The following is a 54915-nucleotide window of genomic DNA, read 5'->3' as shown; positions in this document are numbered from 1 at the left end:
GCACCGTCGCGGTACGGACCGGCCTCGCTCGCCCCGGCTACGACACCGACGTCCTGTTCGAGAACCTCGAGCTCGAGCGCACGATCATCGCCCGTGGCGGCCGCCGTCGCATCGCGCGCGACATCTTCGTCGCCCGCCGGCCCGCGACGGCAGGCCGTTTCCGGGAACAGCGCGTGCGCCAGGCGTACGACAGCCTCGCGCAGCCGGCTCGCCTCGCGCTGGAGCTGGCGGTGGTTCCCCTCATCCTCGCGCTGCGCCGCCGGCCGGTTGCCCTGGCGCTCGTCGGGACAGCGGTCATCGTCGCCGCCGAGGTCGGGCGCCGCCGTGACGGCGGACGTGGGGTTTTCGGGCGGACGGATGCCCTGTGGGCGGTGCCGTGGGTCATCGAGCGGGGTCTGGCGAGCTGGGTAGCGCTGTCGCTGCGGCTGCGCGGCGGGGTGCGCTACCGCGGCACGCGGCTGCGGCGAGCGGCGAACAGCATGAGGACACTGAGGAAGAAGGAGAGACGATGAGCGAGCACCAGGGTGCATCCGTGACCATCACCGCCTGCCCCGACGGGCCGCTGCTCGTGCGGGGCGACGTCGAGCTGCTCGACGACGCGGGCAACACGATTCCGCGCACCCGCCGCACGGTGGCGCTCTGCCGCTGCGGGGTGAGCGCGATCAAGCCGTTCTGCGACGGCACCCACAAGCTCGCCGGCTTCACCGCCGACTGAGCCCGCTCCCGGCCGCTCTGAGCTGCACGCCGATGCAAGGGATCGTTGCCGACACCCCGATCGGATGCCGTTCCGGCCGGGGTGTCGGGCGAGATCCCTTGCATCGGGGCACGGCCGCGTCGCCCGCGGCCGTGCCCCTCGGGGTCAGAGCTTGTCGCGGATGACGCCCTCGGCTTTGTCGATGATGTTCGGCTTCGCGTCGGTGCCGTAGAAACGGGGGTCCGGCTGCGTGGGCGGCGGCATGGGAACCGAGGTGTCGGGCCCGTCGAGGTAGGTGAACTCGCCCTTGCCGTCGGGGGTGGGTCCCGAGGCCCACGAACCCTCGGCGGCTGCGGCACCGTCCGAGAAGTTGATGTACTTGTAGGCGTGCTCGCGCGCCTCGTTCGAGAGCGGGAAGTTCGACGGCACGGGGATGTCCTCCACTCCCTCTTCGCGCAGCTCCTGGGCCGCCCGGATCCACTGGTTCTGGTGCATCGTGTCGCGCGCCAAGAGGAACGAGAGCATGTCTCGCACGCCCTTGTCGTCGGTCATGTGATAGATCCGCGCGACCTGCAGGCGCCCCTGCATCTCGGCGTTCGCGTTGGCGGTGAAGTCGGCGAGGAGGTTGCCGCTGGCCGTCACGTACGAGCCCTGCCACGGGTTGCCGTTCGAGTCGACCGGGCGCACGCCCGCGCCGGCGACGATCGCAGCCTGCACGTCCATGCCGCCGATAACGGCGCCGAGGACGGGGTCGGATTTCGCGGCGGCTTCGGACTGCTCGGCCGGGGCCTTCTCGAGCAGCTGCGCGATCATGATCGCGAGCATCTCGACGTGGCCGAACTCCTCGGCCCCGATGCCGTAGAGCAGGTCGCGGTACTTGCCCGGGATGTGGGCGTTCCACGCTTGGAACCCGTACTGCATCGCCACGGTGATCTCGCCGTACTGGCCGCCGAGCACCTCCTGCATCCGTCGCGCGAAGATCGCGTCGGGCTTCTCCGGACGGGCCTCGAATTGCAGTTCCTGTCGATGAAAGAACATCTCGCCTCCTGGGGATCGGCCGAGCGCCGAGTGCGCCGGCGCCGCGAACGTACGTCTGCCTTTCCGAGACAGCCACGGGCCTTGACTGGTTCCGGGGTCGGTGCGACCATCGCGCCCGCGCGGCGGGTGACCGCGGATCGATCTGTCAAGCCCCGGGCGCTCGGCCGAGGGGCTGCGGATCATCGTGCGGAACCGGAGGGAGCATCATGACGACCGATCACCGACCGCGGGTGTCCGAGGTTGCCGAGGGCGTGTTCCAGCTCGCCCGCGGCGGTGTGAACGCTTACCTCATCGCCTCCGACGACGGGCTCGTCCTGATCGACGCGGGACTCCCGCGCACCTGGCCGCTCCTGGAGCAGGCCCTCGCGGCCGTGGGCGCCCGCCCGTCCGACATCGACATGCTTCTGCTCACCCACGGGCACTTCGATCACGTGGGGATGTGCGAGCGCCTCGCCGACGAGCACCACCTCGTGGCCGACGTGCACCCGGGCGACGAGGAGCTGGCGCGGCATCCGTACCGGTACGCGCACGAAGCCCCGCGATTCCCCTACCCGTTCCGGTATCCGGCGGCGATGCCGATCCTCGCCCGGATGGTGAGTGCGGGAGCGCTGGGCGTGAAGGGCGTGCGGACCGATCCGTCGATCGTGCCCGGACATTCCATCCCGCTCGCCGGCGGCATCCTTCCGATCGCGACGCCCGGTCATACCGATGGGCACTGCGCCTTCCTTCTCGAGTCCCGCGGCATCCTGCTGACCGGTGACGCCCTTGTCACCCTCGATCCCTACACGGGGCGCGTCGGCCCGCGCGTCGTGGCCCGGGCCGCGACCGCGCACAGCCGCGAGGCGCTCGATTCGCTGAGCCGGCTCGCCGAGACGGGCGCCCGCCTCGTCCTTCCGGGTCACGGCGCCGTCTGGGAGGACGGCGGCATCGCGCCTGCCGTGTCGATCGCCCGCTCCCGCGGCGTCGACTGACGCGCCGGTCGCTCACGCGACGCGATGCCGGATCGGGCGACCGGGTGTCAAGCCCCGTGTATCCGGAGCCCAGTCGGGATCGGGTAGACCAACCGTTCACCGTTCGACGAAAGAGAGGGATGACCATGGAACCCCAGCAGCAGAACGTCCCGGGTACCGATCAGAAGATGGTGCCGAAGCCCGACTACGGCGAAGAGACCTACCGCGGCTCCGGAAAGCTCACCGGAAAGCGCGCCCTCATCACCGGTGGCGACAGCGGCATCGGCAAGGCGGTGGCGCTCGCCTACGCCCGCGAGGGAGCGGATGTCGCCATTAGCTACCTCGACGAGCACGAGGATGCCGAAGAGGCCAAGCGCTTCGTCGAGGATGCGGGCCGTCGCGCCGTTCTCATCCCCGGCGACATCTCCGACCCGGCGCACTGCCGCGAGGTCGTCCGGCGCACCGTCGAGGAGCTCGGGGGGATCGACATCCTGGTCAGCAACGCCGCGTTCCAGATGAACCGCGAGACCCTCGAGGAGATCCCCGACGAGGAGTGGGACTTCACGTGGGCGACGAACGTCGACGCGTACTTCCACCTGGTGAAGGCGGCGCTGCCGCACATGGGGCCGGGATCGTCGATCATCGGCTCGAGCTCCGTGCAGTCCGATCAGCCCTCGCCGAACCTGCTGCCGTACGCCGCGACGAAGGCCGCCATCGCGAGCATCACCGCCTCGCTCGCGCAGATGCTCGGTGAGCGCGGCATCCGCGCCAACAGCGTCGCCCCGGGACCCATCTGGACCCCGCTGATCCCGGCCACGCTGCCGCCCGACGCGGTGGAGAGCTTCGGCGAGCAGACACCCCTCGGACGGGCCGGCCAGCCCGCCGAGCTCGCTCCGGCGTACGTGCTGCTCGCATCCGACGAGGCGTCGTACATCTCGGGCGCGCGTCTGGCGGTCACGGGAGGCAAGCCCATCCTCTGAGCCCGGCGCTCGGGATCGGCGTCCGGCGCCGTTCGTTCACGCAACGCTCGTCCGCGGTTCACTCGCCGCGGGCGGGCGTTGCCGCACGATGGATCGCACCCGCCGCGTCGATCCCGAAGGTCCTGAATGAGCGCTCCGCTTCGCGTCCTCTCCCTCACCGAGGGCTTCTTCGCCGGCGGGGCTCGGATCCTCCACAGCGACGTCGTCGCGGGCCTGCACGCGCGGGGCGAACAGCACCACAGCGTGCTCTCGATCGCGTCGCGGGCCAGGCGCGAGTCCACGGTGCAGCACATGGCCGCCGATCCGCGCTATCGCTCGCTGCGCTCGGCGGGCATCGCCGTCGCCTCGCTGGGAAAGACCGCGGGGGCGGTGCCGCATGCGCCGCATGCGTACTCATCACGACAGCTGCGCGCGGCGTCGCGGGCGATCGCCGCAGCGGACGTCGTGCTCACGCTCAAGGAGCAGCCGCTCGGACTGCTGCTCGCGCTCGACGACGCCATGATGATGCCCGCTCGGCCCGTCGTGACCTGCCTCCATCGCTCCGATCCCGAGCATTCCGGCGACGCCCTCGCGTGGCTCGGCGAGAGCGTCCGGCGCGGGATCGTCACGGCGGCGGTCTCGTGCGCGCAGTCGACGGATGCCGCGTACGCGCCGCTTCTCGGCAGTGCGCGGCGCCACGTCGTCGACAACGGCATCGACCTCTCGCGGTTCCACCCGGCCATCACCCGCGGGGATGACCCCGTGCGCCGCGAGCTCGGCATCCCGGAGGAAGCGGTCGTCGTCGCCTACGCGGCCCGGTTCGACGAGATGAAGGATCCCGAGCTCTTCCTGCGGTCGGTCGCCGCGCACCGCCGGATGGTGCCGGATGCGCACTATGTCATGTGCGGCGCGGGGATGACGCGCGAGAACCCCCGGCTGGTCGAGATGCTCTCCGCCGAGGGCGGTGACCGCGTGCACGCCCTCGGCATCCGCGACGACATGCCCGCGATCTACCGGGCGGCCGACGTCGTGGCGCTCACGAGCGCCTTCGGCGAGGCGGCGCCCCTCTGTCTGCTCGAGGGAGCGGCAAGCGGCGCGGTGCCGGTGACGACGGATGTCGGCGACGCGGCCCGCCTCGTCGAGGGGATCGGCATCGTCACCCCGCGTGACCCCGACGCTGTTGCGGCCGGGTGGCGACGTGCCGCCCTCGAACGCGAAGGATTCGCCGCTGCCGCGCTCGCCGCCCGCAACCGACTGGGTCGCGACCGGATGATCGCGGAGTACGCGGCGGTCATCGAGCAGCACCGCGGCCGTCTTCGCATCGCGGCCTGATCCTGCGCGTCGCGGCCTGGTCCGGCAACGACGTCAGCGAATATCGGCGGGCGTCGCGGGTCAGGGGAGCAGACCGAGGCGTCGAGCGCGTGTGACGGCCGCGTGCCGCGTCGACGCATCGAGCTTGGCCATCGCGGACTGAAGGTACGACTTCACGGTGCCCTCCTTCAGGCTCAGCGCCGCGCCGATCTCGGCGTTCGTCGAGCCGAGGGCGCAGCACGCCAGCACGTCGAGCTCGCGTGGCGAGAGCTGCACGTCGGCGTCCTTCGCCGAGGTCGCTCCGTCGCCCGCGACCGTCGTCAGGCGGCGTTCGATCGCGGCGAGCCGCGCCCGCAGGTCGGCGTCGTCGACGGTCGCCGCGATGCTGCGCAGCTCGGCGAAGCTCTCGCGGAGGTCTTCACGAGCCGCGGCGGACAGGCCCGTCGCCGCTTCGGGCGTCGGGGCCAGGGCGAGCCGTCGCTGCACCTCGTCGCGGATGCGCAGCTCGGTGCTGATCGCATCCGCCGCGCGGAACGCCGGCCGTGCGACGAGGTCTCCGACGGGAGCCTGCGACCACGAACCGCAGTACAGCACCCCGCGGGCTCGGCCATCGGTCACGATCGGGACGGCGAAGAGCGTGGAGATCCCCTCGCCGAGGATCGCCCGGTCGTAGTCGTGGGTGATGGTGCGCGCGGTGCGGTAGTCGAGGGCGAGGCGCGGGCGCTTCTCGACCATCGCGGCGCCGCCCAGTCCGCGCCCGATCCTCACCACCAGGTCGTCGATCGAATGCGACCGCGCTCCGGCGATCGCGGTGACGTGAACCGAGCCCTGGCTCTCGAGGCCGCCGAAGACGACGGGAAAGCGTGTGCTGCGTGCGAGGTCGTCCACCGCGCGAGAGACCAGCTGCGCGTCGTTCTCGGGTGCCGCCAGTGCCGTCACGCACTACCTACTTCCGGGGGTGACGGCCTCGTTGCCGCCTTTCGTAGCGTCGACCCTACCATCGCGGTCGCTCGACGACGACGACCGCTGGAGAGCTGCTCACCATGAGGCAAGGAGGCCACATGTCCGCATCGCCCACCCACTCGCCGCCGCCCGGCGCAGTGGATTACGTCGCCGTCGAAGAGTCGGCGCCGTTCCAGGAACTCAAGCGCAAACACCGCAGCTTCGTGTGGCCCCTCACGATCGTCTTCCTCGTCTGGTACTTCGTCTACGTGCTGCTGTCGTCGTTCGCGACCGACTTCATGGCCCAGCGCGTCTGGGGTGACATCACCGTCGGTCTGCTGTTCGGACTTGGCCAGTTCGTCACGACGTTCGCGATCACCATGGGCTACGTCTGGTACGCCAATCACAAGCTCGACCCGATCTCGGCGTCGATCCGGCATGACCTCGAACGGCAGGAGGCGGGTTCGTGAACGGATTCTGGGAAGCGGTGCACGGCGTCGGAGCGGCCGTCGTCGCGGCGGGCGAGACGGTCGACAACAATCCGGTGCTGAACATCTCGATCTTCGGTGCGTTCGTCGCCGTGACGCTGTTCATCGTCATCCGCGCCAGCCGCAACAACAAGACCGCCGCGGACTACTACGCCGCGGGCCGTTCGTTCACCGGTCCGCAGAACGGCTTCGCGATCGCGGGTGACTATCTGTCGGCGGCATCCTTCCTCGGCATCTGCGGCGCGATCGCGATCAACGGCTACGACGGCTTCCTGTACTCCATCGGATTCCTCGTGGCCTGGCTCGTCGCCCTGCTGCTCGTCGCCGAGCTGATGCGCAACACCGGCAAGTTCACGATGGCCGACGTCCTGTCGTTCCGGCTGAAGCAGACGCCGGTGCGCATGGCGGCCGCCATCACGACGCTCGCCGTGTGCTTCTTCTATCTGCTCGCGCAGATGGCAGGTGCCGGCGGGCTCGTCTCGCTGCTGCTGGGCATCACCGAGCAGGTCGGGCAGTCGATCGTGGTCGCCGTCGTCGGTGTGCTGATGATCGTCTACGTGCTGATCGGCGGCATGAAGGGCACCACCTGGGTGCAGATCGTCAAGGCGTTCCTCCTCATCGGCGGCGCGCTCGTGATGACGATCTGGGTGCTCGCGATCAACGGGTTCAACCTCAACACCCTGCTCGAGAGCGCGGTCGCCGCGTCGCCGAAGGGCGAGGCGATCCTCGGACCCGGCCTGCAGTACGGCGCCAACCCGTGGGACTTCATCTCGCTCGCCGTGGCGCTCGTCCTCGGAACCGCGGGCCTGCCGCACGTGCTCATGCGCTTCTACACGGTGCCGACGGCGAAGGAGGCCCGGCGCTCGGTCGTGTGGGCGATCTGGCTGATCGGTCTGTTCTATCTCCTCACTCTCGTCCTGGGCTACGGCGCGGGTGCGCTCGTGGGCCCCGAGCGCATCGCATCGGCGCCCGGCGGCGTCAACTCCGCGGCCCCGCTGCTGGCCCTCGAGCTGGGCGGCCCCCTGCTGCTCGGCTTCATCTCGGCGGTGGCGTTCGCGACGATCCTCGCGGTCGTGGCCGGTCTCACCATCACCGCGGCGGCCTCGTTCGCGCACGACATCTATGCGAACGTCGTCAAGAAGGGCGATGTGCCGCCGGACGGCGAGGTCAAGGTCGCCCGTCGCACGGTGATCGTGATCGGCATCCTCGCGATCGTCGGCGGTATCGGCGTGCAGGGACAGAACGTCGCCTTCCTCGTCGCCCTGGCGTTCGCGGTCGCTGCGTCGGCGAACCTGCCGACGATCATCTACTCGCTGTTCTGGCGGAGGTTCACCACGCGCGGCGCGGTGTGGAGCATGTACGGCGGCTTGGCGGCAGCCATCATCCTCATCGTCCTGTCACCGGTGTTCTGGGGTACCGAGACGAGCGTGTTCAAGAACGTCGGCACGGCGATCTGGCCTCTGAACAACCCGGGCATCGTCTCGATCCCGCTGGGCTTCTTCCTCGGCTGGCTCGGCTCGGTCACCGAGCGCCGCCAGGAGGACCCGGTCAAGGCCGCCGAGATGGACGTGCGATCCCTCACCGGCCACGGCGCCGAGAAGGCGGTCGACCACTAGAGGGAGTGACACCGCCGATCGAACGACGGCCCCGGGCGTGCGCTGCCCGGGGCCGTCGTCGTTCCGGCGCGGCCTACACGCGGCCGGAGCCTGCACCGCTCTCGAGGTCGAGCAGGAAGCGCTTGCGTTCGGGGTGGCCGCCGTACTCGCCGATCGCTCCGTCGCTGCGGACCACGCGGTGGGCGGGCACGACGATCGAGATCGGTGTCCGCGCACAGGCCGATCCGACGGCACGGTGCGCACGCGGCGAGCCGGCGGCGATCGCGATCTCGCCGTACGTCGCGACCTCGCCGTACGGGACGTCGCAGACGGCGCGCAGCGCCTCGCCGGCGAATCCGGTCGGCGCGAGCAGCCAGTCGATCGGGGTCTGGAAGCGCTGCAACCGTCCCGCGAAGTAGGCGTCGAGCTCTGCCGCGGCATCGGCGGTCGCGCCGGGATCGTGCACCGGCAACGCTCCGAGGGCGGGAGCGAGGTCGACGAGGGCAATGTCGGCGGGGCGGTCGAGGATGTCGAGGTGCACCAGGCCGGTTCCGGTCACCACGAGGAGGGCGTCGCCGATCGGCGTGGCGTGCACCGCGAAAGCTGCGTCGATCATTGCTCCATCATCTCGGGCGGCCTCGCGCACGACGGGCGGGGTCAGCGAACCGTGGGAGGAGATCGCCGGCGGGAAGGCTGGGGAGGAAACGCCGATCCTCCGGCGTGTCGGCAATAGCGCGAAACTCGGCGGCGCCTGAGTGTCGGATGCGGTCGCGCCGCTTAGGGTGTGTGCTGTGTGGCGAGGAGATCGAGGAGCCGTCCGTCCGGACGCAGCCGACGAGGTTCGGGTCGAATCGGTGACCCCGGCGCAGCTCGACGTCGCCGAAGAGGACGTCGCCGTCGCGCACGTCGCCGACCCGGAGCGCGAGCGCATCCGCGTGCAGGCGGCTCAGCTCGGCGGCCGGTCGACGCTGCTGCACTACATCGCCTCCGACGACGTCGGCATCGACATCACCAAGGCGCATCCCGGCAGTCTGCCGCAGTTCATCACGGGCCGGTCGACGCTGCTGTCGAACCTGTTCCGCGACGAGGTCGGACTGCGCACGGCACGGCTCGCGGCCGGGCGCATCACCGCGAAAGACGTCGAGCTCCGCACGACGCGCGGCCTCGACACCGTCCATCTCGGCGTCGGGTTCGCCTCGTGGCGTGCCGGGGGACTCACCTACAACGCGCCCGTCCTCCTGCGACCGCTCGCCATCCGCCGTCATCACGGCGACTTCGATCTCAAGCTCCACGGCTCCTTCTCGGTCAACCCCGAGCTCGTCCAGATCGCCCGCACGCATTTCGGCATCGACCTCGACCGGCGCGGGCTGGCCGCGCTCGCGTACGACGGCGGCGTCTTCAAGCCGCAGCCCGTCATCGACCACCTCCGCGCCCTGACGGCGCATGTCGACACGTTCACCGTGCAGCCGCGCCTGATCGTCTCGACGTTCGCCGATGTCGCCGCCCGCGCGGAACGCGACGCCGCCGACCTCGACGTGCCCGTGCTCAATGCGCTCGCGGGCCACGAGGACGACCGCGCTCTTATCGCGACGCGGTACCCGGTGCCCGACGCCGTTCCCTCGGACGACCGCCCGCCCGCATCCGACCGCCTGCTGCTCGACGCCGACGCCGAGCAGGAAGGCGTCCTCGACCGCATCGTCGCGGGGCAGTCGCTCGTCGTCCACACGCTCCCCGGCACGGGGGGCACGCAGACGATCATCAACGCCGTCGGCGAGCTGGTCAGGCGAGGCAAGCGCGTCCTCGTGGTCAGCGCCCGCCGTTCCACTCTGGAGGGCGTCCGCCACCGCCTCGCCGGCATCGGGCTGCCCGGGCTCGCCGTCTCGCCTCGCGGCGTCCACCGCGACCTCATTCGCGCGATCGCCCGGAACGAGAAGGCGCAGCACCCCAAGATGGGTGAGATCGACGACGCGCTGGTGCGCCTGCGCACGGTGCTGCGCGACTATCGCGTCTCGCTGACGCAGCGGCATCCGATGCTCGGCGTCTCGCCGCTCGAGGTGCTGCAGAAGCTGACGACGATCGCCGCCGAGTCTCCGCAGCCCTCGGCTGCCACCCGGTTCGATTCCGCGACCCTTCAGCGCCTCTCGACACGACGCGCTGAAGCCGCCGCTTCGCTCGCGACCGCTGCGCGGCTGGGGGAGTTCCGCTTCGGTCCCGACGACTCGCCCTGGTACGGCGTCGCGTTCGAGACGACCGAGCAGGCACGCGCCGCGCACGCTCTGGCGGGTCGGCTGCACCGCACCGAGATCCCGGAGATCCTCGAGCGCGGGTATGAGCTCATCGGACAGACCCGGATGCGGCCGTTCACGACGCTCGCCGAGCTCGGCGCGTACATCCGTCTGCTGCAGGGCATCCGCGCCTCGCTCGACCGCTTCAGCCTGACCGTCTTCGAGCGTCCGCTGGGCGACCTCATCGAGGCGCACTCGACCCGCCGCGACACCCCGGAGATGAACGGCGCCACGCGTCGCCGTCTGCGCCGCCTGTCCAAGGAGTACGTGCGTCCCGGGATGCACGTCACCGACATGCACGACGCCCTCGTGCGAGTGCAGAAGCAGCGAGAGCAGTGGCAGCGCCTCGCCGAGGCGGGCGTCGTGCCCGAGATCCCCGCGGGCCTCGATGCCGTCGCGACCTCGTGGCAGCGCGTCGATGCCGATCTCGGTGAGCTCTCTCGCGTTCTCGGCCCCGGACACGACCTGCTCGCGACGCCGATCCCCGAGCTCGTGCGGATCCTCGCCGGACTCGCCGCCGACTCCGATGTGTTCGACAACCTCGTCGAGCGCGCCACTTTGCGCGGCGAGCTCGCCGCACTGGGCCTCGAGGGTCTGCTGACCGAGCTCTCCGTGCGGCATGTGCCCGAGGAACGCGTCGCGTCGGAGTTCGAGTTCGCGTGGTGGCAGTCCGCCCTCGAGGCCATGCTCCGCAGCGACCGTGCGCTGCTCGGCGCGAACACCAGCGTCGTCGACCGGCTCGAACGCGACTTCCGCCTCGTCGACGAGGCTCACGCGGCATCGGCGGGGCAGCAGCTCGCGGCCGAACTCGCGACGCGATGGAAGATCGCGATCGTCGACGAGGCCGACGAGACCGCGGCGCTGAAGTCGGCGCTGCGCGAGGGCACCGCCTCGGCCGCCGAGCTGCTCGCGGTCGCTCCCAAGCTGCTTCGGACCCTCGCGCCGGTGTGGATCGCATCGCCCTACGAGGTCGCGACGCTGCCCGCCCGTCCCGCCTACGACGTCGTGATCCTGGCGGATGCCGGCGCCCTCAGCGTCGCCGAATCCGCCGCTGCGCTCCGCCGCGGGCGGCAGGTCGTCGCGTTCGGCGATCCGGTGACGCAGCGACCGACGCCGTTCGAGATCGCCGCTGACCGCGATCCCTCCGACGAGCCCCTCGTCGACTCCGAAGAGCGCAGCGTCTTCGAGCGGCTCGCCGAGATCGTCCCGGTCGAGACCCTGACGCGCAGCTACCGCGCGGGAGGCGAAGACCTCGCGGAGCTCGTCAACGAGGCTTTCTACGGCGGCGAGATCGTCTCGTTCCCCTGGGCCGGCTCGTACCTCGGACGAGGCAGCCTCAGCGTCGACTACGTCGAAGGCGGTGTCGGCGCGCCCGACCCCGACTCCGGTGCGGTGGAGAGCCCCGACGCCGAGGTCGCCCGCGTCGTGACGCTCGTCGTCGAGCACGCCGTCAACCGCCCGAACGAGTCGCTGATGGTCGTCACCGCGTCGACGAAGCACGCCCTCCGCATCCGCGCCGCCGTCGAGGCCGCTTTCGCCGGACGATCGGATGTCGCCGAGTTCGTCGGTCGCGAGACGGCTGAGCCGTTCGCCGTCCTCGGGCTCGAGGAGTCTGTGGCCGAGAGCCGCGACCGCGTCGTGTTCTCCCTCGGGTACGGCCTCACCCGCCACGGTCGCGTCCTGAGCGACTTCGGCGTGCTCTCCGGACCGGACGGCGAGCGTCTGCTCACCGTCGGCATGACGCGCGCCCGTCGCTCCATGGTCATCGTGTCGTCGATCCGGCCGTCCGCGTTCGACGACGGCCGCCTCGAGAATGGCGCCGCAACGCTCATGTCGATCCTCGGGGGCATCGCAGCCCGCGCCCGCGAGGCCCGCCTCGAAGACCTCGCCGACCCCCTGACGCTCGCTCTCGCGCAGAACCTCCGCCGCCTCGGCGTCGCGGTCGATGTCGCATACCGCGGGCTGCTTCCGCTGGTCGCGCAGCGCGACGGCAAGGCGGTCGTGGTCGAGGGCGACCCCGAGACGATCGGACAGTCGCTCCGCGAGTCGCTGCGGTTGCGGCCGCAGATCCTGCGGCGGCTGGGATGGCACTACATCCGCGTGCACTCGTTCGATCTCTACAGCGATCCCGCCGGTGTGGCCGCACGGGTCGCGGCGATCCTGGGCGTCGAGCCCGAGGCGCCGACGGCGGATGCGAGCACCGAGCCGCTCGATGTCATCGACTGATCGGCAACGGGTGGAGCGCGTCGGTCGCCGTCGCGCCCGATTGACCGCAGCTCCGGGTACCACGGCCGAGCCGACACCGGCCGATGAGACGACGGATGCCCCGGCCGGCGCCGAGGGCGCGGCCGGGGCATCCGGTCCGAACGATGCGCGGATGCGGAACGAGGTTCCGCCGCACTACTGACTCCGTCAGGCGGAAGGCGCTGCCGGGGGAGTGTTCTGCGAACGGCGCAGCGGGGCGTCGGTAGCCGCCGCGGGTGCGGGCGACGTGGAGCTCGCGGCGTTGTTCTTCTCCAGCAGGTCGCGGATCTGGATGAGCAGCTCCTGCTCGGTCGGGAGCTTCGCCGTCTCTTCGACGACGCCGGCCTTGGCGGCCTGGCGCTCCTTCCACTTGTTCATCGGCACGACGAACACGAAGTACACGACGAGAGCGACGGCGAAGAAGCTGATGATCGCCGTGATGAGTCCCCCCAGGGGGAACGGGACCGGCTGACCGTAGATTCCGGTCAGCGTCGGACCGGCGATACCCTCCTCGTTGGGCTGGTAGAACAGCTCGACGAGCGGGTTGATGATGCTCGACACGATCGCGTTGACGACGGCGGTGAACGCGCCGCCGATGACCACGGCGACGGCCAGGTCGATGACGTTGCCGCGCATGATGAAATCGCGGAAGCCCTTGATCATGGCTCTCCTCTCTGTCCGGACGCGCCGGGGTGTCAGGAACCCGCCGCGGCGGGGGAGGACTTCGCCTCGGACTTCGATGATGCCGAAGACGACGAGTCACCGCCACCGGTTGACGTGCTCGACGCTGCGCCCGATCCTGACCCGCTCGCGCGCGAGTCGGTGCGGTAGAAGCCGCCGCCGTTGAAGGTCACGCCGATCGACCCGTACTGCTTGCGGAGCTCGCCCGAGCACTCGGGGCAGACCGTGAGAGCAGGCTCGGCGAAGGACTGGACCGCGTCGAAGCGGTGCCCGCACGACTTGCAGGCATAGGCGTAGGTGGGCATGGTTCCTCGGTGTTCAGTGCGCCTCGGGAGCGAGGACGACGGTTCTGGTGGGAGTGACGACGCCGGTGACCGGCTGATCGTGCAGGTCGCGCGGCACCTCGTCGACGAGTTCGGAGTCGAAGAGCACGGCGTACACCGGCGGGCGGTTCTCCATCGAACCGAGGGTCTTGTCGAAGTACCCGCGGCCCCAGCCGAGGCGCATGCCTGCGGCGTCGACCGCAGCGGCGGGGATGACGAGCAGATCGACGTCGCTGACGGCGATGGGGCTGAGCACTTCGCCGATCGGCTCGGGCACTCCGAAGAGGCCGTCAGCGACGGCGGCCCCCGGTTCGGCGACGACCCAGTCGAGCAGGCCGTCGTTGCGGCTGATCGGCAGGAGCACCCGGACTCCCGCCGCGACGGCTTCGTCGATGAAGGCGCGGGTGCCCGGCTCGGTCGGCGCCGAGAGGTAGCACGAGATCGAGCGGGCGCCCGTTCTGGCCACCAGCTCGCGAAGCTGCTCGCGGATGCCGTCGGCGGCCGACTCGCGCGCGGCATCCGACATCCCGTACCGGCGTTCGCGGAGGTCCGCCCGCAGCGCGCGCTTTGCGTTGTCGATCGCGTCGGACATGCCCCCGATTGTAAAGGCTGTGCGCGTTAGGGCTCGTCTGCGGCACCTGATCGATATGGTGGTCCCATGTCTCAGCAGCGCATCAAGGCGGTCATCCCCGCCGCAGGCCTCGGCACCCGTTTCCTTCCCGCCACGAAGGCCATGCCGAAGGAGATGCTGCCCGTCGTCGACAAGCCGGCGATCCAGTACGTCGTCGAAGAGGCGACCCAGGCAGGCATCGATGACGTCCTGATCATCATCGGGCGCAACAAGAACAACCTGTCGAACCACTTCGACTCCGTTCCCGAGCTCGAGCACAACCTCACGCGCAAGGGCGATGACGTCAAGCTCCGCAAGGTGCAGGAGTCGTCCGACCTCGCCGACATCCACTTCGTCCGTCAGGGCGAGCCGAAGGGTCTGGGGCACGCGGTGCTGCGTTCCCGCGCCCACGTCGGGGACGCGACGTTCGCCGTCATGCTCGGCGACGACCTGATCGACGAGCGCGACCCGCTGCTGCCGAAGATGCTCGCGGAGCAGGAGCGCTCGGGTCTGACGGTCGTCGCCCTCATGGAGGTCGACCCCGACCAGATCCACCTCTACGGCGCCGCGGCGGTCGAGCCGACCGACGACCCGGATGTCGTCAAGGTCACGGGGCTCGTGGAGAAGCCGAAGAAGGAGGACGCACCCTCCAACTACGCGATCATCGGTCGTTACGTCCTCAAGCCCAACGTGTACGAGATCCTCGAGCGGACCGAGCCGGGCAAGGGCGGCGAGATCCAGCTGACGGATGCGCTGCAAGAGCTCGCGACGACCGAGGGCGTGCTCGGCGTCGTCTTCCGCGGACGCCGCTACGACACGGGCGACCGGCTCGACTACATCAAGGCGATCGTTCAGCTCGCCTCCGATCGCGATGACCTCGGTCCTGAGCTGCGGCCGTGGCTGAAGGACTTCGTCGGGACCCTCTGACACGAGAACGGGAACGCGCGTGGAGGCCACCGCACCCCGCCACCACGGACCGGTGGCCATACGGCTGATCAGGCCGCGCGACGCCCGCACCCTGCAGTCCGAGCTGCTGGCGAACCGTTCGTGGCTGCAGCGATGGGAGGCGACGAGCCCCGATGGCCCCGTGTCGTTCGACATGCGGCTCGGCATCCGGCGTCTGCTGCAGCAGTACCGTGACGGCAGCGGAGTGCCGTTCGTCATGGAGCATGAGGGCCAGATCGCCGGTCAGCTGAACGTCTGGGGCATCGCGCGCGGTTCGCTGTCGTCGGCGACGATCGGTTACTGGGTGAGCGAGCGGTTCGCCGGCAAGAGCATCACGCCGACCGCCGTCGCCCTCGCGACGGATCTCTGCTTCGAGGAGCTGCGGCTGCACCGCATGGAGATCTGCATCCGTCCCGAGAACCGGGCGAGTCTGCGCGTCGTCGAGAAGCTCGGATTCCGCTACGAGGGACTGCGCCGCCGCTACATCCACATCGACGGCGACTGGCGCGACCATTTCGCCTTCGCGCTCGTCGCAGAGGAGGTGCCTCGTGGTGTCCTCGGGCGTTGGCTCGAGGGCGCTGTGCCTCCCGACGCGGCCACCGTCCCGCTCGCGGACCGCCGCGCGGCGGGTCTCGAACCTTAAAGTTGAACAAGAACTTCAGACACGGGTGTGTCTGAAGTGTCACCACGGAGGATGCCACGTACGGTTGTCCCCATGGGTGGGCAGGTTCTCGGCGGCGGCGTGATCGTCCTCGTCGCGGTCGCGTTGTGGATGGTCTATCTGCTTCCGTCCTGGCACAGTCGTTACCGCTACGACGCCGCCGAACGCAACGCCGTCCGCCTGAACCAGGCGCTGCGCGTGCTCGCAGAGACCGCTGAGGCGCCCGAAGAGGTGCGGGTCGAGCTTTCGACGCGCACCGCGCTGGCGCAGCAGAAGCTCGCCCGCCAGGTGCAGCACGAGAAGGAGCAGCTGCGACTCGAAAGCGAGCGCCGCCAGCTCATCGAAGCGCGCCGTGAGGTGCGCGCCGCGCGCACCGCGCGCATGACGTCGCCCGAGCACCGGGCTCGTGTCCGCCGTCGGCTCCGCCTCGCGACGACGATCGTCGCTCTGCTGGCCGCTGGCGCGACCGGCGCCGGCGGATGGATGTTGACCTCGTCCGGATCGGCCGCGCTGCTGGTCTCGGGCCTCGCGACTCTGCTCGTGGCCACGGTCGTGCTCAACCGCATGGCTGCGGTAGCTCGACGCGCCGCCCGCTCCGCCGTCGTCGCCCCGACTGTCACCGCTCGTGTCGAGCCGGAGTCGGCCGTCGTGCCCGAGTTCGAGTTCGCCGACGCGCGTGCCACCTGGACGCCGCGCGAGCTGCCCCGCCCGCTCACTGCTTCCGCCGGTTCGCGCGCCGCGGCCGTGCTCGACGAGGTCGACGCGCGTGAAGCGCTGCGCCAGGCCGCGGTCGGTGAGGCGATCCAGCGCGAGGCCGCGCGCCGCGCGCCGGCATCCCTCGACGCCAGCCGGGCCGCCAAGGCACCCACCCCCGCATTCGTGCCGACCGGTCAGGTCGACGACGCGCAGATCGAGGATCACGTCCGGCGTCTGCTCGCGCAGCGCGCGGCCGGCTGACGCCCGACTCAGCGCTGGAACAGCACGCGCCCGTTCCCCACGACGATCTCGCGCTCGGGTGTGCGCACGAGCGCGTCCATCGGGTTCTCCGCGTCGACGAGGATGATGTCGGCGCGCGAGCCCGCTTCGATCCGGCCGACCGGCAGTCCCGCGAAGGGGGCCGAGCCGCCCGTCGCGATGTCGACCACACGGCGCAGGTCGTCGTCGCGGACGAGGCTCGAGGCGCGGGCGTACTGCCAGGCGATGCCGAGCAGGTCGCCGGTGCCGTAGGGGCTCCACAGGTCGCGGATGCCGTCGGTGCCGAAGCCGAAGCGCACGCCCGCGGCGTCCAGTTCGTGAAGCGGCAGCTGGGGGAGGCGCAGGGGCGCGACCGTCGTCATCGTGATGTCGAGCGCGGCCATCGCCTGGAGCAGGTCGCGCCGGTGCGTCGCGCCGACCTGCGCGAGCGCGAATCCGTGCGCGATGTTGACGCGTCCGGCGAGACCGAAACGCTCGGTGCGCTCGATGATCAGCTCGATCTGGAACGCGCCGAGCTCGGCGGGGTCGTGGAGGTGCAGGTCGATCCCGACGCCGCGGTCGGCGGCGACGCGGAAGAGCGCGTCGAGCTGGCCGACCGGGTCGCGATCGATCGTCGCGGGGTCGAGGCCTCCGATGAAGTCCGCGCCGGCGGCGGCCGCCTCGTCGAGCAGGTCGATGACGCCGGGGCGGCGCAGCACGCCGTCCTGGGGAAAGGCCACGATCTGAACCTGAAGCGCTCCGTCGTACGCGGCGACCGCTTCGCGCACGGCCTCGATGCCGCGCTGGGCGACGCCGAGGTCGACATCGACGTGCGTGCGGATGGCGGTCGTGCCGTGACGGACGAACTGCTCGAGAACGTGTGCCGTGGTCGACACGCTCGGGATGCCCAGCTCGTCGCGACGGGCGCGCTCGTGGCGGATGCGGCCGTCGGTGCCGCCCTCGCCGCCGTACGACTGCCAGGGGAGTCCCCACCACGACTTGTCGACATGAGCATGAGCGTTGACGAGGCCGGGCAGCGCGAGCGTGCGCCGGCCGTCGATCTCGAGGCCGGTGTCGCCCGCGTCTGCGGGCGGCGCCTGCGGCGTTGCCGGCTCGACCGAGGTGATCAGGCCGTCGGCGATGCGGATGTCGACGGCGGAGGCGTCGGCGACACGGACGTTGCGAATCAAGGATGCCGCGGGGTGGAGCATCCCTCCATTGTGCGCGCACGGACCAGCCCCGACTGCGTGATAGTGTGGGAGAGTTCCGGGCCTGTGGCGCAGTTGGTAGCGCGCTTCGTTCGCAATGAAGAGGTCAGGGGTTCGAATCCCCTCAGGTCCACCGAAACGAGAAACCGGCATCCATCAGGATGCCGGTTTTCGCATATGCGGAAAGTCAGCCGGCGACGAGCTGCTCCCGGGCGACGTCGACGAGGATCTGGTGCATCGCGCGCTCCCCGGGCGGGCGGACGCGGTCGCTGCGATGCGCGACGACGACGCGCCGCGAGGGTGCGTCCTGGCCGAGGCCGACGATACGGACGTCCGGCCGTGCGGACTGCACCGCCGTGCGCGGAGCGAGGGCGACGCCGAGGCCGACGCTCACCATTGCGAGGGCTTCCTGGTAGTCGTTGGCCTCGAACGCGATGGTCGGGCTGAATCCGGCGGCCCGGCAGCTGCGCTCCAGGACCTCGGCCACCGGGTGGTCGCGCTTTCGGACGATCCACTCCTCGTGTCGGAGCATCGACATCGTCGCGTGGCGGGTGCGCCCGAGGCGGTGGTCCTGCGAGACCACCAGCACTGTCGGGTCTTCGAACAGGGGAGTGATCGAGAGGTCGGGCTCGTCGATGCGGTTCCACTCGTAGTCCCACAGCAGCGACAGGCCGATCGTGTTCTCCTGCAGAGCGGCGACGAGTTCGTCGAACCGGGCGCTGTGCACGTCGAGGCGCACATCGGGGTAGTCGCGCCGGAAGCGGCTGATCGCGACCGGCATGAGCGTAGTGCCGATCGTCGGGAACGTGCCGACTGCGATGCGGCCGCGCCGCAGACCTGCGAGCTCGCCCAGCTCGGACTCCGCTGCCCGCAGCCGGCGCAGGATGTACCGGGCGTGCCCGGCGAGCAGCGCGCCCGCCTCGGTGGCCGTGACGCCGCGCGGCTGGCGCCGCACCAGCGGCTGGCCGACCTCTTGCTCGAGCCGCTGCAGCTGTTGCGAGAGCGCCGAGGGTGAGTACCCGAGCGTCTTCGCCGCTGCGGTCAGCGACCCGTGATCGAGGATCGTCACCAGGACAGCCAGTCGTCGCACATCGAGCATGGGGGCCTCGCTTTCCGCCTCCACCGTACAGGCGAGAGCTCGCACGCTGAAAGCGGATGAAGCGATGCTTCACGATCACGGCTGACCCGGGCGACACTTTCGGCCGGACCGCTCGCGTGAATGCCGGGATTCTCCGCGCCAGCAGTATGAAGGATCACTTCACGGGCGTGAAGTGATCGGTCATTTTGCTGCACGAAGCTGCAGACGAGCATGGATGCCGACACCTCAGGAGGCGGCCATGTTGGAGATTCCGGCGACACTCATGCGGGGCGGGACCAGCAAGTGCTGGGTGTTCCGCCGCGACGAGCTGGAGCGTGTCGGCGCACCCGTCGACGACATCCTGCTGCGCCTGTACGGCAGCCCCGACGAACGGCAGATCGACGGCCTCGGCGGTGGCACCTCGACCACCAGCAAGGCCGTGATCCTGGCACCGAGCCGGCGAGACGACGCTGACATCGACTACACCTTCGCCCAGATCGGTCTCGCCGACGGCCGGGTCGACTGGTCGAGCAACTGCGGCAACTGCTCTGCCGCCGTCGCGCCCTACGCCCTCCACGCCGGGTGGCTCGCGCCGCGCGGTGATCGGACCGCGGTGCGCATCTTCAACACGAACACGGGTCAGCTGATCGTCGCCGAGGTGCCGACGCCCGGAGGCATGTTCGACGAGTCCGGCGACACGCACATCGTCGGCGTCCCGTTCGCGGGCCTCGAGGTCGTGCTCTGGTTCGTCGACCCGGCCGGCCGGACCTCGGGACGGCTGCTTCCTTCCGGCGTCGCGCTGGAAGAGATCGACGGTGTTCCGGTGACCCTGATCGACGGCGGCGCGCCCGTCGTCATCGCCGAGGCGACGGCGCTGGGCCTGACCGGCCTCGAGACGCCCGCCGAGATCGATGCGCGACCCGAGCTGCTCGCCCGCATCGACGGTATCCGTCGAGAAGGCGCCGTCCGCATGGGGCTCGCGGCGACCGCCGTCGCCGCGCTGAAAGCGGTGCCCAAGGTCGCCCTGGTGTCGCCCCGCAGCGCGGACGATCACGACTTCGGGGTCACGATGATGTCGATGGGCAAGGCGCACCCGGCCATTGCGATCACCGGCAGCGTCGCGCTGACGCTGGCGGCGGCGACTCCCGGCACCGTCGTGTCGAGGATGGCCGCGCGAGGCGCCGCCGACGTCACCTCGCTTCGCACGCCGTCGGGTGTCGTCAGCACCCGCATCGGCCGACACGGCGCCCTGCCCGCGGTCGGCATCACCCGCTCGGCACGGCGGCTGGCGGATGCCTCCGTCACCCTGCCGCTGGAGCAGCTGCCCGATCACGCATCGGGACTGGTCGAGGAAGCCCTCCTCGTCCGATGATCAGATAGGCGGTCGGCCTCGCCGAGGCGCAGCCGGCCGCCGCCAACCCCCGTTGGGAGACAACGATGTCACCAGAACTCATCTCGATACTCGCGTTGTTCGCGATGGTCATCATCGCCACCGTGCGGCCGATCAACATCGGCATCCTCGGATTCATCGGCACCTTCCTCGTCGGAACGCTCGTGCTCGGCCTCGACGAGAAGCAGATGCTCGCGGGCTTCCCCGCCGACCTCTTCCTCACGATCGTCGGCGTCACCTATCTGTTCGCCGTCGCGAAGCTCAACGGCACCGTCGACCTCATCGTCGACCGCGGCGTCCGCCTCGTGCGGGGCCGGACGGCGCTGGTGCCGTGGGTGCTGTTCGGGGTCGCCGCGATCCTCACGGCCATGGGCACGTTCCCGCCGGCCGCCGTCGCCCTCGTCGCCCCCGTCGCGCTCAGCTTCGCCGCCAAGCACGGCCTCGACCCGCTGCCGGTGGGAATGACCGTCGTGTACGGGGCGCTGGCGGGTTCGCTCTCGCCGATCTCGGTGCTCGGCCTGCTCGTCAGCGGCATGGTGGGCGACACCCCGGGCTTCTCGCCCATGGTGCTGTTCGTGACGGCGTTCGTCTACTCGACGCTGATCGCGATCCTGACGCAGCTGTTCTTCTCGTGGAAGAACCGGCTTCGCGGGGGAGCGTACCCGGGCGCTGCGGACAGCAGCACCGGTGATGGCGGCGCGGTGCCCGGACCCCGCGTGCCCGCAACGGGGAACATCTCCGTCGGCGGCGCCGAGCAGGGCTCGGTCCTCACTCTCACGCAGACCCTCCAGACCCCTCGCGTGCGGACGACGCCGGCTCAGGTTCTGACGCTGCTCGCCCTGCTGGGGCTGGCCGTCGGGGCCATGGCGTTCCACCTCGACATCGGCATCCTCGCGCTCGTCGCCGGCACCCTGATCACCTTCATCGAGAAGAAGCACCTCACCGCGGCGGTCGAGGGCATCAGCTGGTCGACCATCCTCCTCGTCGCCGGCATGATCACCTACATCAGCATCGTCGAAGAAGCCGGCGCGATCGAGTGGGTCGCGAACGGGATCGGCAGCCTCGGTTCGCCCCTCATCGGTGTGCTCGTGCTCTGCGTCATGGCCGGTGTCGTCTCGGCGTTCGCCTCGTCGACGGCGGTCATCGCGATCTCGATCCCGATGCTCCTGCCGCTCATCCAGGACAGCCCCGTCGCCGGCGGGATGGCGATCTCTGCGGTCGCGATCGCCGCGAAGGTCGTCGACGTCTCGCCGTTCTCGACCAATGGCGCGCTCGTCCTCGCGAACGCCCAGAACGTCGACCCGCCCGCGTTCTACCAGCGGATTCTGCGGTACTCCGGGGTCATCGTGCTGATCGGGCCGTTCCTCGCCTGGGCTGCGCTCGTCGTGCCGTTCTCGCTCTGACGGATCCGGGCGCGTACGGTGGCAGCCGTGCGCGTCGCGAGCCGGTCGGCGAGGGGGCGTAGAATGCATGCAACTGAATCGATCCCCCGGGAGGTTTCGTCCATGACCACCTACAACGTCGGCGTCATCGTCGGCAGCATCTCGTCGACCTCGATCAACCGTCGTCTGGCGAAGGCGCTCACCAAGCTGGCCCCGCAGGCCGGGCTCGAGCTCACCGAGATCCCGATCGCACCGCTGCCCTTCTACTCGGCTGACAACGACGCGTCGATTCCCGCCGAGGCTGCCGAGTTCAAGGCTGCGGTCGAGAAGGCCGACGGCGTCATCATCGTCACCCCCGAGTACAACCGCTCGGTGCCCGGCGTCCTGAAGAACGCTCTCGACACCGCGAGCCGTCCGTGGGGCGACAACAGCTTCGCCGGCAAGCCGTCCGCTGTCATCGGCATCTCCATCGGCGCGGTGGGTACCGCCGTCGCGCAGCAGCACCTGCGCTCGATCCTCTCGTTCCTCGCGTCGCCCGAGCTCTCGCAGCCCGAGGGCTACCTGCAGCTCACCGAGGGGCTGATCGACGACGACGGCACCGTCACCAACGAGTCGACGTCAGAGTTCCTGCTCTCGTGGCTGAAGGCCGTGCACGCGCACGTCGCGAAGAACCTCGCTGCCGCCAGCTGATCAGCAGACCCCTCTCGACAGGGCGCCCGACCACACGGTCGGGCGCCCTGTCGTCGTGATGCACCCCGGCGCATGGTGTCGTCGCCGGTAGGGTGACAGGCGTGACGCGCCCTCCCGAGACCGACGAAGCCCAAGCGGTGCGCGCTCTCGGCGCGACCGTCCGTGACTCGCGTAAGCGCCTCGGGCTGAGCGTGCACGCCCTCGCGGAGAAGGCGGGAGTGAGCTTCGGGCTCGTCAGCCAGCTCGAGCGCGGAATGGGCAATCCGTCGCTCCAGTCGATCCATCGACTCGCGGGTGCCCTCGGTGTGCCGGTCGGCCAGTTGCTCGACGAGCCGGCGGGGGAGCTCGCCGTCGTGGCCGCCGGCCAGGGGCACCGGATGCCGCCGATCGCCGATATCCCCGCCGATCAGCAGTCGGTCCGCGAGCTGCTGACGCCGCGGGGCGAATCGATGCTCCAGCTGATCCGGTCGACCCTACCGGTCGGATTCAGCAATGAAAGCCGTCCGTTCCGCCACATCGGCACCGAGACCGTCACGGTCGAGCGCGGGGTGCTCATCGTCGCGCAGGGCGAGCGTCGCGTGCGGCTCGAAACCGGCGACACGGTGACCTACGGCTGCTCCGAGGCGCACTGGTGGGCCAACGGCCACGACGACGTCACGGTCGTGCTCGGCGCCGTCACGCCTTTCGAGCGCTGAGATCCAGGCGCAGATCGCTCGCGCGCAGCTCCACGAGCCGGTGGAGTTCCGCGAGCGGGTCGTCGTGGTCGTCGACCCGGAGGTCGACCCACGCGTCGCCGGCGACACCCGACGACGTCACCATGACCGCGGCGCTCTGGCGTCCCCGGCGATCGCCGCCCTGCGCTTCACCCGCCGCGAGGACGGCGACGAGGCGCGCAGCGAAAGCGGCTGCATCGGGGGCGGGCGTGATCGTCGGGTCTTCGTCGCCAGCCAGCCATGCGTCTCGCATGGCGCCGAGCACGTCTTCGCCCGTCAGCAGGTTGCCGGCGACGATCAGGTCAGTCTCGACGAGGTGGCCGCTCCACGGCGACGTGTCCGCACCCGTGTGCGCTGCCCCCGCGCCCGCCGCCGGCAGAACGGCGGCCTGGCGCAGTGCCGGCTCGTCGTCCCAGCGGGGGATGAGTGCGACGGCATCCGCTGCGGATCCCGACGCGACCGCGTCGAGAAGTCGGCCCCGCAGCGCCCGATTGGTCCATGCCTGGCTCGCCGCCGCGCCGACACCCCGCCGCACATCGATGACGGCGTTGCCCACGGCGAGCGACTTGCTCGCCGTGGCAGCGCCGATCAGGTCCGTACGACCATCGCGTGCCAGGACGGTGAAGGTCATGCGATTCCTCTCGCGGGGCGATTGTGAAGATTCTGTTTCGAGTTGGGCGTGCGCTTGTCGCCCTCCCTCATGGTGGCACATACTGATCGAATCATCATCAAAATGATGCACCAGCGATGATGCCCCGACCGATGACCCGATAGGCAGACCATGAACAAGCGCACCGCATTCGGCGCCGTGACCCTCGTCGCGGCGCTCACCCTGGCCGGTTGCTCCGCGGGCGAAGGCGTCGATATCGACGGCGCCGCCGGCGTCGAGGGCGACGTCCTCGTCGCGGCCATCGGCGGTGAACCCGACCAGCTCGACCCCCATCGCACGAGCTCGTACTTCGCGTTCGAGGTGCTCGAGAACGTCTTCGACACACTCGTCGCCCCCGACGAGAATCTCGAGATGCAGCCCGCCCTCGCCGAGAGCTGGGAAGTCAGCGATGACCAGCTGACATGGACCTTCGATCTGCGCGACGGCGTCACCTTCCACGACGGCTCCGACTTCACGAGTGCGGATGTCGTCTACTCCTACGACCGCATCATCGACGAAGAACTCGCCAACGCGTGGAAGTTCAGCGCGGTCACCGACGTCACCGCTCCCGACGACGACACCGTCGTCATCACCGTCTCGCAGCCCACGCCGAACCTGCTGAGCAACCTCGGCGGCTTCAAGGGCATGGCGATCGTGAAGAAGGAGAACGTCGAGTCGGGCGACATCACCACCGCGCCGATCGGCACCGGGCCTTTCTCGGTCGCGAGCTACACGGCCGGCGACCGCATCGAACTCGCCGCCAACGAGGACTACTGGGGTGGTGCACCCGAGCTCGGCGGTGTCGAGTTCCGCTTCATCTCGGAGCCGGCCACGGCTCTCGCCGCACTTCGCGCCGGAGACATCCAATGGACCGATGTCGTGCCGACGCAGCAGGTCTCCGACCTGCAGGGCGACGACGCCGTGCAGCTCGGCCTCACCCCCTCGAGCGACTACTGGTACCTGGCCCTGAATGAAGCGCGGGGACCGTGGAGCGACGTGCGGGTGCGGCAGGCGATCGCGTATGCGATCGATCGGGACGCGATCGTCCAGGCGGTCAGCTACGGAACCGCCGCGCAGAACCAGCTCGCGATCCCCGAGCAGAGCGTCTGGTACACCTCCTACGACCGGTACTCGACCGACCTCGACACCGCTCGCGGGCTGCTCGACGAGGCCGGCTTCACCGGCGGAACGCTCGACCTGCTCGCGACGTCGGACTATCCCGAGACCGTCACGGCCGCGCAGATCATCGCCGCGAACCTCGAGCCGCTCGGCATCGACGTGCAGATCCGCCAGCCCGACTTCTCTACCTGGCTCGACGAGCAGAACTCCGGAAACTTCGACATGCTCATGATGGGCTGGCTCGGCAACATCGACCCCGACGACTTCTACTATTCGCAGCACCACACCGAGGGGGCCAGCAACGCGCAGAAGTACTCCAACAGCGAGGTCGACGGACTGCTCGACGCCGCTCGCGTCGAGGTCGACCAGGACGCGCGCAAGGGCCTCTACGCCCAGGCCGCGACGATCATCGCCGACGAGGCCAGCTACATCTACCTCTACAACCCGTCGGTCATCCAGGTGTGGTCGCCGCAGGTCTCGGGCTACGAGACGCGTGCCGACCGCGCCATCCGGTTCGACGACGCATCGATCGGCGACTGAGGTGACGCCCTCGAGCAGCACGGTCCGTCCGAGAGGAGGCCTCATGAGAATCAGCCCCGCGCGTATCGCCCGGTTCCTCGGCGTGCGCCTGCTCTCGTCGGCGCTCGTGCTGCTCGGGGTCGCCGTCGTCGTCTTCGCCCTCATCCAGCTCGTGCCGGGCGACCCGGTGCGCCTGGCCCTCGGCACGCGGTACACGCCCGAGGCCTACGAGGCCCTGCGCGCGGCATCCGGCCTCGATCGCCCCCTGTGGGAACAGTTCTTCGGCTACCTCGGCAGCGCCGTCACGGGTGACCTCGGGGTGAGCTTCCGCAACGGGCAGCCGGTGACCGTAACGCTGCTCGACCGCCTGCCCGCGACGGTCTCGCTGGCTCTGGTGGGTCTCGTCATCGCCCTCGTCCTGGCCGTCCCCGCGGGAATCCACTCGGCGCTGCGCGAAGGACGCGTGAGTGATGTCATCGTGCGGCTCACCAGTCAATTCGGCGTCTCGATCCCGGACTTCTGGCTCGGGATGCTGCTCATCTCGCTGTTCTCCGTGACGCTCGGCTGGCTGCCGGCGAGCGGCTACGTCGCCTTCGGAACGGATCCCGGCGGATGGCTGCGACAGGTGTTCCTGCCGGGGCTCACCGTCGGCCTGGTCGCGGGGGCGATCATGACCCGCTACATCCGAGCGGCCGTCATCGACGTGGCGTCGGCAGGATACGTCCGCACCGCGGTGTCGAAGGGGCTTCCGCGCCGGGTCGTGACATTCCGGCATATCGTGCGCGGAGCCTTGGTGCCGGTTCTGACGATCGCCGGTATCCAGCTCGCGACGATCCTCGGCGGAGTCGTCGTGGTCGAAGTCGTCTTCGCCTGGCCGGGTCTCGGACGTCTCGTCTTCGAAGCCGTGGCTGCCCGCGACTATCCGCTCATCCAGGGAGCCGTCCTGCTGGTGGCTGTGATGTTCATCGCCGTCAACCTCATCGTGGACGTGCTCTACGTGATCGCCGACCCGAGGATCCGAGTCTCATGACCATCGATGCCTCCGCCACCCCCGAGCCCGCCACGGCACCCGCCGTCGCCGACCGCGGCCGCACGCCCGCCTGGCGTCTGTTGCTGTCCAACCCGACGACGGTGGTCAGTGGTGCCGGCCTGTTCGCCATTGTGCTGCTCTCGGTGCTGTCGGGCTGGATCGCCCCCTTCGGCATCAACGACATCGACGTCTCGCGCGCGTTGCAGCCCCCCGGCCCCGACCACTGGTTCGGCACCGATGAACTCGGTCGCGACGTCCTCTCGCGCGTGCTCGTGGCGGGGTCGACCTCGCTCACGATCGCGGTGGTCGCCGTGCTGTTCGCCCTCGTCCTCGGCCTCGCGATAGGCGCCGTCGCGGGTTACCGCGGCGGCTGGGTGGATGCCGCCCTCATGCGGGTCGTCGACGTGATGTTCGCGTTCCCGGTGCTGCTGCTCGCGCTCGCGATCGTCGCGATCTTCCAGCCGGGCCAGGTGACGACGACGATCGCGATCGGCATCGTCTACACCCCGATCTTCGCGCGGGTGGCCCGAGCCAGCGCGCTGTCGGTGCGCACCTCTGCGTTCGTCCAGGTGTCGCAGACGATGGGGACGCCCGGGTGGTGGATCCTCACCCGCCATGTGCTTCCGAACATCGCCGGTCCCGTCGTCGTTCAGACGTCGCTGTCGCTCGCCTTCGCGATCCTCTCCGAGGCGGCGCTGTCGTTCCTCGGGCTCGGGGTGCAGCCTCCGGCGCCATCGTGGGGAGGGATGCTGTTCACCGCGCAGGGCTTCCTCGGCCAGGCCTGGTGGATGAGCGTCTTCCCGGGGGCCGCGATCTTCGTCACGGCGCTCGCCTTCAACCTCGTGGGCGACGGCCTGCGCGACATCCTCGATCCGCGTCAGCGGACCCTGATCGAAGCGAGGAGGGCGCGATGACCGCCGCTGCTCACCCGGTGCTCTCGGTGCGCGATCTGCGCGTGGCCATCGGAACGAAGGAGATCGTTCACGGCCTCGGCTTCGACGTCATCGCCGGCCAGACGCTCGGCATCGTGGGCGAGTCGGGGTCGGGCAAGACGATGTCGGTGCTGGCGGCGACCGGACTCATCGACGCCCCGGGGGCCCGCGTCAGCGGATCGAGCATGCTGCGCCGCCGGAACGATGACGGCAGCATCGATGCCGCGGGCGTGGAGCTGGTGGGCGCATCCGAGCGCACGCTGCGCAGCGTGCACGGCGACCGCGTCGGTTTCGTCTTCCAGGACCCGTCGACGTCGCTCAACCCGTTCCTGACCGTGGGTCGGCAGATCACCGAGTCGCTCGAGACCCATCGGCGTCTGTCCCGCCGCGCGGCGCGCACGCGTGCGATCGACCTGCTCGACGCCGTCGGCCTGCCCCGACCCGACGAGCGTGTCGACGCCTACCCGCACCAGTTCTCCGGGGGGCAGCGTCAGCGCGCGATGATCGCGATCGCGCTCGCCTGCGATCCGGCGCTCCTGATAGCCGACGAGCCGACGACCGCCCTCGACGTCACCACCCAGGCCCAGATCATCGACCTCGTGCGCGAGCTCCAGAACGAGCGCGGTACCGCCGTGGTGTGGATCAGCCACGACCTCGGCGTCATCGGGCAAGTGGCCGACGACGTCCTGGTGCTGCGCGAGGGACGGACCCGCGAGCACCGACCCGTCGAAGACGTCTACGCCGCCCCTGAAGACGACTACACGCGCGAGCTGCTCCACGCGCGGCCGCGGATCGTGGCCGATGCCGGTCCGCCCGAGCCCGCGGCATCCGAGTCCCTTCTCGAGGTGACGGATCTCGATGTGTCGTTCACGATTCCGACTCCCACCGGACGCCGTACCATCCACGCCGTCGACGGGGTGTCGTTCTCGGTGCGACGCGGCTGCACGACGGCTCTCGTGGGCGAGTCGGGGTCGGGCAAATCGACGATCGCGAATGCGCTGACGGGTCTCGTGCGACCCGACTCGGGCACCGCGACGCTCGCCGGACGCGACGTTCTGCGCTCCGGGCGGCGCGACCGCCGGCGGATCTCCATGGTCTTCCAAGACCCGTTCGCCTCGCTCGACCCTCGGCGGAGCGTCGGCGACGCCATCATCGAGCCGCTGGCCGTGCACCGGCTCGGCGGGCCGACCGCCGCCGCGCGAGAGCGGCGCACCGCAGAACTGCTCGACATGGTCGGTCTTCCCGCGGCGTTCGCTACCCGGTTCCCGCACGAGCTGTCGGGCGGGCAGCGTCAGCGCATCTCGATCGCTCGCGCCCTCGCCCTCGAACCGGAGCTGATGATCCTCGACGAGGCGACGGCGTCGCTCGACGTGTCTGTGCAGGCGCACGTGCTCGACCTTTTGCGCGACCTGCAGAGCGAGCTGGGACTGACGTACCTCTTCATCGCCCACGACCTCGCGATCGTGCAGCAGATGAGTCACGACGTGGTCGTGCTGCGGGACGGCAAGGTCGTCGAGTCGGCCCCTGCCCGGCGCATCTTCGCCGAGCCATCGGACGAGTACACCCGGCGACTCCTGGCCGCTGTGCCGCCCGAGGAGCCACGGGCCCGCCTGACGCTCTCGTGACGCGAGGCCGGAAGGGGTTCTCCGGCGATGGTCGGGTTCGTTCAGGTGCGAGGCGTAGCATGGTCGGCGGGGTTCGGACCGCGGCATCCGATGTGCCGCCGCCCGGCCCGTGATCGACGGCAGATCCTCATCTGCCCGTCATCGACCTGCGAGAAAAAGGAAGCGAGGTGAGGTGCTCAATGAGCGGTGATAGTTGCCATCGCGAGATCATCAGCGCCGAGCCCGCTGCCGGCCCGCTCGTCGACCGAATCGACTTCTGAGCGGACGAGCCGCGGTGCGACGCGCCAGCAGGCTTCGCGATGTTCTCCGTGCCGTCGTCTTCGTGACGATGCCACGGATGTGCGCGCGTCCACATGAGGAGGGCTCCCATGACTCCGGAGCAGATCAACGAACTGACCATCGTCGTCGACGGCATCGCCGCGCCCCTGTCGCGCGGTGATCTGCCGTCGGCCGCGGCCGCTCTCGCCGACGTCGAGCCCGAGCGTCTCGCCGAGGTGCTCGAGCGACTCGACGGTCGTCGCCGCGCCGTCGCCTACCGGCTGCTGCCGAAGGACCACGCGCTGCAGGTCTTCGAAGCGCTCTCGCCGAACATGCAGGGGGAGCTCATCGGAGACCTGCGCGACGCCGAGGTGGCGCACATCTTCGGCGACCTCGACCCCGACGACCGCGCCTGGCTCGTCGACGAGCTGCCGGCCTCGCTCGCATCCCGGCTGATGCGCGGGCTTCCCGCTCACGAGCGCGAGATGACCGCCGCCGTGCTCGGCTACCGTCGCGGCTCGATCGGGCGCCGCATGAGCCCGGAGTTCGTGTCGGTTCCGATCGGCAGCACGGTCGCGGGCGCGCTCGACCGGGTGCGGGCGCGTCTGCACGACGCCGAGACGGTGTACACGCTCCCCGTCGTCGACGCGGGTCGTCGCGTCGCCGGGGTCGTCAGCCTGCGCGACCTGCTCGCCGCCGACCCCGACGCCGACGTGCGCGACATCATGCAGAGCGCGCAGACCGCGAGCGTGGACGACGACGCCGAGACCGCCGCGCGTCGCTGCACCGAGCGGGGCCTGCTCGCGCTGCCCATCGTCGACAGTGAGGAGCGGCTCGTCGGCATCCTGACGGTCGACGACGCCGCCCGCATCCTGGAGCACGAGGAGAGCGAGGATGCCGCGCGCCAGGGCGGCGCCGAGCCGCTGCGCCGGCCCTACCTCTCGACGCCGATCCTGCAGATCGTGCGGTCACGCGTCGTCTGGCTGCTGGTGCTGGCTGTCGGAGCGACCCTGACCGTGCAGGTGCTGTCGGCGTTCGAGGCGACGCTCGCCCAGATCACGGTGCTCGCGCTGTTCGTCCCGCTGCTCATCGGAACCGGCGGTAACACCGGCAACCAGGCGGCGACGACGGTCACGCGTGCGCTCGCGCTGGGGGATGTGCGACCCCGCGATGTCGTGCGGGTGCTGAGCCGCGAGGTGCGGGTGGGATTCTTCCTCGGCAGCATCCTGGGGCTCGTCGGGTTCGCGGTCACGTCGCTCGTGTACGAGCCGCGCATCGGACTCGTCATCGGGGCGACCCTGATCGCGGTGTGCACGATGGCCGCGACGGTCGGGGGAGTCATGCCGCTTCTCGCACGGGCCATCCGGGTGGACCCCGCTGTCTTCTCGAACCCGTTCATCACGACCTTCGTCGACGCCAGCGGCCTGATCCTGTACTTCCTGATCGCGCGCGCCATCCTGCAGATCTGAGCCCCCGCCTGCGCCGTGGATGATGGTGCCGGGATGCAAAGGATCGGGCGCGGCGCGCCGGTGCGGATGCCGCTCCGCCGGCGTGTCGGCCACGATCCCTTGCATCCGCGTCCGCGCGGAAGCGAGCGGGCAGCGGACCTGACCGGGGTCAGACCAGGGCGTCGCGGGCGGCTCCGGCGGCGAGGCGTTCGGCGGCCAGCGACTCCGCGGCGGCGAGCGGGGTGACACCGCGCGCGTCGGCCTCGTCGAAGATGCGCCGCAGGACATCGCCGATGCCCTCGACACGCGTCGCGATCTCGCTGCGGTCGCGCTGCTTGGCGGCGAGGTCGAGGTAGATGACGCCGCCGGCGTTCACGACGAAGTCGGGGGCGTACAGGATGCCGCGGGCGGCCAGCCGGTCGGCGCCGGAACGGTGCGCCAGCGGGTTGTTCGCCGGTCCGCACACCGCCCGCGCATCGAGGGCATCGATCACCTCGTCGGTCAGCACGCCGCCGATGCCGGCGGGCACGAACACGTCGGCCGAGGCGAGGTGGGCCTCGGCGGGCTCGATCCAGGTGGCGCCCAGGCTCGTCGCGAGCTCGCGCTTGGCCGGGTTCACATCGGTCACGGTGAGCTCCGCGCCCTCGGCGGCGAGCTGCACGGCAAGCCGGCTGCCCACCTGTCCGAGCCCGGCGATCGTGACCCGGCGTCCGGCGACCTCGCGAGAACCGGTCGCGCGCTCGAGCGTCGCGAGCAGCGACGCGTGCACGCCGATGCTCGTGGGGCCTGCGGGCTCGCCCGAGCCGCCCACACGGTCGGGGAGCCCCACGACGTGCGCCGTGCGCTCGCTGACGGTCAGCATGTCGTCGGTGGTCGAGCCGACATCCTCGGCCGTGCGGTACAGGCCGCCCAGCGACTCGACGGCGTCACCGAGATCGAGGAATGCCGCCCGTCGACGCTCGGCGTCGAGCACGGTCCCCGGAGGTAGTCCGATCACAGCCTTGCCGCCACCGGCATCCAGACCCGCGGCCGCGTTCTTCAGCGTCATCGCCGCCGACAGGCGCAGGGCGTCGCCGAGGGCATCGCTCCAGTGCGGGTAGGTCCACACCCGGGCGCCGCCCAGGGCGGGGCCGAGCACCGAGGAGTGCAACGCGGCGGCGATGAACAGGCCGCTGCGCCGCCCCGTGATCACCTCCACGCGCTCGTGCGTGAAATCGGGCAGGGGCAGGGCGTGGGTCATCGCGATCCTCTTTCGGCGGAGCCTTGTGGGCTCGTGCTCTCCGTGCCGCGGCATTGCGGCACCCCGCCCATTGTGCCTCTTCTAGAGTGTCAGCGTGACCACCGATCTGCCTTCGCGAAGCCGTATCGTCCACGAGTCCCTGCGCGCGGCCGGCATCCCCGGCGACATCGTCGTGCTGCCGGATGCCGCATCCACCGCCGCCCTCGCCGCTGCAGCGCTCGGCGTCGAGGTGGGGGCGATCGCCAACAGCCTGGTCTTCTGGTCGGACGGTGAGCCGCTGCTGGTCATGACCAGCGGCGCGCACCGCGTCGACACCGCCGCCCTCGCCGAGCGCACGGGACGCAGCGCGATCACGCGCGCGAGCGTCGAACAGGTGCGTGCCGCGACGGGCCAGGCGATCGGCGGGGTCGCGCCGACGGGACACCCCGCGCCCCTCACGACGCTCATCGACGAAGACCTCGCGCAGTACGACGAGATCTGGGCGGCCGGCGGCACCCCGCACACCGTCTTCCCGCTGACCTTCGACGACCTGGTGCGTCTGACCGGCGGCACGGTCGTCGCCGTCGTCTGAGCCGTAGCCTGCGGCGCGGACTCAGCCCTTCGGGCTGTCGAAGCTCCACTCGTCGGGATCGGTCGCGGTCGCGACATCCCAGTCGTCGGTCCGCCACATGAAGGTGGCCACCGCGCACGTCGGCATTCCGCCGATGCCGCCGTTCGACAAGCGTTCGGCGAGCACCGTCATCCCCGGGTCGTGCGCGACCACGAGCACCGAGCGAGCACCGCTGCCGCTCGCCGCGTCGAGGAGCGCGCGTGCCGAAGCGCCGTAGAGCTCGTCGCGCAGGTCGGGTTCGAGCCCGAGTGCGGTGCCGAAGGCTGCGGCCGTCGTGCGAGCACGAAGCGCCGTCGACGCGAGGATGCGCTCGACGGTGACACCGGTGGCCGCCAGGCGCTCGGCCATCGCGGGGGCGTCGCGCATGCCGCGCTCGTTCAGCGGACGGTCGTGGTCATCGAGGGCGGGCGAGCCCCAGTCGCTCTTGGCATGTCGCACGAGGATGAGCGTCGTCATGGAATCATCCTCCCGCGCCGAAGACCGCATGCGCGATCGTGAAGATGACGAGTCCGGCGAGCGATCCCACGATCGTGCCGTTGAGCCGGATGTACTGCAGATCGCGGCCGACCATGAGCTCGATCTTCTCGGTCGTCTCCTGGGCATCCCAGCGCTCGACCGTCTCGGTGATCACCGAGGCGATGTCGGCGCGATGGCGGGCAACGAGCGTCGCGGCGGCGTCGATGACGCGGGCGTCGATGCGCTGCTGCAGCGCCGGATCGGTCGACAGACGTTCGCCGACCTCGGTGAGCGCGGCCGCGATGCGGCGGCGGAGCGGGCTCTCGGCGTCACCGAGTGAACGGACGAGACCGGCCTTCGCCGTGCCCCACGCCTCGGCGGCCAGGGCACGGACACGGGGACTGTCGAAGACCGCCGCCTTGGCCGCCTCGAGCCGCGCCGCCGTGTCGGTCTCGCCCTGCAGATCGCCGGCGAGACGAGCGAGGTAGCCGTCGATCGCCTTCCGCGCCGGGTGCTCGGGATCGCTGCGCACGGCTGCGACGAACGTCAGCGCCTCGCGGTAGACCGTGTCGTCGACGAGCCGTGTCGCCACCGACGGCAGCCACGACGGCAGGCGGCGGGAGACGAGCCCGGTGAACACCGAGCGATTGGCGACGAGCCAGGTCTCGATGTTGTCGATCGCGAGGTCGACCGCACCGTGGTGGGCCCCGGCGCCGACGACACGCTCGAGCCACCCGCCGATCGATGGGCCCCACGAGGGCGCCAGCAGGTGCTCGCGCGCCAGGTCTTCGAGGAGGTCCTGCACCTCGTCGTCGCTCAGTGCTGTCAGGATGCCGGATGCCGCAGCCGACGCCTCGGCCGACACGCGCTCGGCGTTCTCGGGGCGCCGCAGCCACGCGCCGAGCCGCGTCGCGATGCCCATCGACTCGAGCTTGCCGCGGATGACGCCGGCTTCGAGGAAGTTCGTCTCGACGAACTCACCCAGGGTGCGGCCGATCTCGTCCTTGCGTCTCGGGATGATCGCGGTGTGCGGAATGGGCAGGCCGAGCGGATGCCGGAACAGCGCGGTGACCGCGAACCAGTCGGCGAGAGCTCCGACCATGCCGCCCTCCGCGGCGGCGCGGACGTATCCGAACGCGGGGACGGTCTGCTGCAGGGGGAACGAGATCGCGAAGACGATCGCCATGAAGATCAGCGCACCGAGGGCGACGGCCTTCATCCGCCGCAGGCCCTGGCGTCGAGCCTGGTCGGCGGGGGAGAGCAGGGAGGTCGGCGTGCGTGCCATCCGGTCATCCTCCCACGGTGGTTCGCCGGGCGGGGCCGGTCACGGCGTATCCTGACCGCGTGATCGACGACATCCAGAAGCGAGCCCTGCGCCGCACGAGCATCCTCGAAGGACAGGTCCGCGGGCTGGCCCGGATGATCGAGAACGAGGACTACTGCATGGACATCATCGCCCAGTCACGGGCCATCCAGAAGGCCCTCGCGTCGCTCGACAAGCTCCTCATCGAGAACCACCTCCGCACCCACGTGACGCACATGTTCGAGAACGGCGGCGCGGACCGCGAGCAGGCCGTCGCCGAGCTGCTCAAGGCCTACGACCTAGAGACCCGCTGATCGGACCCCTCCCCCGACCCCGTCGAGTCGCCAGGAAGTGCGGATCCGGGGGCCCCGGCATCCGCGTTTCGTGGCGACTCGACCGGCACGGAGGTACCGCGCGGGCAGAGGGTCAGGAGGTCAGGGGGTCAGGGGGCCGAGCCAGGCGGTGGCGACGGTGCTGTGGGCGGACTCCGGGTCGGAGGGGTGGAACATCCCCGCGATGACGTCGCGGTAGAGGCGGCCGAGCTCGGAGCGGGAGAAGTACGACGAACCGCCCGCCACGAGCATCGCCTCGTCGACGACGGCCTTCGCCGCCGTGACCGCGCGGTGCTTCAGGCCGCTGAGCTTCGCGAACCACAGGCCGCCGTGATCGGCCCGTTCATCGATATCGCGCGCGATCGCCTCGAGCTGCGGCAGCATCCCGTCGTACGTCAGCGCCATGTCGGCGATGCGCCAGCGGATGTCGGGATCCTGGCTGTACGCCATCCCCGTCTTCTTCGACGTGCGCGACGTCGCGGCCACGACAGCGAGGTCGAGGGCGCGCCGGGCGATGCCGGTGTACACCGACGCGAGCAGCAGCTCGAAGACTGAGAAGATCCCGAACACGAGCGGGTCAGGGTTCGGGCCGGGGGAGAGGCGGCGCACGATACGGCCGGGCGATGCGACCGCGCCGTGCAGCTCTGTCGTGCGCGACTGGGTTCCGCGCATGCCGACGGTGTCCCAATCGTCGCGCGTGCGCACCGCGTCGGTGCGGTCGACGAAGGCGAACACCAGCTTCGGTGCGTCCTCGCTCGTGGTGTCGAGGCCGTGGAGTCCGAGGCGGTCCCACACCGGTGCGAGCGAGGTGAAGATCTTCGTGCCCGTGAAGGCGTATCCGCCATCCGGCTGAGGCTCGGCGACGGTGTCGCTGCCGAACAGGACGAGGTCGTTGCCCGCCTCGCTGATTCCGAACGCGAACACCTCGCCCGCTGCGGCGCCCTCCTGCACGAAGCGCAGGGCGTCGTCACCGCGGTCGGACAGCACCTTGGCGACACCGGTCCACACGAGGTGCATGTTGATCGCGAGGGCTGTCGCGGGTGCAGCACCGGCGAGTCGCTGCTGCAGAACGGATGCCTGCGCGAGCGACAGGCCCGCGCCGCCGAGCTCTTCCGGAACGAGGATGCCGAGGTAGCCCGCCTCCCGTAGCTCGGCGAGGTCGTCTTCGGGGAAGACGTTGTCGGCATCGACGCCCGCGGCGCGCCCGCGGATCCGGTCGAGGAGGTCGTCGGGCAGGTATCGGGCCGAGTCGAAGTCGCTCACGGCATCCATTCTGCTCCCGCCCCCGCGCAGCGGGTGGTGTGTCCGGCGGGGCCCGCCGTGCACCCGATGTCCTGGTGCAGGATGGGGACATGATCTCGACCGACGCCGCGCTCGCCCTGCGCGAGGCCGGGCTCGTCTGGCACCCGGCATCCGGAGACCGTTTTCAGCTTAACGAGCCGGAGTTCGAGGCCGACATCTTCACCGTCAGCGAGATGACGGTCGAACCGCGTCGGTATCCGACCGGCACGATCCTCGCGTTCAACGGCACGACCGAATGGGCGCTCGACTCCGTCGCGCTCGACGAGGCGCTGTGGCTTCCTCGCGAGGACCAGCTGCGAGAGATGCTGCGCGGCGGATTCCGGAGCCTGCGCCGGCTCGCCGACACCCACCGTGTGGAGATCGAGTTCGCCGGCGAGGAGCTGGCGTTCGAGCATCCGCAGCCCGAGGACGCCTACGCGGCAGCGGTGCTCGCGATGCTGCGACGCGTCAACGACTGAGCGGTCGGTACCGCAGAACCAGCCTCACGTGATCGTGTGGACGGGCTCGGTGTCGGGTATCGGTGACGAGTCGCGCCCGCGGAGATCGGGGAACCACTGCACGCACGTCGCGGCGACGATGAGGCCGGCCGCCGCGAACAGCGTCGCGGCGACGTAGGCGCCCTGGGGGCCGACACCGTCGATGAGGAATCCCGCGATGGCCGAACCCGCGGCCGCTCCGATGAGCTGGCCGGTACCGATCCAGCCGTAGGCCTCCGCCGTCTCGCTGAACTTCACGCTCGCCGAGGTGATGGCGAACATGACCGCCAGCGCCGGCGCGATACCGATGCCCGCGACCAGGAGCGAGCCGCCGAGCCACCACGCGTTGAGCGAGAAGATCGTCGCCGCGAGCCCGACGGTGACGATGAGGAAGCGGCGAGCCATGGCCCAGCGCCCGATCGGGATGTGACCGAACGACAGGCCGCCCGCCAGGCTGCCGACGGCGAACACCGCGAGCACGATGCCGGACTCGAGTCCGCCGTGACCGAACGAGGCGACGACGCCCGCTTCGACCGCGGAGCACGCGCCGATGAGGAGGAACCCGGTCGCGGTCGCGAGCATGACCGGCGGCTTCAGCAGCACACGGCCCAGGCTGCGCCGGCTGCGCGGGATGCGGACGCGGCCGAGCTCGGGGGAGGAGATGAACCACGCACCGCCGCCGATGAGGATGACGACGACGAGCAGCAGCCCCGGCACGGTACCGGCCTGCAGCGCCACGAAGGTGATGAGCACCGGCGCGATGATCCAGATGATCTCCTGCAGCGACGCGTCGAGCGAGAAGAGCGGTGTGAGCTGCCGCGAGGTGACCATCTTGGGGTAGATCGTGCGCACGGCCGACTGCACCGGCGGGGTCGACAGGCCCGCGATGAGGCCGAGTGTCATGTAGACCCACAGCGGGACGTCGAGCACCGCGAGCAGGCCGATCGCCGCCGCGCAGACGGCGAGCGTCAGCGTCAGCACGCGCCGCATGCCCCAGACGCCCATCCATCGACTCGTCACCGGGCCGGCGATCGCCTGTCCGACTGAGGTGGCCGCCAGGACCAGACCGGCGGACCCGTAGGAACCGGTCACGTGCTCGATGTGGAGCAGGATGGCGAGGCTCGTCATCCCGCTCGGAAAGCGCGCGGTCAACTGTGCGGCGATGATGCGCGCGACACCCGGTGTGCGCAGCAGTTCTCCGTATCCCGCCACCCCTCAACGGTAGCGATTCCGGGGGCTCCTCGGCGACGTTCGGTCGAGCATCGCCGCGACACGCCCGCGACACGCCGAAGCGACGAGATCGGTCCGAATCGGATGTCGGTGGGTCGGTCTACCGTCCGACCTGTGGACAGACTGCGCGAGCACCTCGAGGAAGCGCGGAATCACGCGTCGAACCGGGCTTCGACCGATCTCGCGATCTGTGGATGAAACGGTGGACAAGATGTGTTGTACCTGGGGAGAGCGGTGCAAAACTACAGACTTGTAACTACTACCCCTTGTGGTGCCCCCCGATGTCGGCACCCATATGTAGTATTGAGGTCCCGGCGGGTTCTCAGCCGGAGATGCGTAAGAAGCGAAGGGAAACCACACTCGACATGGCGATCACGGTCTACACCAAGCCCTCCTGCGTGCAGTGCAACGCGACGTACCGTGCGCTGGACTCCAAGGGCATCGAATACGACGTCCTCGACCTCTCCGAGGACCCGGCGGCACTCGAGCGCGTCAAGTCGCTCGGCTACCTGCAGGCCCCCGTCGTCATCACCGACGAGGACCACTGGTCGGGCTTCCGTCCCGACAAGATCGACGAGCTGGCCGCTCGCTTCGCCTGAGCCATGAGCACGGCGGTCGCGACGCGGGCGCCTCTGCTCGTGTACTTCTCGAGCGTCTCCGGCAACACCGCGCGATTCATCGACAAGCTCGGACTGCCGGCGCTCCGCATCCCCCTTCACTCCTCACCGACGCCCCTCGTCATGACCGAGCCCTTTGTGCTCGTCACCCCTACCTACGGCGGGGGACAGGGGCGCGGTGAGGAGAAGGGTGCGGTGCCCAAGCAGGTCGTTCGCTTCTTGAACGATGTGCGCAACCGCACCCTGCTTCGTGGAGTCATCTCCACCGGCAACACGAATTTCGGCGAGTCGTACTGCCTCGCCGGCGACATCATCAGCCGCAAGTGCTCCGTGCCGCACTTGGACAAGGTGGAACTGTTCGGCACGCCCGAAGACGTCGAGCGCGTGAGCGCAGGATTGGAACGATGGTGGAATCAGCACTGGAAACAGCCTTGACCGATAACGGCTTCAAGGTCGACGCGCGCTTCGACGGGCTCGACTACCACGCCCTCAACGCGATGCTCAACCTCTACGGCGCGGACGGCAAGATCCAGTTCGACGCCGACAAGCGCGCGGCGCGGGAGTACTTCCTCCAGCACGTCAACCAGAACACGGTCTTCTTCCACTCCCTCAAGGAGCGTCTCGACTACCTCGTCGAGAAGGAGTACTACGAGCCCAAGGTCATCGAGAAGTACTCGCTCGAGTTCATCCAGAAGCTCAACGACTTCGCCTACGGCAAGAAGTTCCGCTTCGAGACCTTCCTCGGCGCGTTCAAGTACTACACGAGCTACACGCTGAAGACCTTCGACGGCAAGCGTTACCTCGAGCGCTTCGAGGACCGCGTCGTGATGACCGCCCTCGGTCTCGCCGACGGTGACGAGAACCTCGCGATGCAGCTCGTCGACGAGATCATCTCGGGTCGTTTCCAGCCCGCCACCCCGACGTTCCTCAACACCGGCAAGGCGCAGCGCGGCGAGCTCGTGTCGTGCTTCCTGCTCCGCATCGAAGACAACATGGAGTCGATCGCCCGCGGCATCAACTCCGCCCTGCAGCTCTCGAAGCGCGGCGGCGGCGTGGCTCTGCTGCTGTCGAACATCCGCGAGGCCGGTGCTCCGATCAAGCAGATCGAGAACCAGTCGTCGGGCATCATCCCCGTCATGAAGCTGCTCGAAGACAGCTTCAGCTACGCCAACCAGCTCGGCGCGCGTCAGGGCGCCGGCGCGGTGTACCTCTCGGCGCACCACCCCGACATCCTGAAGTTCCTCGACACCAAGCGCGAGAACGCCGACGAGAAGATCCGCATCAAGACGCTGTCGCTGGGTGTCGTCATCCCCGACATCACCTTCGAGCTCGCCAAGAACGGCGAGGACATGTACCTGTTCTCGCCCTACGACGTCGAGAAGGTCTACGGCGTTCCGTTCGGCGACATCTCGGTCACCGAGAAGTACCGCGAGATGGTCGACGACGCGCGCATCAAGAAGACGAAGATCAACGCGCGCGAGTTCTTCCAGACCCTCGCCGAGATCCAGTTCGAGTCGGGCTACCCGTACATCATGTTCGAGGACACGGTGAACAAGGCCAACCCGATCAAGGGCCGGATCAACATGTCGAACCTGTGCTCGGAGATCCTCCAGGTCAACACCCCGACGACGTACAACGAAGACCTCTCGTACGCCCAGATCGGCAAGGACATCTCCTGCAACCTGGGGTCGATGAACATCGCGCTCGCGATGGACGGCAAGGACCTCGCCCAGACCGTCGAGACCAGCATCCGTGCCCTCACCGCGGTCAGTGACCAGAGCCACATCGCCTCGGTCCGCTCGATCGAGGACGGCAACGACCGTTCGCACGCGATCGGGCTCGGACAGATGAACCTGCACGGCTACCTGGCGCGCGAGCACGTCCACTACGGCTCCGAAGAGGGCCTGGACTTCACGAACATCTACTTCTACACGGTGCTGTTCCACGCGCTGCGGGCCTCGAACAAGATCGCGATCGAGCGCGGCACGTACTTCGAGGGCTTCCCCGACTCGACCTACGCGTCGGGCGAGTTCTTCGACAAGTACATCGAGCAGGAGTGGGCGCCCCAGACCGACAAGGTGAAGGGTCTGTTCGACGGCATCCACATCCCGACGCAGGACGACTGGCGCGAGCTGAAGGCATCCATCCAGCAGCACGGCATCTACAACCAGAACCTGCAGGCGGTGCCCCCGACCGGCTCGATCTCGTACATCAACAACTCGACGTCGTCGATCCACCCGATCGCGTCGAAGATCGAGATCCGCAAGGAAGGCAAGCTCGGCCGCGTCTACTACCCGGCGCCGTTCATGACGAACGACAACCTCGAGTACTACGAGGACGCGTACGAGATCGGCTACGAGAAGGTCATCGACACCTACGCCGCCGCGACCCAGCACGTCGACCAGGGTCTGTCGCTCACGCTGTTCTTCAAGGACACCGCGACCACGCGCGACATCAACAAGGCCCAGATCTACGCCTGGCGCAAGGGCATCAAGACGATCTACTACATCCGCCTGCGGCAGATGGCGCTCGAGGGCACCGACATGTCCGAGTGCGTCAGCTGCATGCTGTGACGGATGCCGGAACCCGAACCAGGAACTGAAGCGAAATGACTCCCGAACCGCTCAAGCTCGTCGACCACGTGCAGGCGATCAACTGGAACCGCATCCAGGACGACAAGGACCTCGAGGTCTGGAACCGTCTGGTGAACAACTTCTGGCTGCCCGAGAAGGTGCCGCTGTCGAACGACATCCAGTCGTGGAACACGCTGACGCCCGACGAGCAGACGCTCACCATGCGCGTGTTCACGGGGCTGACGCTCCTCGACACGATCCAGGGCACCGTCGGCGCCGTCTCGCTCATCCCCGATGCGATCACCCCGCACGAGGAGGCCGTCTACACGAACATCGCGTTCATGGAGTCGGTGCACGCGAAGAGCTACTCGTCGATCTTCTCGACGCTCGCCTCGACGCCCGAGATCGACGACGCGTTCCGCTGGTCGGTCGAGAACCCGAACCTTCAGAAGAAGGCCTCGATCGTCATGGACTACTACCGGGGCGACGAGCCACTCAAGCGCAAGGTCGCCTCGACCCTGCTCGAGTCGTTCCTCTTCTACTCGGGGTTCTACCTGCCGCTGCACTGGTCGGCGAAGGCGAAGCTGACGAACACCGCCGACATCATCCGCCTCATCATCCGTGACGAGGCCGTGCACGGCTACTACATCGGCTACAAGTTCCAGAAGGGCTACGAGCAGCTCTCGCAGGCCGAGCGCGACGAGATCAAGGACTACACGTTCTCGCTGCTCTACGAGCTCTACGACAACGAGGTGCAGTACACGCAGGACCTCTACGACGCCGTCGGCCTGACCGAGGACGTCAAGAAGTTCCTGCACTACAACGCCAACAAGGCGCTGATGAACCTCGGCTTCGAAGCGATGTTCCCCGCCACGGTCACCAACGTGAACCCGGCGATCCTGTCGGCCCTGTCGCCGAACGCCGACGAGAACCACGACTTCTTCTCGGGGTCGGGCTCGTCGTACGTCATCGGCAAGGCCGAGGCCACCGAAGACGAGGACTGGGACTTCTAAGCTGACTCGCGCACGAAAGTGGCGCGTGTGACGGGATCGCTCCGGCGGTTCCCGGCGCACGCGCCACTTTTTCGTTGACGCCGCGCCATGCCCACGCATAGGGTTGCGAGGCTGCGCCACGAGGCACGGCATCACCGGAGGAACGACATGACCATGCGCAACGAGCGCCTGATCGCAGCGGACCTGGACCAGTTCCAGCTCCGCAATGAGTCGTACCCTCCGGTGCGAGACGTCTGACCCGCCACTGTCAGCACGCCCCGCACCGCACAGGTCCGGGGCGTTCGTGTGTTCCTCTCCATGCGCCCGTTCCCGGACCGTCATCACAAGGAAAGGAACCATGGAGAAGCTCTCGAACAGGCTGCTGTCATGGGCGAGCATCATCGACGAGAAGACCCTCGATCAGGCTCGCACCGCGTCTGGCATGCCGTTCATCCACCCGCATCTGGCGCTCATGCCCGATGCGCACCTCGGCAAGGGGGCGACCGTCGGGTCGGTCATCCCGACGCTCGGGGCGATCATGCCGGCTGCCGTCGGCGTCGACATCGGGTGCGGCATGATCGCCGTCCGCACGCAGTTCACGAAGTCGCAGCTGCTCGGCCGCGACCTGGGGACGCTGCGCGAGCAGATCGAGCGGGCGATTCCGCTGTCGGCCGGTCGCGACAACCGCAAGGTCGTCGCGACCGCCGAGCCGCGCATCGCCGAGCTGGAGGAGCTCGCCGAGAAGCACGAGTTCGACCCCGCGCGCTACGCCGGGCACTGGCGCAACCAGCTCGGGTCGCTCGGCTCGGGCAACCACTTCATCGAGGTGTCGGTCGACGAGACCGACGCGGTGTGGATGTTCCTGCATTCCGGCTCGCGAGGAGTGGGCAACAGAATCGCGACGCACCACATCGGCGTCGCTCAGCGGCTCGCGAAGCAGTGGTGGATCGACCTGCCCGATCCCGACCTGGCGTACCTCGTCGAGGGCACGGAGGAGTTCCGGCGCTACATCCGCGAGCTCCGGTGGGCGCAGCACTTCGCGCTCCTGAACCGCGAGGAGATGATGGACCGCGTCGCCCGTCAGCTGTCCGAGACGATGGGCGCCGACGTCGACGAGCTCGAGCGCATCAACTGCCACCACAACTTCACCGAGAGCGAGAAGCACTTCGGCAAGCAGGTGTGGGTGTCGCGCAAGGGCGCGATTCAGGCGGATGCCGGCCGGCCCGGCCTCATCCCGGGATCCATGGGCACGGCGTCGTACGTCGTCTCGGGGCTCGGCAACCCGCTGTCACTGAACTCGTCGCCGCACGGGGCAGGGCGGGAGTACTCGCGGTCGGCCGCGCGCCGAACCTTCACGCACGACCAGCTGCGTGAGGCCATGGTGGGCATCGAGTTCCGCGACACGGATGCCTTCATCGACGAGATCCCGCAGGCCTACAAGCCGATCGATCGCGTCATGGCGGATGCGGCCGACCTCGTCGAGGTGCGGCACACGCTGCGTCAGCTGGTCAACGTGAAAGGCGATTGACCCGCATCCCCATCGGAGGAGAAAAGCGTGTCGGAGGGTGGCTTCCCGGAGCCCGCCCTCCGACACGCGGATGCCCGGGGGCCAGGCGTCGCCCTCCGGGAACGCCGGCGCCCACACCGTCGCTTACGCTGACGACATGAACTCCGAGACCCGCCACCGGCCCGGATACCCCGTGCGCTCGAAGGCTCTCCTCGAGCAATGGCTGGCCGACTATCTCGCGACCGGGCCGCGGACGTCGTCGTCGTTCAAGGTCGCCATCCAAGACGAGTCTCTCGGCAAAGACACCGGTCTTGTGATCATGGTTCCGTTCGGGACGCCGGCAGAGGTCTATATGCAACCTGCGGGACCCGACCGGGCTGAGTGGGTGATCACGCTCACGGGGAGGGATGAAGACCTGACGGTCAGTCCGCAGCGGCTGGCCGGCTTCGCGGCCGAACTGCGCGTCGCGAGCGATCTGTGTGCGTACCTGCAGTTCCGGTCGATCGAGTGGGACCGGATGTCGGGCATGGGGTGAGAGCTCCGCTGCTGGCTCGATCAGCGCGCCTCTCCTACGAGCTGGCTGCCCGAACCGCGGCGACAGCCTCGGCCGGCGAGCCGTGGAACGCCGGTCCGTGTCCCGGCAGCACCCACGCGGCGGGCAGGGCTGCAATGCGGTCGAGCGAGGCGATCGCCTCGGCGGGGTCATCGGTGAAGGGCGCCGGGCCGGGGCCGGAGCGCCCGGTCAGCACGTGCCGAGTGGTCAGCGCGTCGCCCACGAAGATGGCTGCGGCGGCGGGGGAGTACACGGCGACACTGCCCGGGGAGTGGCCCGGCATGTCGATGACGCGAGGTTCGCCGGGCAGCGGCAGGACGTCCCCGCCGGAGACCTCCTCGACGGCGGTCAGCCAGTGCGGCCGCATCCCCTTTCGCGCGCCGTAGGCGGCGAATTGCAGAAGGGGACCGAGACGGACGGGACCGAGCGGGGTCTTGGGCTTCTCGCCGCCGCGCGCGCGAGCGGCATCCGCAGCGTGGACGTAGACGGGAACGCCCTGCTCGCGCCGCAGCCGTTCCGCGAAGCCGACGTGGTCGCTGTCGCCGTGAGTGAGGACCACACCGCGGATGTCGTCGAGGGTGCGCCCGATGCCGGCCAGCTCTCGTCGCAGGTCGCGATGAAAGCCGGGCAGGCCGGCGTCGACGACGGTGATGCCTTCGGCCGTGACGATGAGGTAAGCGGCGACGATGTCGTTGCCGATCCGATGGAGTGAAGGAGTGAGTTGCATGATGTCCTCGGGTCATGGCTAATGTGTGTAGCCATGATAGCTTATGACCGTAGCTTTGGGAGGGGCGATGCCGACACCGGAACGAACAACGCTCGTGAGCATCATCGACGCGGCAACGGCGCTGCTCGAAAGCGGAGGTATCTCTGCAGTGACTATGCAGGCGGTGGCTCAAGCGGTCGGGGTGAAGGCGCCGTCGCTCTACAAACGCGTGCGTGACCGTGAAGCCCTTCTGGCTCTCGTCGGTGGCGCGGCTGCGGACGACCTGACGAAACGTCTCGACGCGGCATCCGGCAGTCTCGAAGAGATGCTCGGCGCCTTCCGGCGCTTCGGGCGTGAGCGCCCCGAGGCGTTCCGCCTGCTCTTCACGAGCACCGTCGATCCCGACAAGCTCGCGGCGACGAGCGCGCCGGTTCTTCGAGCCACGACCGCCGCGGTCGGTGCCGGCCACGCCCTCGATGCCGCGCGGTTGCTGACCGCGTGGGCGACGGGCTTTGTCACGATGGAGCTCGCCGGCGCGTTCCGACTCGGCGGGGATCTCGACGAGGCCTACGCCTACGGCGTCGCGCACCTGGTCGGCTCGCTGCGCGGCTGACGCGCCCCGGGCTGTGCGTGCGCCCTGCGCTTCCGTCCACGCGGAGAAAAGCATGTCGGAGGGTGGCTTTCAGGAGCCCGCCCTCCGACATGCAGATGTCCTCCGGTCAGGCGTCGCCCTGGCCGATGTCGGCGGCCTCGGCGATCGCGGTCTCGTGCGGGCGGCCGAGGTGGCGCAGCGTACGGCCTGCGGCGGCGAGGATCGCGATCGCGACGACGAGCGCGGCGACACCGAGCCAGTACGGCGCACTCGGGGTGATCGCGGCGGCGAGGGGGCCTGCCACGGCGGGAGCGATCGCGCCACCGATGAAGCGCACGCCCGAGTAGGTGCCGCTCGCGACGTTCCGGGGCAGGTCGGTGGCCTCCATGACGGCCTCGGTCAGCGCTGTGTTGAGCACGCCGAGGAACAGGCCGGCGACGATGACAGTGACGATGAGCACGGTGGCGCTGTCGATGCCGATCGCGAGGACGGCTTCGGCGACGGCCAGCAGCCCGAGCATCGTGAAGAGCACGGGGCGCAGGCCCAGCCGGCGGGTCAGCAGGGGAGCTGCGAGCACCGAGGTGAGCGCCACGGCGAGTCCCCAGCCGAAGAAGACGAGGCCGAGCTCGTGCGCTCCGAACGTCATCCCGGCCTGCGCCGCGGCGGACTCGATCGGGTACGGGCTGTAGGCCAGAAGCACGAAGAACGCGACGTTGTAGAAGAACGCCGTCAGTGACAGGGTCAGCAGGGCCGGGTTGCGCAGCGCACGGAACGACGCGAGAAGCGACACCTTCGCCGGCGCTGCGGCCCCGGCAGCGGGTGCGGGGGAGCGGAACACGACGAGGATCGCGAGGAGCGCGATGGCCATGAGCGCGGCGGTCCCGAAGAAGGGGCCGCGCCACGACAGCTCGCCGAGCGCGCCGCCGAGGAGCGGTCCGACCGCGAGGCCGATGCCGAGGGATGCCTCGTACAGCACGATCGCCTGACGGCTTCCGCCGCTGGCGGCTCCGACGATGGCGGCCAGCGCCGTCGCGATGAAGAGCGCGTTGCCGATTCCCCAACCGGCGCGGAATCCGATGATCTCGACCACGCCACCGGACAGGCCTGCGGCCGCAGCGAAGACGACGATGAGGGCGAGCCCCAGCAGCAGGGTCTTCTTCACGCCGAGTCTCGACGACACCCAGCTGGCGAAGAGCATGACGATGCCGGTGATGAAGAGGTAGCTGGTGAACAGGAGCATCGTCTCGGACGGCGTCGCATCCAGCTCGCGGCTGATCGCCGGGAGGATCGGATCGACCAGGCCGATGCCCATGAACGACACCGTGCAGGCGAAGGCGATCGCCCATACCGCGACGGGTTGGCGCCAGATCGACGCCTTCGCGGTCTCGGCTGTCGCCTTCGTCTGATCGCCGGTCGCGGACCGTTCTGTTTTCGTCGCGCTCGTCACGCGCACCTTCCTCTCGTCGGAGTCTGTCGGGGTCATTGCAGTTCCGGCTCCTCGAGCAGCGCGGCGAGAACCTCGGCCGCGCGCGCGAGAGCCGACCGGTCGGCGTCGCTGAGCCGCGACCACGCCGGCGCGGTCACCTCCAGCGCTTGCGAGCGGAACGCCTCGAACTGGCGCCGCCCCTCGTCGGTGATCGACACGAGCGAGGCCCGGCCGTCCTCGGGGTCGGGTGCACGATCCACGAGGCCCTCCGCTTCCATCCGGCGAACCAGCGTCGTCATGGTCGGCTGGCTCACGCGCTGCCACTCGGCGAGGTCGCTGACCCGTGTGGGGCCGAGATCGTCGAGGGCGGCGAGCGCACGCCAGGTTCCTGCGGCGGCGGACGTCTCGACTCGGCGGGCCACAGCCCGGTTGAACCGGCTCGACGCCGACATCAGGCGGATAGGGGAGTCGGGCAACTGCATAGCTTCACTATACAACATGCATAGGCTAGCTATGTAAAACGTCGCGCTCCCGAGAATGACGAAGCCCCCGGCATCCTCCTCGCGAGAGAGGATGCCGGGGGCTTTCGCGTGGCGTCAGCGGCCGCCGTTGATCAGTCCGAGCCATTGACCGAACGGCTTCTCGCCGCGGATGTCGGTGTGTTGCTCGTCCTGCTCTTCGTTCGTGATCATGGTGACCTCCCCGCTTCTTCCGTGGAACTCATCATGAACATCCGCTCGCGTCGACGCTCGGTCCTTGACGAACGGCGCGCGGCGCGTTAGGGATGCGACACAGCTTTTCTGGCGGCTATCACCCGCACGAGTGAGCCCCCGCCTCCTACAATCGTGACCGTGTCGGAAACTCCTGCCCTCACGCGCGAGCCGCGCTTCAGCCCGGTCATCGCGCTCATCGCCGTCTCGGCGTCGTGGGAAGGCCGGCTCTCCGCAGCCCTGCGCGACCTCGGCCTCTCCACCCGCAAGTTCGGCCTGCTCGGTCACATCGGCTCGGAGCCGGGTATCTCGTTCTCGGAGCTCGCGCGTCGCTCGCACATCACGGTGCAATCCGCGCACACCGCCGTCCGCACCCTCGTCGACGAGGGGCTCGTCGCCGATGCGACGGCGCACGCGGGCTCGGCGTCCGACCTGCGCATCACGGCCAAGGGCATCGCGGTCATGGAGCAGGCTCACCAGCGGCTGCTCGAGCTCGACGCCACGCTGAGCGACAACATGCCGGGCCTGGCGGCCTCGATGGACGGCATCCGTGCAGGAATCGTCTAGGTCGGCTGGATAGGGTTCGGGGGTGTTCCGAACACCGTCGACCGCATTCCGTTCGCTCGCGATCGCCGAGGCCGTCTCGTGGACGCTGCTGATCCTCGGCTTGATTCTCCGCACAGCGCTCGACCTGCCGGTCGCCGTGACGATCGGCGGCGGCATCCACGGCTTCGTCTTCCTCTGCTATGGCGCGACCGCCGTGCTCGTCGCCTGGAACAACCGGTGGTCGATCGTCCCGACGATCTGCGCCGTCGGCGCCGCCGTGGTCCCCTATGCGACCGTGCCGACCGAGATCGTGCTGCGCCGGCGCGGCCTTCTCGAGGGGGAGTGGCGGACCGAGGCGACCGACGACCCGCGCGACCGGCGCGCGGTCGACCGGTTCCTGCGATGGTTCGTCCGCCGTCCCGTGGTGCTGGCGATGATCCTCGCGATCGGCATCATCGCCGCATACGTCGTGCTGTTGGTGATCGGACCGCCCGGACGGGCGTAACGTGATCGGATGCCGCGCACCGTTGCCCGCCTCGCCCTCGCCGCTCTGCTGATCGCGGCGGGAGCGGCGCATCTGACCGTCCTCCGACGCGGCTATCGCATCGCGGTCCCGGACTGGGCGGCGCGGCTGCTGCGCACCGATAAGGACATGATCGTCGTGGCCAGCGGTGCGGTCGAGATGATGCTCGGCGCCGGGCTCCTCGCGCTACCACGCGAACGCCGTCGCATCGCCGCGGCGATCGCCGCCTTCTTCGTCGCCGTGTTCCCGGGCAACGTGCACCAGTGGCGCACCGGTGCGTCGGCTCCCGGACTCGACACCGATGAGCGGCGCTTCGGCCGACTCTTCCTCCAGCCCGTGCTCGTCGCGTGGGCGCTGTGGGCGGGCGGCACCGACATCCCCGGGCGGTCCCGCTGAGGGCGCAACAGTCCGACACGGAATTTCTCGTGGCGGTCCCACGTTTGGTTGCCTGTCATGGTGAGTACATCCGCATCCACAGCAGCATCCGTCTCCTCGGCTGAGTCCGACTACCGAGCTTGGGCGGCCTTCCGCCGGGAGTCGGTCGCGGCCCCGCAGGGATCCCTCGCCCTCGTGCTCACGCACTGGTCGGCTCCGGGCGAGCCCGCCGTCGACGACGAGACTGCGCGCGCCGGGCATCCGGTCGATGCGCTGCTCACCCGTCTGCAGCGAACCGACATCGAGACCGGTCTTCCGCAGGAGGGCTACCGCATCTGGCGGCAGGACTCGCCCGCGAACGAAGCGTTCGAAGACATCGAGCGCTGGGAGTACGACCCGGCCTGGGTGATCGAGGGCCGCTTCGAGCTCGTCGATGAAGACCGGGTGGTCCCCTTCGAGCACATCAAGGACGGCGGCGCGACGCGCGGCCTCCCGGTCTCGGGCGACCTGGTCTTCGAGATCGACGGCACCGAGTACCGACTCGCCGCTTTCGACACCAACTACGGCGGTCCGAAGCTTCACCTCGTCTTCGGCGACCAGACCAACGGCGCCGAGTCCTACGGTGCCGGCCGGTTCCTCTTCCTCGACCACCCGGGCGCGACCGGCGACCTGGCCCCCGGTGACAGCACGCCCGTCACGGTCGACTTCAACCGGGCCGTCGTCCCGCCGTGCGGCTTCTCGAACCAGATGAACTGCCCCCTGCCGCCGCTGCAGAACCGTCTGCCCTTCCCGGTTCGCGCCGGTGAGAAGAAGGTCCGGTTCGCCGGCGACTTCTCGCTCTGATCTCCTTCCTGCAACACCCGAAACGGCGGAGCGCCCGCACCTCGCTCCGCCGCCCCCTCCACACAGCAAAGGAACACCCGTGACTTCACGCGGCTTCTCCCGGATCGTCGCCGCCACCGCGGCTGCGACGGCCGGTCTTCTCGTCCTGGCCGGATGCTCCGGATCCGCAGACCCGGCCGGTTCGGCCGGCGCGAGCGACCCAAACGCCGAGATCGTCGTCGGATCGCAGAACGAGCCGACCAACCTCGATCAGATCTTCGGCGGCTCGTCGGGCGTCACCGAGGTCTTCACCGGCAACGTGTACGAGGGTCTGTTCCGGATCACCGACGACGCCCAGGTCGAGCCGCTGCTGGCCGCGGAGACCAGCGTGTCGGCAGACGGTCTCGTCTACACGTTCACCCTTGAGGACGCCACCTTCCACTCGGGCAAGGAGCTGACCGCCGCCGATGTGAAGTACAGCCTGGAGCGGTTCGTCGGCGATGAGTCGATCGCGGCGCGCAAGCGCCAGTTGAGCGTCATCGACACCGTCACGGCGGTCGACGACAAGACCGTCGAGGTGACCCTCTCGCAGCCGTCGATCAGCTTCACCTACAACCTCGGCTACGTCTGGATCGTCAACGAGGATGCCGGCGACCTGACGGCCACCGCCGACGGCACCGGGCCCTACGAGCTCGGCGACTATCGCAAGGGCGACTCGATCACCCTCGACGTCAACGACTCCTACTGGGGCGTCGCGCCGAAGAACGGCGGGGTCGTCTACCAGTACTACGCCGACCCGACGGCCCTGAACAACGCCCTGACGACCGGTGCGGTCGACCTCGTCACGAGCCAGTCGAACCCCGACAGCATCGCGGAGTTCGAGGCTGCCGGCTTCCAGATCATCGAGGGCACCTCGACGACGAAGGAGCTGCTGGCGTTCAACGACCGGATCGCTCCGTTCAACGACGCGCGCGTGCGCAAGGCGATCTACTCCGCGATCGACCGCGAGAAGCTGCTCGATGCGATCTGGGACGGCCGCGGCGAACTCATCGGATCGATGGTGCCGCCCTCCGAGCCCTGGTACATCGATCTGGCCGACAACAACCCCTACGACCCGGCGCTGTCGGAGAAGCTGCTCGCCGAGGCCGGTCAGTCCGGCGGGTTCACGTTCACGGTCGACACCCCCGACTCGGGCGTCCACTCGACGGTCGCGGAGTTCCTCAAGTCGGAGCTGGCGAAGGTCGGCATCACGTTGAACATCAACATCATCACCGACGACGAGTGGTACCAGAAGGTCTACACCGAGAAGAACTTCGAGGCGACGCTGCAGGGCCACGTCAACGACCGCGACATCAACTTCTACGGCAACCCCGACTTCTACTGGGGCTACGACAACGCCGACGTGCAGACCTGGCTGGCCGACTCGGAGGCCGCGGCATCCGTCGATGAGCAGACCGAACTGATCAAGAAGGCGAACCAGCAGATCTCGGACGACGCAGCCAGCGTCTGGCTCTACCTCAACCCGCAGCTGCGCATCGCGGCCGAAGGCGTGTCGGGCGTGCCCAAGAATGGACTGAACTCGCTGTTCTACGTCTCCGACATCACGAAGGCCTGATCTCCATCACCCGGTATCTGATCCGACGGACAGGATTGCTGCTGCTGGCGTTCGCGCTGGCGGTGGTGATCCTGTTCGTCGTGCTGCGCGTTCTCGGCAACCCGGTCTTCGCTCTCATCTCGGTGGGGGCGACGGATGCCGAGATCGCGGCCGCCGCCGCGCGGCTGGGCGTCGACCGGCCGATCCCGGAGCAGTTCCTGGCCTATCTCGGCCAGCTCGCGAGCTTCGACCTGGGGCGATCGTTCACCAACAACCTTCCCGTCGGCGATGAGATCCTGCGCCGGCTCAACGTCACGCTGCCCCTGACCCTCATCGCGTTCACGCTGTCGGTGCTGATCGCGGTGCCGGTGGGGTTCATCTCGGCCTGGAAGGCGCGCACCTGGTACGGAACCGCCTTCTCGGCCGTGTCGCAGCTCGGCGGCGCGATTCCCGTCTTCTGGGTCGGCATCCTGCTCGTCGCGGTGTTCGCGCTGAACTGGCGATTGCTGCCGGCGGGCGGCTTCCCGCGGCGCGACTGGGAGGACCCCGGGGCCGCGCTCGTGTCACTCACGCTTCCGGTGCTCACGATCGCGATCGTGGCGGGCAGCGATCTCGCACGTTACGTCCGCAGCGCGACGCTCGACGTGCTCGGCCAGCAGTATCTGCGCGCGGCTCGGGCCACGGGGCAGAGCTTCGCCACGGCCATCTGGCGTCACGGCGTGCGAAACGCCGTCGTCCCGTTGATCTCGATCCTCGCGATCCAGCTGTCGACGACCTTCGTCGGCGCGGTCATCATCGAGCGGGTCTTCGCGCTCCCCGGTCTCGGCGACATGCTGCTGGTCGGCATCAAGGAGCAGGACTTCCCGAGCGTCCAGGGGGTGCTGCTCTTCTCGACCGCCCTCGTTCTTCTGCTCGGTTTCGCCGCAGACATCGTGCAGCGCATCATCGACCCGCGACTGCGCGACACGATCTCGGGCAATCGCAGAGCGAGGGCGGCGACATGACGGCAACGACCCTTCCCGACACGGGCACCGTCCCGGCGACGCGGCCCACCCGGCCCCGCCGCCGACGCTCGATCAACCTCGCCGTCGGCGGCATCCTGTTCGGCGCCATCGCGGTGATCGGCCTGATCTCGCTGCTGTGGACCCCGTTCACCTTCGACGACACCAGCGGCGGCCGGCTGCAACCGCCGTCCGCCGAGCACTGGGCCGGCACCGACCGCCTCGGCCGCGACCTGTTCACGCAGCTCATGATCGGAGCGCGGCTGGCCCTCACCGTCGGGTTCGGATCGGTGTTGATCGCGGCGATCGTCGGTATCGGTCTCGGCCTGCTCGCCGCCGTCGCACGCCGATGGGTGGACGACGCCCTCACGAGCCTGCTCGACATCGCGATCGCCTTCCCGACCCTGCTGCTGGCGATGCTGATCGTCGCCTGGCGCGGGGCATCGGTCGATTCGGCGATCCTCGCGATCGGCCTCGCCGGCTCGGCGGTGATCGCCCGGCTCACGCGCATCGCCGCGACGCGCGTCCTCGCGATGGACTACGTCACTGCTGCACGCACCTCGGGCACGGGCAGGCTGGGCATCGTGTTCCGGCACGTGCTGCGCAATGTCTGGCCCACCCTCATCGTGCCGCTGGCACTCCAGTTCGGCGGAGCGGTCGGTGCGGAGGCGTCGCTGTCGTACCTCGGGCTCGGCTCCCCGCCGCCGAACGCCTCGTGGGGCCGGATGCTGGAGGAGGCGCAGAGCACCGTGCTCGTCGCCCCGACCGCGGCGATCCTCCCCGGCGTCCTGCTGGTCGCCTTCATCATCGGCGCGAACCTGCTGGCCGACGGCCTGCGCGACATCGCCGATCCGACCACGAGGAGCATCGGATGACCGCCGCGCTGACCGCATCCGGTCTCGGCGTGCGGCTGGGTGACGACCGCACGCTCGTGCACGGCGTCGACGTGACGCTCGAACCCGGCGAACGCCTGGGCATCATCGGCGAGTCCGGCTCGGGCAAGTCGCTGACCGCCCTCGCGATGCTCGGCCTGCTCGCGTACCCGCTGACGCCGTTCGGATCGGCGACGATCGCGACCGCCGAGGGCGAGGTGGAGGTCGTCGGAACCCCGTCGCGCCGCCTCGATCGGGTGCGGGGCCGGACGATCTCAGCGGTCTTCCAAGAGCCGCTGGCCTCGCTCGATCCGCTCATGCGCGTGGGCAAGCAGCTGGCCTGGCCGCTCGCGAAGCACCGCGGGCTGGCCGGAGACGCGCTGCGGCGCGGCGTGCTCGATGCCCTGGCAGATGTTCAGCTGCCCGACCCGGAGCGCATCGCACGGTCGTTCATCCACGAGATCTCCGGGGGCCAGCGGCAGCGCGTCGCGATCGCCCTCGCCCTGGCGGCGGGCCCGAGCATCCTCATCGCCGATGAGCCGACGACCGCGCTCGACGTCACCGTGCAGGCCGGCATCCTCGATCTGCTTCAGCGTGAGGTGACGGAGCGGGGGATGACGCTGCTGTTCATCAGCCACGATCTGCCGGTCGTCTCGCAGATCGCCGACCGCGTGCTCGTCATGCGTGACGGAAGTCAGGTCGAGCTCGGCGACACGGCGCAGCTGCTCCGGTCGCCCCGGCACGAGTACACCGCGCAGCTGGTCGCCGCCTCGCGCGCTCTCGACGACTTCCTGCCGGCGAAGGGAACCCGATGACGGCCGACGGTCACGCGAAACTCGCGCTCGAGCACGTCGACTTCGCCTACGGTCGCGGAGCGGCCGTGCTCCACGATGTCTCGCTCTCGCTCGCGCCCGGCGAGACGGTCGGACTCGTGGGGGAGTCGGGCGCGGGGAAGACATCCGTTCTCCGCCTGCTGCTGGGCCTGGCGGCACCGACATCGGGTCGCGCTCTCTTCGACGGCGCACCGCTTCGCGTCGGGGAGCGCGCGCAGATGCGGTCGCTGCGCCGCGCCGTGCAGCCGGTCTACCAGGACCCGTTCTCGTCGCTCGACCCGCGGATGACGGTGGGGCAGTCCATCGCCGAACCGCTGCGGTCCCTCGGTATCACCCGCGACCGGAGTCGCATCGACGCGCGGGTCGGCGAGCTGCTCACGGCCGTCGACCTCGACGTGGACGCGGCGTCCCGCTACCCCGACGCGTTCTCGGGTGGGCAGCGCCAACGCATCGCGATCGCCCGTGCCCTCGCGCCTCGCCCCCGTCTGCTTCTGGCGGACGAGCCGGTGAGCGCTCTCGACACGTCGGTGCGCATGCACGTCATCGAGCTGTTCCAGCGGCTCGCCGCGGAGCAGGGCATCGGCATGCTGCTGGTCTCGCACGACCTGACGATCGTGTCGGCGCTGTGCGAGCGCATGACGGTGCTCCGCGCCGGTCGCGTCGTGGAGGAGGGGCCGACGTCTCAGCTGCTCACGTCGCCCCGCGACGAGTACACCGCGCAGCTCGTGGCCGCCGTGCCCCGGCTTCCCGCGGAATGACGGGGATCTGCGACCGCGACACGCCCGGGATGTCGCGCCGCTTTGCCAGGATGCCGGGAGCCGCGTAACTTATTACTTGTTCGCCCCACAGGGAAGAGCGAGAGGGCCGGAAGGTCCCGCCTCCCTCAAGCGGAGAACAACCCGAAACAGACGCTTCCGAGCGTCGCAGGTCCAAGACCTGCCACAGGGTCCCCACCACACCTCACAACCGAGTCGGTCTCCGGCTCTGGTTATGAACAGGTCAA

General features: G+C 69.4%; 57 protein-coding genes and 1 tRNA gene (1 of these 58 only partly in view). 41 read left to right on the top strand and 17 right to left on the bottom strand.

What is annotated here, in order from left to right; genetic code table 11:
- Together MTS1_RS12885 and MTS1_RS12880 are read left to right on the top strand one after the other, a co-directional pair.
- Positions 1–512, top strand: partial view of a glycosyltransferase gene (locus MTS1_RS12885; protein ID WP_023954666.1) — the 3' portion only. It extends 442 nt beyond the left edge of the window; the window shows 512 of its 954 coding nt (coding positions 443–954); the start codon falls outside the window, past its left edge; it ends in the stop codon at positions 510–512.
- The gene (locus tag MTS1_RS12880; RefSeq protein WP_023954664.1) at positions 509–715 is read left to right on the top strand and encodes a CDGSH iron-sulfur domain-containing protein; all 207 of its coding nucleotides are present in this window, start codon (positions 509–511) and stop codon (positions 713–715) included. The genes MTS1_RS12885 and MTS1_RS12880 overlap by 4 nt, the downstream gene beginning before the upstream one ends.
- A gap of 144 nt (positions 716–859) precedes the next feature.
- On the opposite strand, the gene MTS1_RS12875 is transcribed toward MTS1_RS12880, so the two are convergent.
- On the bottom strand, positions 860–1732 hold the full coding sequence (locus MTS1_RS12875) for a manganese catalase family protein (RefSeq protein WP_023954662.1): 873 nt from the start codon (positions 1730–1732) through the stop codon (positions 860–862).
- Positions 1733–1938: 206 nt separating this feature from the next.
- On the opposite strand from MTS1_RS12875, the gene MTS1_RS12870 reads away from it, so the two are divergent.
- From MTS1_RS12870 to MTS1_RS12860, 3 genes are all read left to right on the top strand, one after another.
- Positions 1939–2703: an MBL fold metallo-hydrolase gene (locus tag MTS1_RS12870; protein WP_023954660.1), complete on the top strand. Its 765-nt coding sequence runs from the start codon at positions 1939–1941 to the stop codon at positions 2701–2703.
- A gap of 119 nt (positions 2704–2822) precedes the next feature.
- Positions 2823–3662 carry an SDR family oxidoreductase gene (locus tag MTS1_RS12865; protein WP_023954658.1) on the top strand — a complete coding sequence of 280 codons (840 nt, stop codon included), beginning with the start codon at positions 2823–2825 and terminating at the stop codon, positions 3660–3662.
- A gap of 126 nt (positions 3663–3788) precedes the next feature.
- The gene (locus MTS1_RS12860) at positions 3789–4973 is read left to right on the top strand and encodes a glycosyltransferase (protein WP_023954656.1); all 1185 of its coding nucleotides are present in this window, start codon (positions 3789–3791) and stop codon (positions 4971–4973) included.
- Positions 4974–5033: 60 nt separating this feature from the next.
- Here MTS1_RS12860 and MTS1_RS12855 read toward each other — a convergent pair whose 3' ends face one another.
- The gene (locus MTS1_RS12855) at positions 5034–5891 is read right to left on the bottom strand and encodes a LuxR C-terminal-related transcriptional regulator (protein ID WP_023954654.1); all 858 of its coding nucleotides are present in this window, start codon (positions 5889–5891) and stop codon (positions 5034–5036) included.
- A gap of 122 nt (positions 5892–6013) precedes the next feature.
- On the opposite strand from MTS1_RS12855, the gene MTS1_RS12850 reads away from it, so the two are divergent.
- Positions 6014–6364 (top strand): DUF485 domain-containing protein, encoded by a 351-nt coding sequence (locus tag MTS1_RS12850; protein WP_023954652.1) that lies wholly within the window; start codon positions 6014–6016, stop codon positions 6362–6364.
- A gap of 17 nt (positions 6365–6381) precedes the next feature.
- A complete protein-coding gene (locus MTS1_RS12845; protein WP_036306006.1) occupies positions 6382–7998 on the top strand; it encodes a cation acetate symporter in 1617 nt (538 codons plus the stop codon).
- A gap of 73 nt (positions 7999–8071) precedes the next feature.
- Here MTS1_RS12845 and MTS1_RS12840 read toward each other — a convergent pair whose 3' ends face one another.
- On the bottom strand, positions 8072–8593 hold the full coding sequence (locus tag MTS1_RS12840; RefSeq protein WP_023954648.1) for a methylated-DNA--[protein]-cysteine S-methyltransferase: 522 nt from the start codon (positions 8591–8593) through the stop codon (positions 8072–8074).
- Between the two features lie 166 nt (positions 8594–8759).
- On the opposite strand from MTS1_RS12840, the gene MTS1_RS12835 reads away from it, so the two are divergent.
- Entirely contained in the window at positions 8760–12488 is a 3729-nt protein-coding gene (locus tag MTS1_RS12835; protein ID WP_036305847.1) for an ATP-binding protein, read from the top strand.
- A complete protein-coding gene (locus tag MTS1_RS12830; RefSeq protein WP_036305846.1) occupies positions 12475–12669 on the top strand; it encodes a hypothetical protein in 195 nt (64 codons plus the stop codon). Before MTS1_RS12835 ends, MTS1_RS12830 begins: the two co-directional genes overlap by 14 nt.
- 5 nt (positions 12670–12674) lie before the next feature.
- Here MTS1_RS12830 and mscL read toward each other — a convergent pair whose 3' ends face one another.
- Genes mscL through MTS1_RS12815 form a run of 3 tightly spaced genes read right to left on the bottom strand, consistent with a single transcriptional unit; the run spans position 12675 to position 14102 of the window.
- The gene (gene mscL / locus MTS1_RS12825; RefSeq protein ID WP_023954645.1) at positions 12675–13169 is read right to left on the bottom strand and encodes a large conductance mechanosensitive channel protein MscL; all 495 of its coding nucleotides are present in this window, start codon (positions 13167–13169) and stop codon (positions 12675–12677) included.
- 32 nt (positions 13170–13201) lie between these two features.
- Positions 13202–13492, bottom strand: coding sequence for an FmdB family zinc ribbon protein (locus MTS1_RS12820; RefSeq protein WP_023954643.1), 291 nt, complete (start codon positions 13490–13492; stop codon positions 13202–13204).
- Positions 13493–13505: 13 nt separating this feature from the next.
- Positions 13506–14102 carry a 5-formyltetrahydrofolate cyclo-ligase gene (locus MTS1_RS12815; RefSeq protein ID WP_023954641.1) on the bottom strand — a complete coding sequence of 199 codons (597 nt, stop codon included), beginning with the start codon at positions 14100–14102 and terminating at the stop codon, positions 13506–13508.
- Positions 14103–14168: 66 nt separating this feature from the next.
- On the opposite strand from MTS1_RS12815, the gene galU reads away from it, so the two are divergent.
- The 3 genes from galU (at position 14169) to MTS1_RS12800 (ending at position 16683) form a co-directional block, all read left to right on the top strand.
- Positions 14169–15047 carry a UTP--glucose-1-phosphate uridylyltransferase GalU gene (gene galU / locus MTS1_RS12810; protein WP_023954639.1) on the top strand — a complete coding sequence of 293 codons (879 nt, stop codon included), beginning with the start codon at positions 14169–14171 and terminating at the stop codon, positions 15045–15047.
- Between the two features lie 19 nt (positions 15048–15066).
- Positions 15067–15708: a GNAT family N-acetyltransferase gene (locus MTS1_RS12805; RefSeq protein WP_023954637.1), complete on the top strand. Its 642-nt coding sequence runs from the start codon at positions 15067–15069 to the stop codon at positions 15706–15708.
- A gap of 72 nt (positions 15709–15780) precedes the next feature.
- Positions 15781–16683 (top strand): hypothetical protein, encoded by a 903-nt coding sequence (locus MTS1_RS12800; protein ID WP_023954635.1) that lies wholly within the window; start codon positions 15781–15783, stop codon positions 16681–16683.
- Between the two features lie 8 nt (positions 16684–16691).
- On the opposite strand, the gene MTS1_RS12795 is transcribed toward MTS1_RS12800, so the two are convergent.
- Positions 16692–17891: an amidohydrolase family protein gene (locus tag MTS1_RS12795; protein WP_023954633.1), complete on the bottom strand. Its 1200-nt coding sequence runs from the start codon at positions 17889–17891 to the stop codon at positions 16692–16694.
- A gap of 57 nt (positions 17892–17948) precedes the next feature.
- Here MTS1_RS12795 and MTS1_RS12790 point away from each other — a divergent pair.
- Positions 17949–18021: transfer RNA gene (locus MTS1_RS12790), tRNA-Ala, on the top strand.
- Positions 18022–18075: 54 nt separating this feature from the next.
- Here MTS1_RS12790 and MTS1_RS12785 read toward each other — a convergent pair.
- A complete protein-coding gene (locus MTS1_RS12785) occupies positions 18076–18987 on the bottom strand; it encodes a LysR family transcriptional regulator (RefSeq protein WP_023954631.1) in 912 nt (303 codons plus the stop codon).
- Between the two features lie 238 nt (positions 18988–19225).
- Between MTS1_RS12785 and MTS1_RS12780 the strand changes: the two genes are divergently transcribed.
- The 4 genes from MTS1_RS12780 to MTS1_RS12765 all read left to right on the top strand — a co-directional run bounded on the left by MTS1_RS12780 (position 19226) and on the right by MTS1_RS12765 (position 23123).
- Entirely contained in the window at positions 19226–20338 is a 1113-nt protein-coding gene (locus MTS1_RS12780; RefSeq protein ID WP_023954629.1) for a PrpF domain-containing protein, read from the top strand.
- Between the two features lie 65 nt (positions 20339–20403).
- Positions 20404–21759: an SLC13 family permease gene (locus MTS1_RS12775; protein WP_023954627.1), complete on the top strand. Its 1356-nt coding sequence runs from the start codon at positions 20404–20406 to the stop codon at positions 21757–21759.
- A gap of 102 nt (positions 21760–21861) precedes the next feature.
- Complete coding sequence (locus MTS1_RS12770) at positions 21862–22428, top strand: NADPH-dependent FMN reductase (RefSeq protein WP_023954623.1); 567 nt, start codon at positions 21862–21864, stop codon at positions 22426–22428.
- A gap of 101 nt (positions 22429–22529) precedes the next feature.
- Complete coding sequence (locus MTS1_RS12765; RefSeq protein WP_023954621.1) at positions 22530–23123, top strand: helix-turn-helix domain-containing protein; 594 nt, start codon at positions 22530–22532, stop codon at positions 23121–23123.
- Here MTS1_RS12765 and MTS1_RS12760 read toward each other — a convergent pair.
- Positions 23104–23772, bottom strand: coding sequence for a DUF1028 domain-containing protein (locus MTS1_RS12760; protein WP_023954619.1), 669 nt, complete (start codon positions 23770–23772; stop codon positions 23104–23106). The two genes, MTS1_RS12765 and MTS1_RS12760, sit on opposite strands and share 20 nt — an antisense overlap.
- A 150-nt stretch (positions 23773–23922) precedes the next feature.
- On the opposite strand from MTS1_RS12760, the gene MTS1_RS12755 reads away from it, so the two are divergent.
- From MTS1_RS12755 to mgtE, 5 genes are all read left to right on the top strand, one after another.
- Positions 23923–25449: an ABC transporter substrate-binding protein gene (locus MTS1_RS12755; RefSeq protein WP_023954616.1), complete on the top strand. Its 1527-nt coding sequence runs from the start codon at positions 23923–23925 to the stop codon at positions 25447–25449.
- A 43-nt stretch (positions 25450–25492) separates the two neighbouring features.
- The gene (locus MTS1_RS12750) at positions 25493–26458 is read left to right on the top strand and encodes an ABC transporter permease (RefSeq protein ID WP_023954615.1); all 966 of its coding nucleotides are present in this window, start codon (positions 25493–25495) and stop codon (positions 26456–26458) included.
- Complete coding sequence (locus tag MTS1_RS12745) at positions 26455–27372, top strand: ABC transporter permease (RefSeq protein ID WP_023954614.1); 918 nt, start codon at positions 26455–26457, stop codon at positions 27370–27372. The genes MTS1_RS12750 and MTS1_RS12745 overlap by 4 nt, the downstream gene beginning before the upstream one ends.
- Positions 27369–29015, top strand: a complete 1647-nt coding sequence (locus MTS1_RS12740; RefSeq protein ID WP_023954613.1) for an ABC transporter ATP-binding protein — start codon at positions 27369–27371, stop codon at positions 29013–29015. The genes MTS1_RS12745 and MTS1_RS12740 overlap by 4 nt, the downstream gene beginning before the upstream one ends.
- 368 nt (positions 29016–29383) lie before the next feature.
- A complete protein-coding gene (gene mgtE / locus MTS1_RS12735; protein WP_023954612.1) occupies positions 29384–30742 on the top strand; it encodes a magnesium transporter in 1359 nt (452 codons plus the stop codon).
- A gap of 148 nt (positions 30743–30890) precedes the next feature.
- On the opposite strand, the gene MTS1_RS12730 is transcribed toward mgtE, so the two are convergent.
- Positions 30891–31961: a Glu/Leu/Phe/Val dehydrogenase family protein gene (locus MTS1_RS12730; RefSeq protein WP_023954611.1), complete on the bottom strand. Its 1071-nt coding sequence runs from the start codon at positions 31959–31961 to the stop codon at positions 30891–30893.
- Positions 31962–32055: 94 nt separating this feature from the next.
- On the opposite strand from MTS1_RS12730, the gene MTS1_RS12725 reads away from it, so the two are divergent.
- Positions 32056–32532 (top strand): YbaK/EbsC family protein, encoded by a 477-nt coding sequence (locus MTS1_RS12725; protein ID WP_023954610.1) that lies wholly within the window; start codon positions 32056–32058, stop codon positions 32530–32532.
- A gap of 21 nt (positions 32533–32553) precedes the next feature.
- Here MTS1_RS12725 and MTS1_RS12720 read toward each other — a convergent pair whose 3' ends face one another.
- Together MTS1_RS12720 and MTS1_RS12715 are read right to left on the bottom strand one after the other, a co-directional pair.
- Positions 32554–33027 (bottom strand): histidine phosphatase family protein, encoded by a 474-nt coding sequence (locus tag MTS1_RS12720; RefSeq protein WP_023954609.1) that lies wholly within the window; start codon positions 33025–33027, stop codon positions 32554–32556.
- Between the two features lie 4 nt (positions 33028–33031).
- Positions 33032–34312 carry a DUF445 domain-containing protein gene (locus MTS1_RS12715; RefSeq protein WP_023954608.1) on the bottom strand — a complete coding sequence of 427 codons (1281 nt, stop codon included), beginning with the start codon at positions 34310–34312 and terminating at the stop codon, positions 33032–33034.
- A 59-nt stretch (positions 34313–34371) separates the two neighbouring features.
- Between MTS1_RS12715 and MTS1_RS12710 the strand changes: the two genes are divergently transcribed.
- On the top strand, positions 34372–34644 hold the full coding sequence (locus tag MTS1_RS12710) for a metal-sensitive transcriptional regulator (RefSeq protein ID WP_023954607.1): 273 nt from the start codon (positions 34372–34374) through the stop codon (positions 34642–34644).
- 120 nt (positions 34645–34764) lie between these two features.
- On the opposite strand, the gene MTS1_RS12705 is transcribed toward MTS1_RS12710, so the two are convergent.
- On the bottom strand, positions 34765–35934 hold the full coding sequence (locus MTS1_RS12705) for an acyl-CoA dehydrogenase family protein (RefSeq protein WP_023954606.1): 1170 nt from the start codon (positions 35932–35934) through the stop codon (positions 34765–34767).
- A gap of 80 nt (positions 35935–36014) precedes the next feature.
- On the opposite strand from MTS1_RS12705, the gene MTS1_RS12700 reads away from it, so the two are divergent.
- A complete protein-coding gene (locus tag MTS1_RS12700; protein WP_023954605.1) occupies positions 36015–36422 on the top strand; it encodes a hypothetical protein in 408 nt (135 codons plus the stop codon).
- Positions 36423–36446: 24 nt separating this feature from the next.
- Here the strand turns inward: MTS1_RS12700 and MTS1_RS12695 are convergent, their stop codons facing one another.
- Entirely contained in the window at positions 36447–37652 is a 1206-nt protein-coding gene (locus MTS1_RS12695) for an MFS transporter (RefSeq protein WP_023954604.1), read from the bottom strand.
- A 383-nt stretch (positions 37653–38035) separates the two neighbouring features.
- On the opposite strand from MTS1_RS12695, the gene nrdH reads away from it, so the two are divergent.
- The 6 genes from nrdH (at position 38036) to MTS1_RS12665 (ending at position 43894) form a co-directional block, all read left to right on the top strand.
- Complete coding sequence (gene nrdH / locus MTS1_RS12690; protein WP_023954603.1) at positions 38036–38269, top strand: glutaredoxin-like protein NrdH; 234 nt, start codon at positions 38036–38038, stop codon at positions 38267–38269.
- A 3-nt stretch (positions 38270–38272) separates the two neighbouring features.
- Positions 38273–38722: a class Ib ribonucleoside-diphosphate reductase assembly flavoprotein NrdI gene (nrdI, locus tag MTS1_RS12685; protein ID WP_023954602.1), complete on the top strand. Its 450-nt coding sequence runs from the start codon at positions 38273–38275 to the stop codon at positions 38720–38722.
- Positions 38692–40860: a class 1b ribonucleoside-diphosphate reductase subunit alpha gene (gene nrdE / locus MTS1_RS12680; RefSeq protein ID WP_023954601.1), complete on the top strand. Its 2169-nt coding sequence runs from the start codon at positions 38692–38694 to the stop codon at positions 40858–40860. The genes nrdI and nrdE overlap by 31 nt, the downstream gene beginning before the upstream one ends.
- Before the next feature lie 35 nt (positions 40861–40895).
- Positions 40896–41873 (top strand): class 1b ribonucleoside-diphosphate reductase subunit beta, encoded by a 978-nt coding sequence (nrdF, locus tag MTS1_RS12675; RefSeq protein ID WP_023954600.1) that lies wholly within the window; start codon positions 40896–40898, stop codon positions 41871–41873.
- A gap of 337 nt (positions 41874–42210) precedes the next feature.
- The gene (locus MTS1_RS12670; RefSeq protein ID WP_023954599.1) at positions 42211–43380 is read left to right on the top strand and encodes an RtcB family protein; all 1170 of its coding nucleotides are present in this window, start codon (positions 42211–42213) and stop codon (positions 43378–43380) included.
- Positions 43381–43516: 136 nt separating this feature from the next.
- A complete protein-coding gene (locus MTS1_RS12665; protein ID WP_137750438.1) occupies positions 43517–43894 on the top strand; it encodes a hypothetical protein in 378 nt (125 codons plus the stop codon).
- 34 nt (positions 43895–43928) lie between these two features.
- Here MTS1_RS12665 and MTS1_RS12660 read toward each other — a convergent pair whose 3' ends face one another.
- Complete coding sequence (locus tag MTS1_RS12660) at positions 43929–44639, bottom strand: MBL fold metallo-hydrolase (RefSeq protein ID WP_023954597.1); 711 nt, start codon at positions 44637–44639, stop codon at positions 43929–43931.
- A gap of 94 nt (positions 44640–44733) precedes the next feature.
- Here MTS1_RS12660 and MTS1_RS12655 point away from each other — a divergent pair, with 94 nt between their 5' ends.
- Positions 44734–45231, top strand: coding sequence for a TetR/AcrR family transcriptional regulator (locus tag MTS1_RS12655; RefSeq protein WP_023954596.1), 498 nt, complete (start codon positions 44734–44736; stop codon positions 45229–45231).
- 106 nt (positions 45232–45337) lie between these two features.
- Here MTS1_RS12655 and MTS1_RS12650 read toward each other — a convergent pair whose 3' ends face one another.
- Positions 45338–46693 (bottom strand): MFS transporter, encoded by a 1356-nt coding sequence (locus MTS1_RS12650; protein ID WP_023954595.1) that lies wholly within the window; start codon positions 46691–46693, stop codon positions 45338–45340.
- Positions 46690–47118, bottom strand: coding sequence for a MarR family winged helix-turn-helix transcriptional regulator (locus MTS1_RS12645; RefSeq protein ID WP_023954594.1), 429 nt, complete (start codon positions 47116–47118; stop codon positions 46690–46692). The genes MTS1_RS12650 and MTS1_RS12645 overlap by 4 nt, the downstream gene beginning before the upstream one ends.
- Positions 47119–47487: 369 nt before the next feature.
- Here MTS1_RS12645 and MTS1_RS12640 point away from each other — a divergent pair, with 369 nt between their 5' ends.
- From MTS1_RS12640 to MTS1_RS12600, 9 genes are all read left to right on the top strand, one after another.
- A complete protein-coding gene (locus MTS1_RS12640; protein ID WP_081731878.1) occupies positions 47488–47913 on the top strand; it encodes a MarR family winged helix-turn-helix transcriptional regulator in 426 nt (141 codons plus the stop codon).
- Positions 47914–47935: 22 nt separating this feature from the next.
- Positions 47936–48397 carry a DUF3817 domain-containing protein gene (locus MTS1_RS12635; RefSeq protein WP_023954592.1) on the top strand — a complete coding sequence of 154 codons (462 nt, stop codon included), beginning with the start codon at positions 47936–47938 and terminating at the stop codon, positions 48395–48397.
- Between the two features lie 9 nt (positions 48398–48406).
- Complete coding sequence (locus tag MTS1_RS12630) at positions 48407–48811, top strand: hypothetical protein (protein WP_023954591.1); 405 nt, start codon at positions 48407–48409, stop codon at positions 48809–48811.
- A 57-nt stretch (positions 48812–48868) separates the two neighbouring features.
- Positions 48869–49633: a DUF1684 domain-containing protein gene (locus MTS1_RS12625; RefSeq protein ID WP_023954589.1), complete on the top strand. Its 765-nt coding sequence runs from the start codon at positions 48869–48871 to the stop codon at positions 49631–49633.
- 79 nt (positions 49634–49712) lie between these two features.
- Entirely contained in the window at positions 49713–51227 is a 1515-nt protein-coding gene (locus MTS1_RS12620) for an ABC transporter substrate-binding protein (protein WP_023954586.1), read from the top strand.
- Positions 51224–52210 (top strand): ABC transporter permease, encoded by a 987-nt coding sequence (locus tag MTS1_RS12615; RefSeq protein ID WP_306460398.1) that lies wholly within the window; start codon positions 51224–51226, stop codon positions 52208–52210. The genes MTS1_RS12620 and MTS1_RS12615 overlap by 4 nt, the downstream gene beginning before the upstream one ends.
- Entirely contained in the window at positions 52207–53082 is an 876-nt protein-coding gene (locus MTS1_RS12610) for an ABC transporter permease (RefSeq protein WP_023954584.1), read from the top strand. The genes MTS1_RS12615 and MTS1_RS12610 overlap by 4 nt, the downstream gene beginning before the upstream one ends.
- Complete coding sequence (locus tag MTS1_RS12605; protein WP_023954582.1) at positions 53079–53894, top strand: ABC transporter ATP-binding protein; 816 nt, start codon at positions 53079–53081, stop codon at positions 53892–53894. Before MTS1_RS12610 ends, MTS1_RS12605 begins: the two co-directional genes overlap by 4 nt.
- Positions 53891–54670, top strand: a complete 780-nt coding sequence (locus MTS1_RS12600; protein ID WP_023954580.1) for an ABC transporter ATP-binding protein — start codon at positions 53891–53893, stop codon at positions 54668–54670. Before MTS1_RS12605 ends, MTS1_RS12600 begins: the two co-directional genes overlap by 4 nt.
- The last annotated feature ends 245 nt before the right edge of the window (positions 54671–54915 follow it).

The sequence above is a fragment of the Microbacterium sp. TS-1 genome, assembly GCF_000509385.1.
Classification (GTDB): domain Bacteria; phylum Actinomycetota; class Actinomycetes; order Actinomycetales; family Microbacteriaceae; genus Microbacterium; species Microbacterium arborescens.
The sequence above is the reverse complement of the archived record's forward strand: the minus strand, read 5'-3'. Positions and strand labels throughout refer to the sequence as shown.

Coding starts and splice junctions, on each gene's coding strand:
- MTS1_RS12880 (WP_023954664.1), top strand. CDS start 509: ATGAGCGAGCACCAGGGTGCATCCGTGACCATCACCGCCTGCCCCGAC.
- MTS1_RS12875 (WP_023954662.1), bottom strand. CDS start 1,732: ATGTTCTTTCATCGACAGGAACTGCAATTCGAGGCCCGTCCGGAGAAG.
- MTS1_RS12870 (WP_023954660.1), top strand. CDS start 1,939: ATGACGACCGATCACCGACCGCGGGTGTCCGAGGTTGCCGAGGGCGTG.
- MTS1_RS12865 (WP_023954658.1), top strand. CDS start 2,823: ATGACCATGGAACCCCAGCAGCAGAACGTCCCGGGTACCGATCAGAAG.
- MTS1_RS12860 (WP_023954656.1), top strand. CDS start 3,789: ATGAGCGCTCCGCTTCGCGTCCTCTCCCTCACCGAGGGCTTCTTCGCC.
- MTS1_RS12850 (WP_023954652.1), top strand. CDS start 6,014: ATGTCCGCATCGCCCACCCACTCGCCGCCGCCCGGCGCAGTGGATTAC.
- MTS1_RS12840 (WP_023954648.1), bottom strand. CDS start 8,593: ATGATCGACGCAGCTTTCGCGGTGCACGCCACGCCGATCGGCGACGCC.
- MTS1_RS12830 (WP_036305846.1), top strand. CDS start 12,475: ATGTCATCGACTGATCGGCAACGGGTGGAGCGCGTCGGTCGCCGTCGC.
- mscL (WP_023954645.1), bottom strand. CDS start 13,169: ATGATCAAGGGCTTCCGCGATTTCATCATGCGCGGCAACGTCATCGAC.
- MTS1_RS12820 (WP_023954643.1), bottom strand. CDS start 13,492: ATGCCCACCTACGCCTATGCCTGCAAGTCGTGCGGGCACCGCTTCGAC.
- MTS1_RS12815 (WP_023954641.1), bottom strand. CDS start 14,102: ATGTCCGACGCGATCGACAACGCAAAGCGCGCGCTGCGGGCGGACCTC.
- galU (WP_023954639.1), top strand. CDS start 14,169: ATGTCTCAGCAGCGCATCAAGGCGGTCATCCCCGCCGCAGGCCTCGGC.
- MTS1_RS12800 (WP_023954635.1), top strand. CDS start 15,781: ATGGGTGGGCAGGTTCTCGGCGGCGGCGTGATCGTCCTCGTCGCGGTC.
- MTS1_RS12795 (WP_023954633.1), bottom strand. CDS start 17,891: ATGCTCCACCCCGCGGCATCCTTGATTCGCAACGTCCGTGTCGCCGAC.
- MTS1_RS12785 (WP_023954631.1), bottom strand. CDS start 18,987: ATGCTCGATGTGCGACGACTGGCTGTCCTGGTGACGATCCTCGATCAC.
- MTS1_RS12780 (WP_023954629.1), top strand. CDS start 19,226: ATGTTGGAGATTCCGGCGACACTCATGCGGGGCGGGACCAGCAAGTGC.
- MTS1_RS12775 (WP_023954627.1), top strand. CDS start 20,404: ATGTCACCAGAACTCATCTCGATACTCGCGTTGTTCGCGATGGTCATC.
- MTS1_RS12770 (WP_023954623.1), top strand. CDS start 21,862: ATGACCACCTACAACGTCGGCGTCATCGTCGGCAGCATCTCGTCGACC.
- MTS1_RS12760 (WP_023954619.1), bottom strand. CDS start 23,772: ATGACCTTCACCGTCCTGGCACGCGATGGTCGTACGGACCTGATCGGC.
- MTS1_RS12755 (WP_023954616.1), top strand. CDS start 23,923: ATGAACAAGCGCACCGCATTCGGCGCCGTGACCCTCGTCGCGGCGCTC.
- MTS1_RS12750 (WP_023954615.1), top strand. CDS start 25,493: ATGAGAATCAGCCCCGCGCGTATCGCCCGGTTCCTCGGCGTGCGCCTG.
- MTS1_RS12745 (WP_023954614.1), top strand. CDS start 26,455: ATGACCATCGATGCCTCCGCCACCCCCGAGCCCGCCACGGCACCCGCC.
- MTS1_RS12740 (WP_023954613.1), top strand. CDS start 27,369: ATGACCGCCGCTGCTCACCCGGTGCTCTCGGTGCGCGATCTGCGCGTG.
- mgtE (WP_023954612.1), top strand. CDS start 29,384: ATGACTCCGGAGCAGATCAACGAACTGACCATCGTCGTCGACGGCATC.
- MTS1_RS12730 (WP_023954611.1), bottom strand. CDS start 31,961: ATGACCCACGCCCTGCCCCTGCCCGATTTCACGCACGAGCGCGTGGAG.
- MTS1_RS12720 (WP_023954609.1), bottom strand. CDS start 33,027: ATGACGACGCTCATCCTCGTGCGACATGCCAAGAGCGACTGGGGCTCG.
- MTS1_RS12715 (WP_023954608.1), bottom strand. CDS start 34,312: ATGGCACGCACGCCGACCTCCCTGCTCTCCCCCGCCGACCAGGCTCGA.
- MTS1_RS12705 (WP_023954606.1), bottom strand. CDS start 35,934: ATGGATGCCGTGAGCGACTTCGACTCGGCCCGATACCTGCCCGACGAC.
- MTS1_RS12700 (WP_023954605.1), top strand. CDS start 36,015: ATGATCTCGACCGACGCCGCGCTCGCCCTGCGCGAGGCCGGGCTCGTC.
- nrdH (WP_023954603.1), top strand. CDS start 38,036: ATGGCGATCACGGTCTACACCAAGCCCTCCTGCGTGCAGTGCAACGCG.
- nrdI (WP_023954602.1), top strand. CDS start 38,273: ATGAGCACGGCGGTCGCGACGCGGGCGCCTCTGCTCGTGTACTTCTCG.
- nrdE (WP_023954601.1), top strand. CDS start 38,692: ATGGTGGAATCAGCACTGGAAACAGCCTTGACCGATAACGGCTTCAAG.
- nrdF (WP_023954600.1), top strand. CDS start 40,896: ATGACTCCCGAACCGCTCAAGCTCGTCGACCACGTGCAGGCGATCAAC.
- MTS1_RS12670 (WP_023954599.1), top strand. CDS start 42,211: ATGGAGAAGCTCTCGAACAGGCTGCTGTCATGGGCGAGCATCATCGAC.
- MTS1_RS12665 (WP_137750438.1), top strand. CDS start 43,517: ATGAACTCCGAGACCCGCCACCGGCCCGGATACCCCGTGCGCTCGAAG.
- MTS1_RS12660 (WP_023954597.1), bottom strand. CDS start 44,639: ATGCAACTCACTCCTTCACTCCATCGGATCGGCAACGACATCGTCGCC.
- MTS1_RS12650 (WP_023954595.1), bottom strand. CDS start 46,693: ATGACCCCGACAGACTCCGACGAGAGGAAGGTGCGCGTGACGAGCGCG.
- MTS1_RS12645 (WP_023954594.1), bottom strand. CDS start 47,118: ATGCAGTTGCCCGACTCCCCTATCCGCCTGATGTCGGCGTCGAGCCGG.
- MTS1_RS12630 (WP_023954591.1), top strand. CDS start 48,407: ATGCCGCGCACCGTTGCCCGCCTCGCCCTCGCCGCTCTGCTGATCGCG.
- MTS1_RS12625 (WP_023954589.1), top strand. CDS start 48,869: ATGGTGAGTACATCCGCATCCACAGCAGCATCCGTCTCCTCGGCTGAG.
- MTS1_RS12610 (WP_023954584.1), top strand. CDS start 52,207: ATGACGGCAACGACCCTTCCCGACACGGGCACCGTCCCGGCGACGCGG.
- MTS1_RS12605 (WP_023954582.1), top strand. CDS start 53,079: ATGACCGCCGCGCTGACCGCATCCGGTCTCGGCGTGCGGCTGGGTGAC.
- MTS1_RS12600 (WP_023954580.1), top strand. CDS start 53,891: ATGACGGCCGACGGTCACGCGAAACTCGCGCTCGAGCACGTCGACTTC.